Below are 57,346 nucleotides of genomic sequence, written 5' to 3' on the forward strand. Positions count from 1 at the left end.
TCCCGCCGAAGTTGGTTTCACAGTAGACCCCGGTCCGGTCAACGTGGAGCTGCCCGTAGCCGGAGAGCTTGTTAGCGCCCTTGACGACTGCTCCCGTCCGCAGCTCGTAGGTGAACCACGAGCCGCTGGTCCGCTTCAGGACGCCGTACAGGATTCCGTTGTGGACGGCGACGCTCTGGATCGAGCGTTCTCCGGCCAGCGGCTCGGCCGTCCACAGAAGTTTGCGCTGCGCGAGGTCGAACGCGCCGATGGCGGCCGCGGTATGGGTCGGTGTGATGCCTCCGCCACCGACCACGTCTCCGCCGAGGTACGCGATCCCGTCGACAATGTGGACCGACATCACGCTCTGGTCGGGCAGTACGCCGTAATGCACGTCGAGCTCACCCGTCCGTACGTCGAGCAGCGTGAGCGCTCCGGTGAGCTTGCCCGTACCGGGTGCGGACGCGATCGCAAGCAGCTTCGACCTCTCGTCGTACGCCGCCTGCCACGGGCGGAGCTGCTCGTGACCGATAATGCCGAAGCTGTGCACGTCCTTCGTCCGCGGGTTCACGCGCACGACCTCGGTGCTCGGGTACAGAGCCGTGTAGAGCTCGCCCCGGATCCAGTTGAGCGTCTTGGCCTCGCCCGCGACGCGGAGTCTGCGGACCTGATCGCCGGCATGCTCGGCGATGACCCAGTGCCCGCCGACGTACAGGTGCGGATCGCCGAGCACGATCGACTGTGGCTTGTCCGGCGCGGGCATGAACCCGGCGTCGACGAGATCGAGCAGCTCGAACTCACCGGTCCGTACGTCGAGCCACCAGAGCACGCCGGACCCGGTCGAGCCGAGGAGCGTGTCCTGGTCGAGCAGCACGATCCGGCGATGCTCGTCCGCCGGAGCCGGTGTACCTACCGCAGTGAGGATCGTGTCGGTCGGGCCGCACTTCCACACCGTCCCGGAGGTGCGGGTCGTGAGGTACGCCGTACCGTCGGATCCCACCGTGATGGCGTCGACGCTCGTCTCGCCGTCGGGCAGTGGCACGGTCCGTACGTCGCTGCCGTCGAGGGCCATGCTCAGCAACGCCTGACTGCTGCCCACGTAGAGTCGGTCGTCGCCGGCCGCGAACGGGCCGAAGTTCTGACCGCGGGACGCTGCGGGCGTGAGGTCCCGGAAGGTCTTGGTGGTGCGGTCGTATCCGACGAGCTGGGACGGCGTGTAGATCCCGGCGTACACGTAGTTGCCTGCGGCACCGACGTAACGGCCGTACTGCGCGCCGCGCACGGGTGTGCCAAGCTGCTTCGGTGTGTTCGTCGCGGGATCGATCTGCCAGACGGCGCCGTTCGGATAACTGACCGCGAACACCTGGCCGTCCGGTGCTGTCGTCATGTCCCAGACGAAACCGCCGGGCCCGGCCAGGCCGCCGACCCGGGTGACGGATCCGTCGGCCGGGTCGAAGCAGTAGACGTCGGCGACCGGGTAGAGGCCGGCGTAGACCTTGCCGGCGGCAACGGTAATACCCCATCCGCCCTCGCCGACCGGCAGCTCGACCGTCCGCGTGACGCGCCTCGTGGTCAGGTCGATCTCGGTCAGCCGGGGAGGGACGATGCCGCGGCTGATCACGTATGCATGGTCGTTGAGTACGGCCATGGCGACGACGGCCGCCGTGGTGACGGCAGGTCCGTAGCTGGGGAGAGTGGTGCCGTCGATCGGGCCGTCCGCCAGGGGAGCTGCGGTGAGCCCGGAGCCGTCGGTGGGACCTGCCGCCCTGGCGGGCAGGTCGACCGCGGCGAGCGTGGTGCCGGCCAGGGCGCCCGTGAGGGCGGTTCGGCGGGAGATTGTCATCGCAGGCCTCCGATGCGGACCAGGTCGCGGCCCTTGATCGTGTAGAGGGCGTCGCCGTTGTGCGACGTGGTGATCAGCGGATAGCTGTAGATCTGTGCGCCGAGCCCGTCGATCACCGTGGTGACCGTGGTCCCGTCGACCTTGAAAACTCTGGTGTTGTCGGTGCCGTACAGACCGCTGCGGGCGATCGTCAGGCGGCTCTGCCCGGTCCCGATCGTCGTCGATGCGAGCAGCGTGCCGGTCTGCGGATCGAGGACGGCCAGGCGCCCGTCGTCGGTCGTCGCATAGAGCTTGCCGCGATACATCTCCAGATCGCTGTAGCTCTGTGCCTTAGCTAGCGGCGCGCTCTCCCACAGCGGCTTGTTCGTCCGCAGGTCGAATGCGACGACAGTTGCCTGCGGCAAGATCGGGTCGGTGCCGAGGCTGTTCCGGGTCGCGCCACCGAGGTACGCGATCCCGTCCGCGGTCGTCACGGACCGGACCGACTGCTGCGGTACGACGCCGCGGTGTACCTCCCGCTGCCCGGTGCCGAGATGCTGCTCGACGAGGGTTCCGTCGTACTTGCCGTAGTCGGGTTCGGTCGAGATCAGCCACGTCCGGGAGCGGTCGTCGTACGCCGCGTCGGTCGGGCGGGTCTGCTCGTTGCCTACCTGCCCGAGTTCATGCAGACCGCTGCCATCAGGGGCCATCTGCCACAAGCGCGCCAGCGTGTAAACGCCGAGGTACACCGTCCGGCCGACCGGTGTCAGTGTCTTCGCCTCGCCGGGAAGAAAGGTGCGAGTGCTGGTGCCGGTGGCGAGGTCGTGGACCTGGATACCGGCCTTGCCGCTGACCAGCACCGACGATTGCGTTGCCGCGATCGCCATCGCCTGCTCGGGCGCGGGTGGCAGACCCGCCTGGCCCAGGTCGGTACCGGTGAAAGTTCCGGTCGCCTCGTCGAAGTCGACGACCTGGCTGGTCAGCTCGGCGCGGATGGTGCTGCCCTCGACGAAGATGCGGTTGAAGTACGCACCCTCGTACGGCGAACCGAGGCGCGTCAGTGTGGTGTCGCGGTACCGGTAGAGGGTGCCCGACGGGCGGGTGCCCAAGTAGATGTCGGAGCCGCTGAGAGTGATCGCGGTGATGTACTGATCGCCGCCGGGCGTCTGCACCTCGACCGGGTTGCTCAGGTCGTTGGTGTCGTAGACGAGCATCGTGCCGGTGGGGGAGAGGCTCGCGGCGAGCTTCGTCCCGTCCAGCGCGAGCGTCGCGACGAACGTGCGGTCGGCGTACTTCGCCGGCAGGATCTCCCTTCGCGCGCCGGTCGCCCGGTCGATCGCGATCAGGTGTGCCTTGGTGCCGACGCCCGCGTAGATCGTGGTCGCGTCGGCGGCGATGCTGCGGACGTACTGCTGGCCCGCGACGGCAGCGCCGTACGAGCGGGTCGCACCGGTGGCCGGGTCGTACTCGTGCACCGCGCCGTCCGGATACGTACCGGCGACGATCTTGCCGTCCGGGGTCGCCGCGATCGACCAGATGAACGAGCCGAACTGGGCGACCTTGGTCGCGGTGCCGGTCGTGGTGTCGATCTTGTAGACGTCGCCCGGGGTGTAGAGACCGACGTACAGGTCGGTGCCGAGGTGCGTCATCGCCCACGCGCCGGCACCGGTCGGCAGCGCGAGCTTGCGGTCGACGGTCTTGCCGACCGGGTCGAAGGCGCCGACCTGGACGGGCGAGACGCCGGACGTGATGGTCCAGATCCGGTCGCCGACCTGCTCGGCCACGCTGGTCGAGGTGACGGCCGACGCAGGGCCGAGGTTCGTGATCGTCGGAGTTTCGGTCACGGCCGGAACGGCCTGGGCGGGAACGCTCAGCAATCCTGTACAGCTGAGCAGAACAACGATCAATCCCCGTGCGAATCGCTTGTCCACAAGGCCTCCCGGGACAGTACGCACCGAATTACGGTCATGGCTGAAATTAGCCGGACGTGCGTCAGTGCGTCAACCGTTCGGCAAACAATCAGTTCTGAACGGTCTAGAGGTGGACGCGGTAGACAACCAGCGGGCGGCCGCTGCCGGTACCGAGCTGGGTGCCGGTGGCATCGGCCAGACCGGCCCGCTCGAGGCGGTTCAGCACCCGGCGCGCGGTCCGCGGCTGGATGCCGAGATGGTCGGCGACCGAGCGCGTGGTGAGGCCGTCCTCCGGGGTCGCACGGACGAGTTCCTGGAGGCGTTCGAGAGTCGCCTTGGACAGCCCGGCCCGCTGCGCGAGAAGCTGCAGCTTCGAGCGCTGCTGTGCCCGCGGCGGTGCGCCGCCGACCAGGACGAGGTCGATGTCGTTGCGCAGCGACACGACGGCCGCCGTGCGACCGGCCGTCTTCGCGCGGCCGAGTGCGCGGCGGGCCAGCGCCTCGGTCTCGGTCCCCGAGCCGCCGATGCCGAAGCCGATCCGGACCGCCCCGTACTGCTCCTTCAGGCGGGTCAGCATGCTCAGCTCGGTGAACGCCGACGACGCCTGCTCGAGCGGGCCCCGGGTCGCCACCAGCATCCAGCGTTTGTCGTCGTACCGCAGGATGCTGCCGCCGAGCGTGCCGGCCTCGCGGCGCAGCGCGCTCTCGGCGTCCGGCGAGATCTCGACCAGGCCGAGCGCGATCTGCGCATCGTCACTGCGCAAAGCGTCATGAACGAGCAGCAGGCTGTTCACCGCGGCACGCACCGAGTGCACCGACGGCGCGAGCCGCAGGGTGGTCTGCTCGGTCCGGAGCTTCTCGTACGCGGACCGCAGACAGGTGATCGCGACCTTCGCCCGCGCCTGCTGGTGGAACTCGACGATGTCGTCGACGCTCAGCCCGGGCCGGTACGGCAGCACCTGGACGCCGCGCATCGGGAGCCCGACCTCGTCGAACGTCTCCCGGACGTCGGCCTCGTCCAGCACGTCGATGCTCAGCGAGGTGACGTCGTGGCCCTCGCGGAGCAGCTGCACCAGGGCGCGCATCAGCGTGGCACCGGTGTACTCGACGTGCGCGGCCGGCCGGTCGAGCAGGTCCTGCGCGGCGGCGATCTGGTACGGCACCACGCCGGTGAACAGCCACGCGTCCACACTGCCTGGCGCGTCGGCCATCACCTTGGGTGTGTCGGTCTCTCGCCGGTACTTGAGCGGGACCACCTCGACACCACGCAGCCCCTTGATGATCCGGGTGCTCGAGGTGACCAGGTCCGACGGTCCCACCACTCCGATCGTCGTCACCATGTGCTGGCCACCTCCCTCATGCGGGTCAGTCTCACCACAAGACCCCACCGCTGCAAGAACCCGCGCCGTCGTGGGTTACGTTCCCCTCATGGACCGGGTTCTGGACTGGATCGACGAGGGTACGGCGCTGTGCCGTGCGGCACTGGCCGACCTGGAGGCACCGTCACTCCTCCCGGGCTGGTCGCGACGCCACGTAGCCGCGCACCTGGCCCTCAACGCCATGGCCCTCGGCAACCTCGTGTACTGGGCAAAGACCGGCGAGAAACGTCCGATGTACCTGTCCGCCGAGGCGCGGAACGCCGACATCGAGGAGGCCGCGATCCGCCAACCCGTCCTCCTGCGCGGCTGGTTCGACCGCTCGGCCGCCGCGCTGAACGCCGAGATGGCGACGCTATCCGACGCCCAATGGCAAACCCAGGTCCGTACCGCCCAGGGCGACCCGATCCCCGCCATCCGAATCCCCTGGCTACGCTCCCGCGAAGTCCTCATCCACGCAGTAGACCTCAACACCGGCCTGACCTTCGCCGACCTCCCCGAAGACTTCCTCACCACCCTCTGCCAAGACATCCAAACCCAACGCGCCGACGTACCACCCGTCCAAGGCCCCCTCCCAGAAATAGCCGCCTACCTAGCGGGCCGCCCCTACACCAACGTCACCACCTCAGACGGCACCCCCGCGGCACCACTCTCGCCCTGGCTCTGATCAGAGTTCGATGTGGGAGCCGATGATCACGGTTCGGTCGCGGGGGAGCGCGAAGTGTTCGGCCGCGTCCGCGGTGATGTGTGAGGTGGCGAGGAACAGCTGTTTACGCCAGCCCGCCATCGTCGGCTCCTTGCCCCGGCGTAGCTCGATCTTCGACAGGAAGTACGACGCCTTGTCGAGGTCGAGCGGCCCTTCGGAGTCGGCGGGATCGAGCTGGGCCAGGGCGGCCGGTACGTCGGGCGACTCCATGTACCCGAACTTGATCGTGACGTGCGTGATCCCGTCGTCGCCGTAGCCGAGGTCGTTCACCATCACGCGTTTGTCCTCGGGGACCCGCGGTACCGGCTCGGTCTCGATCGCGACGATCACCACGTGCTCGTGCCGGACCTGGTTGTGCTCGACGTTCGCCCGGAGCGCGAGCGGTGCGCTGACGCCGCCGCGGTTCAGGAAGATCGCCGTACCGGGAACGGTGCGGACCGGCAGCTTGCCCGAGCTCAGCTCGTCGATGAACTCCTGCAGCGACCCCTCGGCCCGTTCGCGCTCGCGGGTGACGACCACCCGGCCGCGCTGCCAGGTCGTCATCACCGTGAACGCGGTGAGCGCGATCAGCAGCGGCAGCCACGCGCCGTGCAGCAGCTTGGTCAGGTTGGCCGCGATGAACAGGCCGTCGATCAGCAGCAGCGGCGTGGCGCCGGCCAGGATCAGCCAGCGCGGCACGTGCCAGCGGTAGTGGGCGACGTAGAAGAACAGCAGCGTGGTGATCGTGATCGTCCCGGTCACCGTCATGCCGTACGCGTACGCCAGCGCGGCCGAACTGCGGAACGCGAAGATCAGCGTCAGCACCGACACGAACAGCAGCCAGTTCACGAACGGTACGTAGATCTGGCCGATCGTCGTCGCCGACGTGTGCGTCACCCGGAGCCGGGGCAGGTAGCCGAGCTGGGCGGCCTGCGCCATCACCGAGTAGGCGCCGGTGATGACGGCCTGGGACGCGATCACGGTCGCGGCGGTCGCGAGCAGTACCAGCGGCAGCCGGCCCCAGCCCGGGACCAGCAGGAAGAACGGGCTGCTGATGTTCGCGTGGTCCTTCAGGATCAGCGCGCCCTGGCCGAAGTAGCTCAGCGTGAGGGCCGGCAGGACCAGGAACAGCCAGCCGCGGCTGATCGCCTTCCGGCCGAAGTGGCCCATATCGGCGTACAGCGCCTCGGCGCCGGTGATCGACAGGACAACGGCTGCGAGCGCGAAGAACGCGATGTGGAAGTGCCCGGCCAGGAACCCGATCGCGTACGTCGGCGACAGCGCCTTGAGGATCTGCGCGTGCTCGAGGATGCCGCCGATCCCGGCCGCGCCGATCACCGTGAACCACAGGATCATCACCGGCCCGAACGCCCGGCCGATGGACTCGGTCCCGCGGCGCTGGACCATGAACAGCCCGATGATGATCACCGCCGTGATCGGGATCACGTACTCGCCCAGCGACGGCTGGACGGTCTTGAGCCCCTCGACCGCGGACAGCACCGAGATCGCCGGCGTGATCATCCCGTCGCCGAAGAACAGGGACGCACCGAACAGGCCGACGACGGCCAGCACCGAGGCGGCCTTGCGGCCGGGATGGGTACGGCGCCACTTGCGGAGCAGGGTGATGAGGGCCATCACTCCGCCCTCGCCGTCGTTGTCGGCGCGCATGGTGAGCAGGATGTACGTGACCGTGACGACGAGCATCACCGACCAGAAGATCAGCGACACCACGCCGTACACGTTGTGGTCGCTGACCGGCACCGGGTGCGGGTCCTCGGGGTTGAAGACCGTCTGCAGGGTGTAGATGGGGCTGGTGCCGATGTCGCCGAACACGACACCGAGGGCGCCGACGATGACGGCGAGCTTCACCGTGTCGCGCGCCGTGGAATGGGCCTGCTGATCCGTCACGGGACCGGACGATACCCGCCTGGAGAGCTATCGGCGTGCACGTCGAGCTGCGGCGGACGGCTCCGACGTACCGGGTATGACAGCGGAACGGATCTTGCGGACCTACCTGACGCTGGTCGCGGTGTCGACCGGGGCGTCGTCGATGATCTGGGGCATCAACACGGTGTTCCTGCTGGACGCCGGGCTGAGTATCGGCCAGGCCTTCGCGGCGAACGCGTTCTTCACCGCCGGGATGGTGCTGTTCGAGGTGCCGACCGGGGTGATCGCGGACACGGTCGGGCGGCGTACGTCGTACCTGCTGGGGACCGCGACGCTGATCGGGACCACGCTGGCGTATCTGCTGTTGTGGCGGGTCCATGCGCCGTTCGGGTGGTGGGCGGTGGTGTCGGCGCTGCTCGGGCTCGGGTTCACGTTCTTCAGCGGTGCGACCGAGGCATGGCTAGTCGACGGTCTGCACGCGACCGGCTACGCCGGGTCACTGGACGCGGTGTTCGCGAAGGGCCAGGTGGTGAACGGGATCGCGATGATGGCCGGCTCGATCGGTGGCGGCGTACTCGCGCAGCTCACGAACCTCGGCATCCCGTACGTCCTCCGCGCCCTGTTGCTGGCGGCCACCTTCGCCGTCGCGTGGCGCGCAATGCACGACACCGGCTTCACCCCGAAGCCCCGTACGTCGATCCACTCCGAACTGACGACGATCGTCCGGGCATCCCTGCGCCACGGCCTGCTGAACCACAAGGTCCGCTGGGTCATGCTCGCCGGCCCGTTCACCGCCGGAGTCAGCGTCTACGGCTTCTACGCCGCCCAGCCCTACCTCCTGAACCTCTACGGCCACACCCACTCCTACGCCGTAGCCGGCCTGACCGCCGGCGTCGTCGCCGCAGCCCAAATAACAGGCGGCGCCCTCGCGCCCCGCGTCGCCCGGCTGTTCCCCAACAGGATCCAGACCCTGATGGGAGCGATTGTTGTGTCCGGTGTGATGATTGCCGCTCTTGGGCTGGTCACCTCGTTCTGGGCCGCGCTGATCCTGTTGATGGTGTGGGCGTCGATGTTCGCGGCGATGGTGCCGGTGCGGCAGGCCTACCTGAACAGCCACATCCCGTCGGAGCAGCGGGCGACCGTGCTGTCGTTCGACAATCTGCTCGGCTCCGCGGGTGGTGTCGTGCTGCAGCCGGCGCTGGGACGGACGGCGGACGTGTGGGGCTACGGACCGGCGTACCTCGTGTCCGCAGTCGTCCAGTTGATCGCCGTACCGGTCCTCGCGCGGACCAAAGCGGTCGAGACCACCGGCGACCAACCTCTAGCCTTGCGGGCGTGACGGCGCGACTGATCATCATCAACGGCGGTTCGAGTTCCGGGAAGACCGGCATCGTCCGGTGCCTGCAAGCCGTACTGCCGGACCCGTGGCTCGGGCTCAGCGTGGACGACTTCGTCGACGCGCTGCCGGCGGTGATGGAAGGCGGCATCGAGTTCGGCCCGGACGGTGGCGTCTCCGTCGGCCCGGCGTTCCGCGCATTGGAAGCGGCCTGGACCGCCGGCATCGTCGCGATGTGCCGCGCAGGCGGCCGCGCGATCGTCGACGACGTGTTCCTCGGCGGCGCGTCCTCACAGCAACGCTGGCGCGACGCGGTCGGTGACCTCGAGACCGTCTTCGTCGGCGTCCACTGCGACCCGAAGATCGCCGCCGGCCGCGAGATAGCCCGCGGCGACCGCACCCGCGGAATGGCCGAGCAGCAGGCGTACGTCGTCCACGAGGGCGTCACGTACGCCGTAGAGGTCGACAGCTCCCATACCGAGTCGATCGACTGCGCCTGCGCGATCGCCGCCTACCTGCAGAGCTGATCCACCCCGGCGAGCGCGCTGACGATCCGCGCCCGATGATCCGCCGCCACGACCGCCACGTCCTCCCCGGCCAGAATCCGCCGTACCGCTTCCAGATGCACCACTCGATAGGCAGCAACAGTCAGCGCCGCCGTCAACTGAGGATCACGCACGCCGGTACGCTCCATCGCATCCGCGATCGCCTCCTCGATGTGCTGCAGCAACTCCCGCGCCCGCGCCTGGAGCGCCCGCGAGTCCGCGACCACCTCCCAGAACCGGCTGAACTCCACCCGCATCGCCGACAACGGATGCCCCTGGTCCGCCAGCCGGACCAGCAGCCCCGACAGCGCCGCGACCGCCGACGTCCCGGCCGGTCGTTCGTTGACTGCGGCAACGACCAGCCCCTCGGCTTCCGGATACCGATCGAAGAGCATGTCCTCCTTGCGTGGGAAGTGCGCGAACACGGTAGGCCGCGCCACATCGGCCGCTTCGGCGACCTCCGACACCGACACCGCGTCGAACCCGCGCTCCAGGAACAGCCCGGTCGCGACGTCGGCGATCCGCGCCCGGACCTCCGCCTTCTTGCGCTCCCGCCGGCCCTGGTGCTCCACGACGTAACCATACTCGATAAAAAGATGTACCGGGTATGACTTCAGCTGTAGGCTGCCGAGCATGGTTTCCCTCGGCGTGAACTACGACACCGGATTCGTGTACGGCGGCCGCAACACCCGGCGCCGCTTCGACGCCGCCGCGGTGCGCAACGACCTGGCCGTGATCGCCGAGCAACTGCACGCGCCGGCGGTCCGGATCTCCGGTGACAACCCCGACCGGCTGGTCACCGCTGCCGAGGCCGCGCTCGCCCTCGGCCTGGAGGTGTGGTTCTCGCCGATGCCGACCGACCTGGAGCCGGCCGAGTTCATCTCCTTCCTCGCCGAGTGCGCCGCGCGCGCCGAGACCTTGCGGCAACGGGGCGAGGTGGTAATGGTGCTCGGCTGCGAGCTGACCCTGTTCTGCAAGGGATTCGTGCCGGGGGCCAGCTCACAGGACCGGATCGCGCTGATGTCGGACCCCGCGACCTGGACCGACCCCGTGACGTTCAGCGAGCTTCAGGCCGGACTGACCCGCTGGACCACCGTCCAGGCCGAGCTCGCCGCCGCCGCGCGGAAGGTCTTCGGCGGCCGGATCACGTACGCCGCCGGCCTGTGGGAGGACGTCAACTGGGACCTGTTCGACATCGTCGCCGTCGACGCGTACCGGGGCGCGCAGAACGCCGCGACCTTCGCCGACGAGCTGGCGTCACGGAACAAGTGGGGCAAGCCGGTGGTGGCGACCGAGTTCGGGTGCTGCGCGTACCGCGGCGCCGCCGACCGCGGCGGGCTCGGCTGGGCGATCGTCGACACGACGTCCGATCCGCCCGCGCTCGACGGCCGGTACGAGCGACGGGAGGAGGAACAAGTGGAGTACCTGATCGAGCTCGTCGAGGAGTTCGAACGGATCAACCTCGCGGCCGCGTTCTGGTTCAGCTTCGCCGGATTCGAGCTGCCACACCGGCCCGGCGATCCTGAGCACGATCTGGACCTGGCGGCGTACGGCCTGGTCGCGGTCGACGACGACGGCAACTGGAAGCCGAAGCAGGTCTTCGGCAAGCTCGCCGAGCTGAACGGGGACCGCTGATGGAACAGGTCAGGCTCGGCCGCACCGGACTGCGGGTGTCGCGGATCTGCCTCGGCATGATGAGCTTCGGTACCGGCGGCGCGCGCGAGTGGCACCTCGACGAGGACGCGGCCGAGCCGATCGTCCGGCGGGCCGTGGACGCTGGCGTGACGTTCTTCGACACCGCGGACGCGTACTCGAAGGGCACCGGCGAGGAGCTGACCGGCCGGCTGCTCCGGAAGTTCTTCGCCCGCCGCGAGGACTACGTACTCGCCACCAAGGTGTACTACGCGACCGGCCCCGGCCCGAACGACCGCGGCCTGTCCCGCAAGCACATCCTGGCCGCGATCGACGCCTCGCTGCGCCGGCTCAGCACGGAGTACGTCGACCTGTACCAGATCCACCGCTGGGACGACGAGACGCCGATCGAGGAGACGATGGAGGCGCTCGCGGACGTCGTCCGCGCGGGCAAGGCGCGGTACCTGGGCGCGTCGAGCATGGCCGCCTGGCAGTTCGCCAAGGCACAACGAGTGGCGCCGATCCCGTTCGTCGCGATGCAGAACCACTACAACCTCGTGTACCGCGAAGAGGAGCGCGAGATGATCCCGCTCTGCATCGACCAGGGCGTCGGCGTGATTCCGTACAGCCCGCTCGCCCGCGGATTGCTCGCGCGCACCGGCAGTACGACGCGAGCCGGCACCGACCCCGTCGCGGACGACCTGTACGGCGCGAACGACCGCGAGGTGGTCGACGCCGTCCACGCACTGGCCGCCGAACGCGACGTACCGCCGGCACAGATTGCCCTCGCCTGGCTGATCGGATCGTCCGGCGTCACCGCCCCGATCCTCGGAGCGACGAAGCCCCGGCACATCGACGACGGCGTGGCCGCAGTGGACCTGGTGCTCTCCCCAGACGACCGCGCCCGCCTCGAAGCGCCGTACCGGCCACATCCAGTCTTGGACTGACGGGTACATTCGAGCTGTGCTGACAGCAAAGGGCGCCGCCACCCGGGACCGGATCGTCGCGGCCGCCGCGGCCGAGATCCGCGAGCGTGGGATCACCGCGGTGAAGCTCGACGACATCGGCCGCCGCAGCCGGACCGGGAAGAGCCAGCTGTTCCACTACTTCCCGGACGGCAAGGAGCAACTCCTGCTCGCGGTGGCCGAGCGCGAGGCCGAGCAGGTGCTCGAGGACCAGGAGCCGCACCTCGGGCAGCTGACCAGCTGGGACGCGTGGCGTGAGTGGCGGGACGTCGTCGTCGAGAAGTACCGGCGGCAGGGCGTGCACTGTCCGCTCGGCGTCCTGATCACCGAGATCGGCCGCCACACACCGGCCGCGCAGACGGTGACCAGGCAGCTGCTCGCGCAGTGGCAGCGGCGGCTCGAGCTCGGCATCGAGCAGATGAAGGCGGCGGGCGAGATCCGTGCCGACGTGGATCCCGCCCGCGCCTCGGCCGCGTTGATCGCGGCGATCCAGGGTGGGGTCGCGATCCTGATGTCGTCCGGCTCGGCGACCCACCTCGAGTACGCGCTCGACCTCTGCCTGGACTACCTCAGCGCCAGTTGAGGATCGGTGGCTGGTAGCCGGCCGGCTTGTCCGCGACCTTCACGCCCGCATTCACCAACCAGCCTTGGTACTCGGGTGTGAACATCCGGTAGACCGACGACGGCGGTACGGCGCTCGCCTCGTCGAGGGCCGCGCGCAACTCGGCCGGCAGCTCGAACCCGAGCGCCTCGATGCTCGACTCCAGCTGCTCCGGACGGCTCGCCCCGACGATTGCGGACGCGACACCGGGCTGGGTGGCGGCCCAGTTGACGGCCACCTGTGCCATCGTCACACCGAGCTTGTCCGCCACGTCCCGGACCACCGGCAACAGGTCCCACTGCCGATCGGTCCAGGTCTGCCCGGCCGCGCCGTCCCCGGTCAGCCGCCCGTCGCCGGACAGCTTTTCCGTCGCGTCGCGGAGGTACTTTCCGGTCAGGAAGCCGCCGCCGAGCGGGCTCCACGCGGTGATCCCGAGCCCGAGCTGCTGGGCCATCGGCACATGCTCGGTCTCGATCGCGCGCTCGATCAGCGAGTACGGCAGTTGCAGGCTGACCATCGGCGTCAGCGAGTGCGCGTCGGCCAGCGTCTGCGCGCGAGCGGCGTACCAGGACGGTACGTCGGACAGCCCGACGTACCGGATCTTGCCGGCCCGGGCCAGGTCGTCGAGGGTCCGCAGTACCTCGTCGACCGGGGTGATCCGGTCCCAGGTGTGCAGCAGGAACAGGTCGACGTAGTCGGTGCCGAGCCGGCGCAGCGAGTCCTCCAGCGCCCGGATCAGGTGCTTGCGGCTGTTGCCGCCCGCGTTCGGATCGCCGGTGTCGACGCTGTTGGTCGCCTTGGTGGTGAGCACCATCCGCTCCCGGACCCCGGCCTCGGCGATCAGCCGGCCGACGATCCGTTCGCTCTCGCCCGCGGTGTAGAAGTCGGCGGTGTCGACGAAGTTGCCGCCGGCCTCGAGGTAGGTGCGGAAGATCGCCCGTGCCTCGTCCTCGGTCTTCCCGTACGGTGCGTGGAAACCGTCCTGGCCGAAGTTCATCGTGCCCAGGGCCAGTCGGCTGACGCGCAGTCCGGACCGCCCGAGCAGGTAATAGTCGTCAAGTGCCATGACCACAGCGTTGCTCGCAGAAAATGGACCGGCAAGTACAAACTCCTCCGTCGCAGCGTGAAAGGATTTCGGCGTGCGCTTGTCTGAACAGCAACGGATCGAGCTGGAGCGGTTGGCGGAGTACGTGGTGCCGGGGGAGGGTTGGCAGCGTTCTGCGGTCGAGTTCGTCGAGCGGGTGCTGACGGAGGATCGGCCGGACTGGACGGGACGGGTCGAGCGGGCCCTGGCCGGTGGGGACCGGGAGTGGCTGACCCGGTTGGTTGCCCAGGGCTACTACGCGCAGCCGTCGGCATGGCAGTCGGTGGGTTGGCACACCGGGAAGTTCGACACCGTCCAGACCGAGCTGCGGGTGACGCCGTGGGAGGCCGTGGCCGATAGGTACGACACCGTCGTGATCGGGTCGGGCGCCGGTGGCGGCGCCGCGGCCCAGGTGCTCGCGGAGTCGGGGCGGTCAGTACTCGTCGTCGAGTTGGGTGACTACCCGTCGACGGACTCGCTGGCCCACGATCATCTGCGGAACCCACGGGCGACGCTCGGGCTGCCGGCGCCGACCGATCCCGATCCGGCCGGGCGGCCGCGGGTCGCGATTCAGGACGGCGTACGGTCCCAGGTCCTGCCGCCCGACGGCGGCTGGGGGAACAACGCGTTCACGGTCGGCGGCGGCACCCGCGTGTACGGCGCGCAGGCGTGGCGGTTCGTGCCGCGGGACTTCCGGATGGCCACGACGTACGGCGTACCGGAAGGCAGTTCGCTCGCCGACTGGCCGATCTCGTACGACGACCTCGAGCCCTACTACTCGCTGGCCGAACAGCGGTTCGGTGTGAGCGGCGGCGGAACCGACCCGTGGCACGGACCGCGGTCGATCCCGCTGCCGATGCCGCCGATGCCACGGACCGGACCGGCGGACTTGCTGGCCGGAGCCGCCGAGCGGCTGGGCTGGGGCACGCTCGACGTACCGCTGCTGATCAACTCGGTCGACTACCAAGGACGAGCCGGCTGCGTGCGCTGCGGCCAGTGCGTGGGGTTCGCCTGCCCGGTCGAGGCGAAGAGCGGTATGCATAACACGGCCCTTCCCGCGGCGCTCGCGACCGGCAACTGCACGCTCGTCACGTCGACCACCGCCGAACGGCTCGTCACCGACGAAACCGGCCGGGTCGTCGGGGTCGCGATGGTCGGCGACAACGGACGGCGGACGATCCTGTGCGACGAGGTGGTGATCGCGGCCGGTGCCTCGGAAACGCCGCGGTTGCTGCTGAACAGTGCGCACGACGGTGAGCCGCAGGGTATCGGCAACAACCAGGACCAGGTCGGCCGGCATCTGCAGGCGCACGTGTACGCCGGTGCGGTCGGGTTGTTCGAGGACGAGGTGGCCGACCTCGTCGGGCCGGGTGTGTCGATCGCGACCTGCGACTTCCGGCACGGGAACGACGGCTTCGTCGGTGGCGGGATGCTCGCGAACGAATTCGTGCCGACCCCGGCGGCGACGTACGACTACCTGACCGGCGCCGGGATGATCCCGCCGGCCGGAGCGGAGAGCGTGCAAGCGATGCGGCACGCCGTACGGCGGATGGTCCGCGTGGTCGGGCCGATCCAGGAGATGACGTCGGCCGAGTCCCGTGTCCGCGTCGACCGGTCCGTCGTGGATCGGTACGGAAACCCGGTGGTGGTCACCAGCGGATCGATTCATCCCGAGGATGCCCGGCTCCACGACTTCATGAGCGCAAGGGCCGTCGAGTGGCTGACCGCGGCGGGTGCCGTTCGGACGTCAGCGTCGAGGCTGGGGAGTCTCGGCCGGCCGAGCATCGGGCAGCATCAGGCCGGGACGTGCCGGATGGGCGATGACCCGGCCCGCTCGGCCACCGATCCGCACGGCCGCGTCTGGGGACACGACAACGTGTGGATCGCCGATGCCTCGGTGCACGTCACGAACGGCGGCGTGAACCCGGTTCTCACCGTCCTCGCGACCGCCTTGCGCACGGCCACGGGGATCGTGGCTTAGCCGACCCGGGAGATGCCCACGCCGCTGCGGGCGTCCCGGCCGTACTTCGCGAGCTCCGCGGGCAGGTCGAGCCGGGACACGCCGGCCTTGTTCCGGTCCTCGTCGGTGAGCAGGTCGGCCGGGATGATCCAGACGATCTCGAACTCCAGACCGTCCGGGTCCTTGCCGTACAGCGACTTGGTCGTGCCGTGGTCGGACGCACCGACCAGCGCATCGGCCTGGCTCAGCGCGTCGGCCAGGGACTCCAGGTCACCGAGCGTGTCGACCTCCCACGCCAGGTGGTACAGCCCGACACTCGTCCGGCCGGCGCCGGACGGCGCGGCCTGGGACCCGATCTGGAACAGGCCGAGGTCGTGGTCGTTGGTGGACCCGGGTGCGCGCAGGAACGCCGCGCCGGGGAACGCGTCGCCGGTCTCGGTGTAGCCGAAGCCGAGGACGTCTCGGTAGAACGCGACGCTCGCCGCGACGTCGCGCACGTACAGGACCGCGTGGTTCAACCGGAAGATCGCCATGTCAACCATGGTAGTTGAAGACTCAACTTATTTCTAGCGGCGGCGCTTGGGTTTCTGCTGCGGGGTCTTTTGGGGCTTGGCCCTCTTGGCGGGTACGGCGGGCACGGCGGGACCGCGCGAGCTGTTCACGGTCCGGCCGCGGACGATCCCGATCAGGTGCTCGACAACTTCGCGGTCGTCGTCCTCCCGCCAGCTGAGCGCCACCTGCGACTCCGGTACGCCGGTCAGCGGGCGGTAGGTGAGGTCCTTGCGGTGGTGCAGCCGCGCCAGCGACTGCGGGACGACCAGCAGGCCGGTGCCCATGGCAACCAGCTCGATCGCGTCCCGGGTCCGCGCCGGACGCTCGTCGATCAGCCGGCCGGGTGGTTGTGCCCAGTCGAGGACGTCGTCCTGCGGGTGCAGCATCAGCTCGTCGGCGAGGTCGTCGACGGAGATCTCGTCGGCGGCCGTGATCACGTGGTCCTTCGGTACGACAACGACCGTCTGTTCGACGTACAGCGGGATCGCGTGCAGGCCGGTGCGGTCGATCGGGAGCCGGAGCAGCACGGCGTCGAGCTCGGTACGTCGTACCAGCGCCGGCGCCTCGTCCGCACCGACCTGGACGAGTTCGAGCGGAACCCGGGGGAGTCGCTCCGCCCAGATCCGGGACCACTTGGCGGGCGTCACGCCGGGGACGTAGCCCAGCCGGAATCCGGTCACGGTCGCCAGGCTACCGGGCACTACGCTGCTGCCATGACAGCGCGTAAGGCCCAGACCATGAAGCCCGCCACCGCGGCGAAGAAGCTGGACGTGTACCTCCCGGCCACGCCGGCCGAGTTCCAGGAAGGTGTCGTGTCCCGGGACGAGCTGAACGCGCTGCAGACCGACCCGCCGGAATGGCTCCGCGAGCTGCGGAAGAACGGTCCGCACCCCCGTTCGGTGGTCGCGGCCCGGCTCGGCGTCTCGATCAGCGGCCTGGCCCGCGCCGGGATCACCGAGGCGCTCACGACGGCGGACATCGAGGCGATCCGGGCCGAGAACCCGGACTGGCTGGAGCGCGAACGTGCCACCCAGGCCGAGGTCCGCCGCCAGGAAGCCGAGCTGCGGGAGCAGAAGTCGCGCTAACTGATCCGGACCCGGAGCCGCCGGAAGCCGCGGCCCTTGCTCTCGATCTTCACGACCTCCATCCGGCCGATCAGCGCCGTCGAGGCGACGTGGGTGCCGCCGTCCGCCTGGGTGTCCAGACCCGCGATGTCGACGATCCGGACCACCTCGATATCCGGCGGGAGCAGGTTGGTCGCGGTCCGGATGATGTCGGGAATCGCGAACGCCTCCTCCCGCGGCAGCGTGCTGACCGTGATCGCGCGGTCGGTCCGGATCTCGGCGTTGACCGCCTCGGCGACCCGGTCCTTGAAGTCCGGCGGTACCTCGGCCAGGTCGAAGTCCATCCGCGCCGACAGCGGCTCCATGTTCCCGCCGGTGACGAGTGCGCCGAAGTCGCGGAACACCACGCCGGTGAGGACGTGCAACCCCGAATGGGTGCGCATCAGGTGAGTACGCCGTTCGTCGTCGAGCGCGCCGCGGACCGCCGTACCGACGACGGGAACCGGGTCGTCCTGGTGCGGGACCAGGTACAGGTCGTCGCCCTTGATCGTGCCGGTGATCCGGGTCCGGACGCCGCCCCACAACAGCACGCCTTCGTCCGGCGGCTGCCCGCCACCACCCGGGTAGAACGCCGACCGGTCGAGCACGATCCCGCGCTCCGGGTCCACGCCGACGACTGTCGCGTCCCACTCCCGCACCGAGGCGTCGTCCAGATCGAGCCGATGGGTATGTGTCATGACTCGACCAATGCCGCGAACGCGTCGAGGGCGCGCTGGATGTTGTCGATCGAGTTCGCGTACGAGAAGCGCAGGTGGCCCTCGCCGTACCCGCCGAACGACGTGCCGGGCAGGCACGCGACGCCGGCCTCGGCGAGTAGGCGGTCGGACAGCGTCGCCGCCGGTGCGCCGAGTTCGGTGATGTTCGGGAACGCGTAGAACGCGCCGCCGGGCTCCAGGCAGGACACGCCCGGTACGGCGTTCAGCCCGGACACGATCACCTCGCGGCGTTCACGGAACGCCTCGAGCATCCGGTCGACGTCGTCCCACGGGCCTTCGAGCGCGGCGATCGCGGCGTACTGACTGAACGCCGACGTACACGACACCGAGTTGATCATCAACCGGGTCACGGGCTCCACGAGCGGTTCCGGGAACACGCCGTACCCGAGTCGCCAGCCGGTCATCGCAAAAGTCTTCGACCAGCCGTCGAGCAGGACCGTTCGCTCCGCCATGCCGTCGAGGTCGAGCACGCTGTGGTGCTTACCGTCGTACCGCAAGGCCCAGTAGACCTCGTCGCTCAGCACGACCAGGTCGTGCTCGATCGCGATCTCCGCGATCGCCTGGAGCTGCTCCGGAGTCGACGCGCTCCCGCACGGGTTGTGCGGCGAGTTGAGGATCAGCAGCTTGGTCCGGTCGGTGACCAGTGAGCGCAGTTCCTCGGGGTCGACGACGAACCCGTTCTCCTCGCGCAGCGGGATCGGGACCGGCGTGGCGCCGGCGAAGGACGCGATCGAGGCGTACATCGGGAAGCCCGGGTCGGGGTAGAGGACCTCGTCACCCTGCTCGCAGAGCGCCAGGATCGTGAAGAACATGATCGGCTTCGCGCCGGGCGTGATCAGGACCCGGTCCGGCGTCGTCCGCAGCCGGTTCGTCCGGCCGAGGAAGTCCGCGACCGCGGTCCGCAGTTCGGGGATCCCGGGCGCCGGCACGTAGTGCGTGTAGCCCTTGTCGAGCGCCTGCTGCGCGGCCGCGACGACGTGGGCGGGCGTGTCGAAGTCCGGCTCGCCGATCTCCAGGTGCACGATCTCGCGGCCCTGTGCCTCCAGCGCCTTGGCCTTCGCGAGGACCTCGAACGCCGACTCGGTCCCCAGCCGGTCCATCCGTTGAGCAAGTTTCACGCCACCCACCCTAGTTCTGCCAGGATTGCTACGTGGCACAGGTTGCGGTTACCGGAAGCAGTGGCAAGCTCGGGCGTGCGGTGGTCGACCACCTGGCCGAGCATGGATGGGACGTGGTGGCGCTCGACCAGGCGCCGCCGGCGCGCGACGACGTGACGTCGTCCCGGGTGGACCTGACCGATTTCGGCCAGACGTACGAGGCGATCGCGGGCATCGACGACCGGCACAACGGGGTCGATGCGGTGGTTCACCTGGCCGCGATCCCGGCGCCGGGGCTGCGGCCCAACGCGGCGACGTTCCACAACAACATGACGGCGACCTACAACGTGTTCTCCGCGGCGCTGCGGGCCGGCGTCCGGAACATCGTGTGGGCGTCGAGCGAGACCGTGCTGGGGCTGCCGTTCGAAGAGTTCCCGCCGTACGTGCCGGTCGACGAGGACTACCCTCCGCGACCGAACTCGACGTACTCGCTGGTCAAGACGCTCGAGGAGGAGCTGGCCCGGCAGCTGTGCCGGTGGCACCCGGACCTGAAGCTGATCGGGCTGCGCTTCTCGAACGTGATGTACCCCGAGGACTATGCGCGCTTCCCGTCGTTCGACGCCGACGCGCAGGCGCGCAAGTGGAACCTCTGGGGCTACATCGACGCCCGCGACGGCGCGCAGGCGGTCCGCAAGGCGCTCGAGTACGACGTGACCGGGACCGACGTGTTCATCGTGGCCAACGCCGACACGGTGATGTCGCGGCCCAACGAGGAACTGCTCGCGGAGGTGTTCCCCGGCGTGCCCGTCAAACGACCGTTCGGACCGAACGAGACGCTGCTGTCGATCGACAAGGCACGCCGGTTGCTCGGCTACGAACCCGAGTACTCCTGGCGGGGCCCGAACGGGAAGAGCGTGTCCGGGTCGTAGGCAGCGCGTACCTCGGCCAGCCGCGCGAACGTGTCGGCCGGCCAGGACGCCTCGTACGAACCCGGGACCGCGAACCCGCCCGCGAAGTTCGGGTTCGTCTCGGCGCAGATCCACGGCGCCAGCTTCCCCAGCACTGCATCGGCCGTTGCTGGAAGCACCTTCTCGAACAGGCTCGGGTCCGGTACGCCGATCAGCGTCATCGTGCACGCCCCGCTGCGACCGCCGACCGCGCTGCCCTCGGGGACGTCCCGCTCGGTCGCGCCGCCGAGGTGCCGGACCTCGACCGCGATGAACGGAAGCTGCTGGTCCGGACCGGCCACGTCCAGGAAGGCCGCGACGAAGTCGGCGTCCAGTTCGTCGAGCAGCAGCCCGCGGTCCCAGGACGGCGTCGGGTCCTTCGGGTCGTTGTGGATCTGCGCGATGTTTGCGGCCGGCAGCTCGCCGACGGCGTCGATCAGCGGCGTACCGGCGTCGCGGATCGGCTGGAACAGGCGCTTGCCCGCGGCTGCGTCGCCGACGTATGCGAAACGCACGCTGAGCACGGTCTTGCCGCGCAGCGGTGCCGGAATGAACTCCAGCGGCGGCAGCCGGAGGACGACGACCGACGAGTTCGCCTCCTCGGGGAGCGTCTTGGTCCACTCGGCCCAGGTGGAGAACACCGGCGCGATGTGCTCGGCGTCGAAGAACACCGAACCGGCGTACAACGTGCTCAGCTCGACCAGCCCGAAGTCCATCGCGGTGACGATGCCGAAACCGCCCTTGCCGCCCCGCAACGCCCAGAACAGGTCCTCGTTCTCGGTCGGGCTCGCCGTCACCGCTCCGGTGGCCGTCACGACCCGGAAGCTGCGTGCCCAGTCCGACGAGAAGCCGTACGTGCGGGCCAGCGGGCCGAGGCCGCCGCCGAGCGTGTAGCCGATGCAGCCGACCGCGTCGGACGCGCCGGTGATCGGCGCCAGCCCGTGCGGCGCGGCGGCCGCGATCACCTCGGCCCAGCGCGAGCCGGCGTTGATGTGCGCGGTCTTCGTCTCGGCGTCCACGGTCACGCCGGTCATCCGGGTCGTGGTGACCACGATCCCGCCCTGGATCGGGATCGGGATGCCATGGCCGGTGGCCAGTACGCGAACCGGCGTACCGGTCGCGGCAGCGGCCCGGACGACCGCGACGGCGTCGGCCTCGGACGTCAGCCCGACGACGACGTCGGGTGTGTGCGTCACGGCGAGGTTGAAGCCGGACAGCTCCTCGGCGTACCCCTCGTCGGCGGATGTCAGTACCGGTCCGGCGACGTCGCCGCGCAGCCGGGTGATCAAGTCTTCAGTCATGTGGTTTCCCCTCCTGCCCGGCAGTTTTCCGCACCCTGGGGTCATGCCATAGCAGGGCCGGAAACACGCCTGAAGAGGGGGCCGACTCGACGGTAACGGCCATCGACTGAAAACCTGTGCCAGCGACACCTGTCTCCTGCGATCCAGGGGAGAGGTCTGTCCGCGAAGCTCAGGGTGAGACACGGAGGCGGTCGATGTTCAAGCGTATCGCAATAGTGAACCGGGGAGAAGCCGCGATGCGGCTGATCAACGCGGTCCGGGAAGTCAACGCAGAAGGCGGTGACCCGATCGAGACCGTGGCCTTGTTCACCGACGGCGAGCGCACCGCCACGTTCGTGCGGGCCGCGGACATCACGTACCCGCTCGGCCCGGCCTCGGCGCGGCCGTACCTGGACCTGGCGGTGCTGGAGCGCGCGCTGCTGGAGACCGGAGCGGACGCCGCCTGGGTCGGCTGGGGCTTCGTCGCCGAGGACCCGGCGTTCGCGGAGCTCTGCGACCGGATCGGCGTCACCTTCATCGGCCCGTCGGCCGAGGCGATGCGCAAGCTCGGCGACAAGATCGGCTCCAAGCTGATCGCCGAGGAGGTCGGCGTACCGGTCGCACCGTGGAGCCGGGGCGCGGTCGAGTCGCTCGACGCGGCGCTCGAGGCGGCGGAGCGGATCGGGTACCCGTTGATGCTCAAGGCAACGGCCGGCGGCGGTGGCCGCGGCATCCGGGTGGTCCGGTCGGCGGAGGAGCTGTCCGACGCGTACGCGCGGACCAGCGAGGAAGCGGCCCGCGCGTTCGGCAGCGGCATCGTCTTCCTGGAGCGGCTCGTCACCGGCGCCCGGCACGTCGAGGTCCAGGTGATCGCGGACGGCCAGGGGACCGCGTGGGCACTCGGCGTCCGGGACTGCTCGGTCCAGCGCCGCAACCAGAAGGTGATCGAGGAGTCGGCCTCGCCGCTGCTGTCGGCGTCCCAGGTCGATGACCTGAAGGCGTCGGCCGAGCGGCTCGCGATCGCGGTCGGGTACCGCGGCGCGGCCACGGTCGAGTTCCTGTACCACCCGGGGGAGAAGTCGTTCGCGTTCCTCGAGGTGAACACCCGGCTCCAGGTCGAGCACCCGATCACCGAGCTGACCACCGGGTTCGACCTGGTCAAGGCCCAGTTGCACGTCGCGAACGGCGGCCGGCTGGAGGGCACCAGGCCGACCGAGAGCGGCCACGCGGTCGAGGCCCGGCTGAACGCCGAGGACCCGGACCGCGACTTCGCGCCATCGCCGGGACGGATCGTCGTCCTGGACCTGCCGGCCGGGCCCGGGATCCGGGTCGACACCGGCGTGAGCGCCGGCGACAGCATCCCGGCCGACTTCGACTCGATGATCGCGAAGATCATCGGGTACGGCCGCACCCGCGAGGAGGCGCTGGCGCGGCTGCGGCGCGCGATGCAGGCGACCACCGTGCTGATCGAGGGCGGCGCGACCAACAAGAGCTTCATCCTCGAACTGCTCGACCAGCCCGAGGTGATCGACGCCCATGCGGACACCGGCTGGATCGACCGGGTCCGCGGTGAGGGCCGGCTGATCTCGCACCGGCACTCCGGGATCGCGCTGGTCGCGGCCGCGATCGAGGGCTACGAGGACGCCGAGCAGGTCGAGCGGACCCGGCTGTTCGAGACCGCGCACGGCGGCCGCCCGCAGGTGCAGCACGAGGTCGGTCGTGCGATCGACCTGAAGCTGCGCGGCGCGAGCTACCAGGTGACGGTCGCCCGGATCGGCCCCGAGCGGTTCCGGGTCGGTGTCGGGAACGGGCAGCTGAAGGTCGTCGACGCGGAACTCGAGCGGCTCGACGAGTACCGTAGCCGCCTGGTCGTCGGCGGGCAGCGGTTCCGCCTGGTGACCGCGACGCACGGTCCGGTGCACCTGGTCGAGGTCGACGGCGTCACCCACCGGGTCAGCCGCGACGAGGGCGGCGTACTGCGTTCGCCCGCGCCGGCGCTCGTCGTCGCGACGCCGGTGCCGGCCGGCGCCGAGGTCGAGGCCGGTGCGCCGGTGCTCGTGCTCGAGTCGATGAAGATGGAGACGGTGCTGTACGCGCCGTTCAAGGCGACCGTGAAGGAGCTGCAGGTCTCCACCGGCAGCCAGGTGGAGACCGGGGCGCCGCTGCTGCGGCTGGAGCCTGTTGCCGATGAGAGCGCGGAGATCGCCGCTCCGGTGCAGAACGGCGTAGAGCTCGATCTGCCGAACGGCTCCGGGGAGAAGTCGGCGGCCGAGCGGGTGGAGCGCGGTCTGGACGACCTGCGGAGCATGCTGCTCGGGTTCGACATCGACCCGCAGGACGAGGGCGGCATGCTCGCGGACTACCTGACCGCGCGGTCGGAGCTGGCGCATCAGCAGTCCGGGCCGCCGGTCGCGCCCGAGATCGAGCTGCTGAGCGTGTTCGCAGACTTCGCCGAGCTGAGCCGGAACCGACCGGCCGGTGCGGACACCAGCATCGAGAACCGGGTGCACAGCCCGCGCGAGTACTTCTACACGTACCTGCAGAGCCTCGACCCGGACCGCGGCGGCCTGCCGGCCGAGTTCCAGGCGCGGTTGACCCGGGTGCTCAGCCACTACGGCGTGACCGGGCTCGAGCGGAGCCCGGAGCTGGAGGAGGCGGTCTTCCGGATCTTCCTCGCGCAGCAGCGGTCGACTCCCGACGTACTGATCGTGACGTCCGTGCTGCAGCGGTGGATCGCCGAGCCGCTGCCCTCCGACGAGTCGGTACACGACCTGCTGGACCGGCTCGTGCTCGCCACCCAGCTGCGGTTCCCGGTCGTCGGGGACCTGGCCCGGAGCGTGCGGTTCCGGTGGTTCGACCAGCCGCAGGTGGACGCGGAGCGGGCGTCGGTCATCGCGGGCGTCAGCGACGAGGTCGCCGACCTGGCCGCGCACCCGGACGCGCCGGACCGGCAGCAGCGCATCGACGCGCTGGCCGCGATCCCGGAGCCGATCGTCCGGTTCCTCGCCCAGCGGCTGGAGCGCGGCTGGGGCGAGCGCGAGCCGATGCTCGAGGTGCTCGTCCGCCGGCACTACCGCGAGTACGAACTGCACGACCTGCGCGAGTTCGCCGTCGACGGGCGGCCGTTCGCGACCGCCGACTACACGATCGACGACCGCCCGAGCCACCTCGTCACCACGGTCGGTACGGTCACCGAGCTGGCCGATCCGCAGAGTGGTCTGTCGCGGGCACTGACCGATCGGATCGACCTCCGGACGGCCGGTCACGAGGCGGTCGTCGAGCTGTACCTGTACGGCCCGGACCTGCCCGAATCGCAGCAGGACGCTGCCGACCTGTACCGGCGGATGGTCGCCGACCTGCCGATCGCCCAGCGGGTACGGCGGATCTCGGTCGCCGTCGCCCCGGGCCAGGGCCGCCCGGTCTCGTACTTCACCTACCGCCCGGCCGGCGGGTCGATGATCGAGGACGACAACGTCCGCGGCGTCCACCCGATGGTCGGCCGCCGGCTGAACCTGTGGCGGCTCCGGGACTTCCGGATCACCCGCCTGGACGCGCCGGAGGACGTACTGCTCTACTACTGCGTCGCGCGGGACAACGACGCCGACCGGCGGCTGGTCGCACTGGCGCAGGTCCGCCAGTTCTCGGTCGCCCGCGACGAGGACGGCCAGGTCACGTCGCTGCCGCACGCCGAGCGGGCGATCGCGAACTGCCTGGAGGCGATCCGGCGGGCCCGGACCGCACGCGGCGCGGCGGGCGCGAAGCTCGACATGAACCACGTCTGGGTGCAGATCTGGCCGGTGGTCGACGTCCAGGTCGACGAGGTGACCGCGCTGCAGCGCAACATCGCCCCGATGACCGCCGGCGCCGGGATCGAGGAGGTCCTGGTGCAGGGTGACGTGGTCGCTCCGGACGGTTCGATCAACCCGGTCGCGGCCCGGTTCTACTACCAGCACGGTGCCGGGGTGGTGACGTCGATCGAGCAGCCGCCGACCGGCCGGTTGCTGCCGCTGGACGACTACGCGCAGAAGGTGCAGCGGTCCCGGCGGCGCAACACCATCTACCCGTACGAGGTCAGCGGGATGGTGGCCGGCCAGGGCGGGTCGTTCGTCGAGCACGACCTGGACGACGCCGGCAACCTGGTCCCGGTGGACCGGCCGAAGGGCCTGAACAAGGCCGGCATCATCGTCGGCATCGTCAGCACGCCGACCGAGCGGTACCCCGAGGGCGTCACCCGGGTCGCGATGAGCGGCGACCCGACGATGGCGCTCGGCGCGGTGGCCGAGGCGGAGTGCTCGCGGATCATCGCCGCGCTCGACCTGGCCGAGCGGCTGCGGATCCCGGTCGAGTGGTACTCGCTGTCCGCCGGCGCCCGGATCTCGATGGACTCCGGCACCGAGAACATGGACTGGGTCGCGAAGGCACTGAAGCGGATCGTCGAGTTCACCCAGGCCGGCGGCGAGATCAACGTCGTGGTCGCGGGCATCAACGTCGGCGCGCAGCCGTACTGGAACGCCGAGGCGACGATGCTGATGCACACCAAGGGCATCCTGGTGATGACCCCGGACAGCGCGATGGTGCTGACCGGCAAGCAGACGCTGGACTTCTCCGGCAGCGTGTCGGCCGAGGACAACTTCGGCATCGGCGGGTACGACCGGGTGATGGGCCCGAACGGCCAGGCGCAGTACTGGGCCGCGGACCTGAAGGGCGCGCGCGACGTCCTGATGACGCACTACGACCACACGTACGTCGCGCCGGGGGAGCGTGGGCCGCGAAGGGCGCCGACGTCCGACCCGCTGGATCGCGACGTCTCGCCGTACCCGCACGACGTGGCCGGGAGCGACTTCAAGACGATCGGCGAGATCTTCTCGGCCGCGACCAACCCCGACCGCAAGAAGGCGTTCGACATCCGCACGCTGATGCGCGCGGTCACCGACCAGGACCACCCGATGCTCGAGCGCTGGGCCGGGATGGCCGACGCCGACACCGCGGTCGTGGTGGACGCGCGGCTCGGCGGCTTCGGTGTCTGCCTGGTCGGGATCGAGTCCCGCTCGGTACCGCGCCGGGGCTTCCCGCCCACCGACGGCCCGGACACCTACACCGCGGGCACGCTGTTCCCGCGGTCGTCGAAGAAGGTCGCGCGAGCGATCAACTCGGCCAGCGGGAACCGGCCGCTGGTGGTGCTGGCGAACCTGTCCGGGTTCGACGGCTCGCCGGACTCGATGCGGAACCTGCAGCTCGAGTACGGCGCGGAGATCGGCCGCGCGATGGTGAACTTCCAGGGGCCGATCGTGTTCTGTGTCGTCTCCCGCTACCACGGCGGCGCGTTCGTGGTGTTCTCGAAGTCGCTGAACCCGTCGATGACCGTGCTCGCGGTGGAAGGATCGTTCGCCTCGGTGCTCGGCGGCGCGCCGGCCGCGGCGGTCGTGTTCGCGGGAGAGGTCGACGCGCGGACGGCAGCCGACCCGCGGGTCGCGGCACTGGCCGAACGGGTCGGTGAGGCGACAGGCGCCGAGCGGGCGGCACTCGCAACGGAGCTGGCCGAGGTACGAACCGTCGTACGGGCAGAGAAACTGGGCGAGGTGGCGACCGAGTTCGACCGGGTGCACAGTATCGAGCGAGCGCGTGACGTCGGGTCGGTCGACGAGGTGATCAAGGCCGCCGAACTGCGACCGAAGTTGATCGAGGCAATCAATTCCGGGGTACCCGGAGTGTGATCGGTCGACTAACCTGGAGTAATGCGTGCCGGCAGGGGCGGTCGCAACTGGGCTCGGTCGTTGATCATGTTCATCGGCGTGAGCGCGCTTTCGGGTGCGCTCGCGGCCGGACTGGCGGTCCCGTTCGCGGGTTTCGTCGGACAGGGGACCGCGCAGGTCGCGGCGACCGTGGAGAGCCTGCCCAAAGAGTTCGAGAGCGATCCACTCGCCGTTCGTAGCCGGATCCTGGCCGCGGACGGCACCCTGCTCGCGACGCTGTACGAGCAGAACCGGGTACCGGTACCGCTGAGCTCGGTCGCGCCGATCATGCGCAAGGCGATCGTCGCGATCGAGGACTCCCGGTTCTACGACCACGGCGCGCTCGACCTGAAGGGCACGCTGCGCGCGATGGTGCGCAACCAGACCGGCGGCGAGGTGCAGCAGGGCGGGTCGAGCATCACCCAGCAGTACGTGAAGATGAGCCTGGTCGAGAAGGCGAAGACCGCGGCCGAGCGGAAGAAGGCGACCGAGGTCTCGTACGAGCGCAAGCTCACCGAGCTGCGGTACGCGATCGCGGTCGAGAGCGAGTTCTCCAAGGACGAGATCCTCGAGCGGTACCTCAATCTGGCGAACTTCGGCGCCGGGACGTACGGCGTCCAGGCCGCCGCGCAGCACTACTTCCGGACCACGGCCGCCAAGCTCACGCTGCCGCAGGCCGCGCTGCTGGCCGGCATCGTGAAGAACCCGACCGGGTACAACCCGGGCAACAACGCGGTCCGCGCCCGGGCCCGCCGGGACGTGGTGATCAAGCGGATGCTCGAGCTCGGCGTGATCACCGTCGGCCAGGCGAACCACGCGTTGCGTACGCCCATTGACCTCTCGCAGGTCGAGCCGGTACCGAACGGCTGCGCGAACTCGCGGTACCCGTTCTACTGCGACTACGTGGTGTCCAAGCTGCTGCAGAACCCGGCCCTCGGGGCCACCGTGAAGGATCGCGACCACTACCTGAAGACCGGCGGGCTGCTGATCCGGACCTCGATCGACCCGCGGATCCAGGCCGCCGCGCAGGCCTCGATCGACAAACACAGCAAGCTCACCGACTCGGCGGTCGCCGCGATCACGGTCGTCGAGCCGGGGACCGGCCTGGTCAAGGCGATGGTGCAGAGCAAGCCCTACGGCAACGGGCGCAACCACACGAACTACAACCTCAACGTCGAGAAGTCGTACGCCGGCGGGTGGGGCGGGTTCCAGAACGGCTCCACGATGAAGGCCTTCACGATCGCGGCCGCGCTGTCCAAGGGCATCCCGATGGACTACCGGATCAACTCGCCGGAGCAGATCGACCTGCGGAACACGAAGTTCCGGACCTGTACGGGCTGGACCCGGGACCCGACCTACCAGCCGCACAACTCCACGCACAGCGGTGACCTGACCATGGTCGAGGCGGCCCGGTTCTCCACCAACACCTATTTCCTTCAGTTGTCGCAGCGGACCGGACTGTGCCCGATCGCGAAGATCGCCGCCAAGCTGGGGATGTACAACGGCCAGACCGGCGAGCCGCTCGAACAGGTGGCGTCGATGACGCTGGGCGTCGGGTACGTGACGCCGCTGATGCTGTCGAATGCGTACGCGACCTTCGCGGCCCGCGGGAAGTACTGCAAGCCGCTCGTCGTCACGTCGGTGCGGGACAAGGCCGGGCGGCCGGTGCCCGGGCCAGGCCTCGACTGCCGGCAGGCCATCCCGCGACAGGTCGCGGACGGCGTGAACCGGGTGCTGAGCCAGGTGATGATGCCTGGCGGTACGGGCGGTCACCTGCGCTTCGGCACCCGCGACATGGCCGGCAAGACCGGGACGATCCAGCAGAACCTGGCTGTCTGGTTCTCCGGTTACACGCCGAACCTGGCGGCCGCCGCGGTGGTCGCCGACGCGAGTCTGCCGTACCGGAACCTGATGGGACAGACCCTGAACGGCGACCACATCCACGACCCGACCGGCTCCGGTACCGCCGGCCCGCTCTGGGAGACCGCGATGCAAGGCGCACTGCGTGGCCTGCCGGTCGAGCGCTTCGTCACCCCGCCGAAGAAGCTGATCGGCGACCCGAACGCCGTCGGGGACACCAGCAAGAAGGACTCGAAGAACCCGAAACCGAAACCGCACGGTTAGGACCTAGAGCGGACGGAGGTCCTTGCCGGACACCCAGGAGAGCTCGCCGTCCTTGCTCCGGAACCGGCCGAGCCACTCGCCGTTGTGCCGGATCCAGACGTCGAGCTCGCCCGTGGTCCAGGTCGCCCGCTGCACCTGCTGGGCCGGATCGACGTGCCGCACGGCGTCCGCGGCACGCGGGCCGTGGGCGTCGTACTGCACGTCCAGATCCGAGGCGAGTTCGCGGGCCCGCGCCTCGTCGTCGATCCCTGTTGCACGCCACCCGTTGACCGCACCGTCCCAGACGCCGAACCTGTTGGATCCGTCGTCGGACGGCCGAACCGTGAACCGACCAAGCATGTTTTCAGATTACCGCTTCATCGAACACATGTTCTAGTCTTGATCGAGACGCAGGATGTGTGAGATGGATCAGGGAATGGTGATCAGCCCCGGGCCCGGTTCGATCGCGACGTCCTCCGGATCGACATCGTGACCCGCCTCGCAACGGATGCGGACTCCGACAGTTGCGCCGCAGTCGCGGTGAGTTGCCCGCAGGGCCGGGCCCGTCTCGCCGGTCTCCCACTTCGAGCCCCATTCCAGCAGGGCGTGCACAACGGGCTGGAAGTCCATGCCCTTGTCGGTCAGCTGGTACTCATACCGGGTCCGTTGGCCGGGCTCCTGGTAGGGCACCCGCTCCAGCAGTCCGGCGGCGGTCAGTTCCTTGAGCCGGGCCGCCGCCGCGGGCTCACCGATCCCGACCCGGCGGACGAAGTCCTCGAACCGACGGGTGCCGAAGATCGCCTCCCGGAGGATCAGGATCGCCGACCGGGTGCCGACGACGTCGAGCGAGGCGGCGACCGCGCAGTTGGCCATCGACCAGGTCTCCCGCCGGCTGAGCAGATCTGTCATGTCACAAGTGTAGGGCTGACTTGCGCGGATGAAAGTCTGCTACGCTGACTTAGTCAGACAGAAGTCAGCTGAAGGTGGGCGGAATGACGGACATTCTCGATACGCGGACCGTGCCTGCCGCCGACCGTGCCGAGGTGGTGCGGGAGACAGTCGCCGCCTCGAAGGTCCGGGTCGAGATCGACTTCCCCGCCGAGGCCGGCCCCGCGGCCACGTACGGCGCCTTCACTCAGCTCGGACAGCTCCTGGTGTGTTCGATCCGCTCGAACGCGCTCACCGCGGAGCGGACCCCGGCCCTGGCCCGGGACGAGCTCGAGCCGAGCATCTTCCTCGGTCTCCAGTTGGCCGGTACCAGCCTGATTGTCCAGGGTGGCCGGGAAGCGGTCCTCAAGCCACGCGACCTGGTCGTGTACGAGTCGACCGAGCCGTACACGCTGGTCGACGCCGACGGCATCCGCCAGCACTTCTTCCGGATCCCGATCGCTGCCGTGGGCCTGCCGCGCGACGCGATCAGACAGGTCTGCGCCACCACGCTCAGCCCCGGGCATCCGATCGCCGACCTGGTCGCCGCCTATCTGTACCGGCTGGCAAGCCGCCCGGACCTCTACACCCACCCGGACGCGGGCGCGGTGAGCCGGCCGACTGTCGGCCTGGTCCGTGCGCTGATCACGACCCACCTGGATGCCACCGCGCTGGGGAAGGAACCGCTGCACGCGACACTGCGGTTCCGGATCCTCGAGTATGTCCGCGCCCGGCTGGGCGATCCCGGGCTGAACGCCGGCCAGATCGCCGCCGAGCACCACATCTCGGTGCGGCACCTCTACAACGTCCTCGCCGCGGGCGGGATCTCGCTCGGTGACTGGATCCGCGATCAGCGGCTGGAGGGCTCCCGCGAAGACCTCACCCGGCCGGAGTTGCGGTCGTTGACGATAGCAACGGTCGCCCGGCGCTGGGGATTCACCGATCCCTCCAGCTTCGGCCGCGTCTTCCGTGCCGCCTATGGGCTCTCGCCGCGCGAGTGGCGAGCCCTGGCGCACCGAGATCGGTAGCGGACACCGGTGGACCATCCGTGCACAGGAATCTGCACGGTGTGCAGGATGAAGCGCGCAACGGCATGAGCGGCGGGCCTCGACCCTAGCGTCGGCGCTGAACCCCCGCCCGGGCGAGCTCGCCGAGCGGACAACGAACCCTGCAAAGGACATGCCATGCGTACCCCGAAGAAATCACTGCCTGCGGCCGTCGCGGCTCTCACTGCCGGCGTGCTCGCGCTGGGAGTCGGTACCGCCCGCACCAGCAGCGCGCAGACCACACAGAACGACATCTCGGCCAAACCGACGATCGTGCTGGTGCACGGCGCGTGGGCCGACGGCTCGAGCTGGTCTGCCGTCACCTCGAAGCTGCAGAGCGCCGGGTACACCGTCGACGTCGAGGCAAACCCTTTGCGCGGCCTGGCAACCGACGCGGAGTACCTGCGTGATCTGCTGGCGACCATCAGCGGCCCGGTCGTCCTGGTCGGCCATTCGTACGGCGGCATGGTGACCACGAGCGCCGCCACCGGCAACCCCAACGTCAAGGCCCTCGTCTACGTGGATGCCTTCATCCCCGACCAGGGCGACAGCATCGGCTCGCTCGCCGCCGCACAGCCCGGTTCCGAGCTGGACCCGAACAGCTCGATCACGACGGTGCCGATCCGCGACGCCGCCGGAGACGTCGTCAACGCCGACGTCTACATCAAGCCGAATCAGTTCGCGAGCCTCTTCGCCGGTGGTATCCCTGCCAAGCAGGCCGCCGTCCTGGCCGCCACTCAGCGGCCACTGACCGCCAGCACGCTCAATGAGACCCTCGACGGTGTTCCGGCGTGGAAGACCATCCCGTCCTGGGACGTCATCGGTACGGCGGACAAGGTGCTGCCGGCGGCGGCGCAGCAGACCATGGCGCAGCGAGCCGGCGCGCACGTCACCAAGGTCGATGCGCCGCACCTGTCGATGATCTCCGACCCGGACGCGGTGACCGCGTGATCGTCGACGCCGCGCATGCCACCCGCTGATTTCCAACGGGCCTGACGGCCTGCTGGACCTCTTCGGCGAGGTCCAGCAGGTCCTTTGTCAGTTGCGGTAGCGGAAGATGATCCGGCCGCGGTCCAGGTCGTAGGGGCTGAGTTCGACCAGGACACGGTCCTCGGGGAGGATCTTGATGTAGTTCTTCCGGATCTTGCCGCTGATGTGCGCGAGCACCCGGTGGCCGTTGCTGAGTTCGACCCGGAAGTTGGCGTTCCGGAGGCACTCGACCACGGTGCCGTCCATCTCGATACCACCTGCTTTCCTGGGCATGGTCAGGCCCTCCCGGTGGTGAGCTCGAGACTCCGACCGATCCGTCCACCGTGTGCTTCGAACAGGGCCATCGCCGCGGTGTTGGTCTCGTCGATCTCCGCGGTGGCCGCGTCCTTGCCGGCGCGGCGCAGTTCGTCGAGCGCATGGCCGAGCAGCGCCCGGCCGGCACCTTGCCGTCGTTCGGCTGCCAGGACCGCCAGCAGCCCGATCCGCGGCCGCCGGGTTCGGGTTGCGACCCGGATCAGGCCGACGTACCTGCCGTCCCGGACCGCGACCGTGTAGGCCGACGGGTCGAGCGGGCGTGTCCCGCCCTGCCAGGGCAGCACCTCGGCGGGCATCGTGTGCCAGCCGGGACCGGCCTCGATCTCGGCACGGATGGCGTGGTCCAACTCACGCAGCGGCGCCTCGGCCACCTGGTCGCCGCTCGCGATGAGGAGGCCGGGCGGTGCCGGTGCCCGGTTGGGTCCGGTCGGCACGACGTACTCGGACTCGCGGCGCCAGACTGTGAGCCCGGCGCGTTCCCAGTTCGCGAGGAGTTCGTGGTCGGTCTCGTCGACCACGGTGTACAGCGGGTCGGGCTGATTGGCCAGCATCACCGCGGCGAGCTGGTCGAAGACCGCGTCCTGCCAGGTGTCGATGCTGAGGAAGGTCCGGCCGTCGAGTCGTCGCGACGCGTAGCCGCGGCCGACGGTCAGATCGTTCCGGATCGCGTGCCACTGGTTGCCGGCGACCTGCGAGATCGTCACGCGGTGGCGGTGGCGCCGCTGGAGAGGCAAAGGGTTCATAGGTGTTTCCTTTCGGGAGTCACGGCGCTCCCGACGACACCTACGTCAATCGCCCGCCCGTGACCACGAGAGGGGGAGCACCCACAGCGCTGCAGCGTTCATGTGGGCCTCACCTCCAACTGTGATGTCACGGACCAGGGAACGGTACCAACCGAACGACTGCCCCGGTCAACCGAATTTCAGTTTCTCGAACAGGTGTTCTATTCTTGGTGTCGACGGGAGGTGAGTGGAATGGGGTATAACAACCCGCCGATCAAGTGGTCGGAGTTGGAGCGGAGGTTGTCGGACCGCTCACGCCCGGGCAGTCACGGCGGGCGTCCGGTGACCGCTGACGGTGGCGACAGTCCGGCCTGGTCGCAGCACCGCGGGCCGTATGTTCCGGAGCCGGTGCACCGGCCCGCGCACGCGGTGCCGTATGCCGAGCTCCACGTCCATTCGAACTTCTCCTTCCTGGACGGTGCGTCCCAGCCCGAGGACCTGGTCGCGGCTGCGGTTCGGCAGGGGCTGCACGCGCTGGCGCTGACCGACCACGACGGGTTCTACGGCGCGGCCCGCTTCGCCGAGGCCGCAGCGGCGTACTCACTGCCAACGGTGTTCGGGGCGGAGCTGTCGTTGGGGCTGACCGGCCCGCAGAACGGGATGGCCGACCCGGAGGGCAGCCACCTGCTGGTGCTGGCCGAGGGACAGGAGGGGTATCACAAGCTCGCCGGTGCGATCACCGAGGCGCAGTTGGAGGGTGGCGAGAAGGGCAAGCCCGTCTACTCGCTGGAGAAGCTGGCGGCCGTCGGCCGGGACGACTGGGTGATCCTGACCGGTTGCCGCAAAGGGCTGGTCCGACAGGCGCTCGAACTCGGCGGGCACACCGACGGTCCGGCCGCGGCCGGTCGTGAGCTGGACCGGCTGACCGCGTTGTTCGGCCAGGACCGGGTGGTCGTCGAGCTGATCGACCACCAGCTCCCCGCCGACACCACCCGGAACCGGATCCTGGCCGGCCTGGCCGCCGACCACGGTCTTCCAGTAGTTGCCACGAACAACGTTCACTACGCGACCCCCGCGGAGTACAAGCTGGCCACGGCACTGGCCGCCGTCCGGGCTCGTCGTGACCTGGACTCGATGGACGGCTGGCTGCCGTCGAGCGGGATGGCGTTCCTGCGCTCCGGCGCGGAGCTGATGGCCCGCTTCCAGCGGTACGACGGGGCCGTGGCGCGCTCGGTGACGCTGGCGGACCAGCTCGCGTTCGACCTGGCACGGGCGAAGCCGAAGCTGCCGCTGCGCGACGTACCGGACGGGCACACCCCGATGTCGTGGCTTCGGGAGCTGACGTTCCGCGGCGCCTCGAAGCGGTACGGGACCCGCGAGGAGCGCCCGGATGCGTACGAGCGGCTCGAGCGGGAGCTGGCCGTCATCGAGGAGAAGGAGTTCCCGGGGTACTTCCTGATCGTGGAGGACATCGTCCGGTTTGCCCACGACAACGGGATCCTCTGCCAGGGCAGGGGATCCGCGGCGAACTCCGCGGTCTGCTACGCGCTCGGGATCACCGCGGTGGACAGCATCCTCTACAACCTGCCGTTCGAGCGGTTCCTGGCGACGACCCGGGCCGAGGAGCCGGACATCGACGTGGACTTCGACGCCGGGCGGCGCGAGGAGGTGATCCAGCACGTCTACACCAAGTACGGGCGGCACAACGCGGCCCAGGTGGCGAACGTGATCTCCTACCGCCCGAAGTCCGCGGTCCGTGACATGGCGAAGGCCCTGGGGTACTCGGTCGGTCAGCAGGACGCCTGGTCGAAACAGGTGGACGGGTGGAGCCCGGAGATCACCTCGACCGACCACGACATCCCGCCGCAGGTGGTGGCGATGGCGAGCGAGCTGCTGAAGTTCCCACGGCACCTGGGAATCCACTCCGGCGGGATGGTGCTGACCGAGCGGCCGGTCGGCGAGGTGGTGCCGATCGAGCACGCCCGGATGGAGAACCGCACGGTCCTGCAGTGGGACAAGGACGACTGCGCGTGGATGGGGCTGGTGAAGTTCGACCTGCTCGGGCTCGGCATGCTCGCCGCCCTGCGGTACTGCCTGGACATGGTGAGCGAGCGGCTCGGAGAGCACTGGGAGCTGCACACGATCCCGCGCGAGGAGGCCGGGGTCTACGACCAGCTCTGCCGGGCCGACTCGGTGGGCGTGTTCCAGGTCGAGTCCCGGGCCCAGATGGCGACCCTGCCCCGGCTGAAGCCGCGCCGGTTCTACGACCTGGTCACCGAGATCGCGCTGATCCGCCCCGGCCCGATCCAGGGCGGCGCCGTCCACCCGTACATCCGCCGCCGGACCGGGGAGGAGCCGGTCACCTACCTGCACCCGAAGCTGCAGCCGGTGCTGGAGCGGACCATGGGCGTGCCGCTGTTCCAGGAACAGCTGATGCAGATGGCGATGGCGGTCGGCGAGATCGACGGCGACGAGGCCGACCTGCTCCGCCGCGCGATGGGGTCGAAACGCGGTATCGAACGGATCTCCTCACTGAAGGAGAAGCTGTACGCCGGGATGGCCGGCAACGGGATCACCGGCGACCTGGCCGACGACATCTACGCCAAGATCGAGGCGTTCGCGAACTTCGGGTTCGCCGAGTCACACTCGATCAGCTTCGCGCTGCTCGTCTACTCCAGCACCTGGCTGCGCCTGCACTACCCGGCCGCGTTCCTGGCCGCGCTGCTCCGGGCGCAGCCGATGGGGTTCTACTCACCGCAGTCCCTGGTCGCGGACGCCCGCCGCCACGGTGTCGAAGTACGGCGTCCGCACCTGCACCTGTCCGGTGTCGACGCCGGCCTGGAGTACCTGGTCGACGGGCAGGAGCTCACCGGTCCGACCGGGTCCCCGGAGTGCCTCGCGGACCCGCAGCCGCCGGTCGGGCCGTTCGATCCGAAGGCGCCGTTCGACACCACCGTGCACCGGCGCGACGGGGCGTTCGCGGTCCGGCTCGGGCTGGCCGAAGTACGGACCGTGGGGGAGAAGGGCGCCAAGCTGATCGTCGAGGAGCGCGAGCGTGGCGGACCGTTCACCGAGATGGCCGACCTGGTCCGCCGTACCGGCATCACCGCTGCGCAGGTCGAGGCGCTCGCGACGGCCGGCGCGTTCGACTGCTTCGGCCTGGACCGCCGCCAGGCGCTGTGGGAAGCCGGCCGCGCCGCCGAGGAACGCCCCGGCCAGCTGGCCGGGATCACCGCGGCCGGTCCGCCACCGACCCTGCCCGGAATGAGCGACATCGAGGCCGACATGGCCGACCTGTGGTCCACCGCGATCACCACCACCAGCCACCCGATGCAACGCGTCCGCGACCAGCTCCGCGCCGAAGGCATCCTGTCCGCCGCCGAACTCCGCGAAGCCCCCGACGGCGCCCGCGTCCGCGTCGCCGGCGTGGTCACCCACCGCCAACGCCCCGCCACCGCCTCCGGCGTCACCTTCATGAACCTCGAGGACGAGACCGGCATGGCCAACATCGTCATCACCGTAGGCTGCTGGCACCATCACGCCGCCGTAGCCCGCAACGCCGCCGCCATGATCATCCGCGGCCGAGTAGAACGCTCCGGCGAAGTAACCAACCTCTCCGCCGAACACCTCCAACGCCTCCCCCTAGCCGCCCGCACCAAATCCCGAGACTTCAGATAACCCACCCCACCCAGCACTTGCGCGTGAACTGGTGATCCGTCGGCTGTGGCAACGGACACCGCTTCGCGGCGGCTGCTTGTTGGCCGCCTTCGGCGGCGCGCGGGCTGGTACTTGGCGCGGAGGTACTGGCGGGGAGTCGGGTGCTCCGTCGGCTGGGGTGTGATGGTCACCGCTTCGCGGCGGCTGTTCTGTTGGCCGCCTCCGGCGGCGTTCCGGGGAGGTTCCACGGGCGAGGTGGTGGCGCGGAAGTGGGGTAGTCAGTTCGACTGGGGTGACGGGTCTCGCTTCGCGGCGGCTGTTCTCTTGGCCGCGTTCGGCGGCGCGCGGGCTCGTCCTACATGTGGAGGTGCTTGCGGGGAGCCAAGTAGTCCGTTCGGCTGGGGTGTGATGGTCACCGCTTCGCGGCGGTTGTTTGTTTGCCGCCCTCGGCCCCGGGCTGGTGCTACGTGCGGAAGTGCTGGCGGGTGAGGCGGGTGGTCGGTCGGCTGAGGTGATGGTCGCCACTTCGTGGCGGCTGTTTTTGGTCGCGTTGGGCGGTGTGCCGGGGAGTTCTCCGGGGCGAGGTGCTGGCGGGGGAGTCGGGTGGGTGGTCGGCTGGGATGACGGGCACCGCTTTGCACCGGCTGCCTGTCGGTTGGCTTCGACGGGTGGGTGGGTGAGCGCTGCGAACAGGCGGAAGCCACACCTCTGCCAGCACCTCGGGCCCTACGACCTCATGCCTTACGACCTCTCCCGACACCTCGGGCCGTACGCCTCACTCCGTACGATCCCCGTCAACACGTCAGCCCGTACGACCTCTGCCCGTACGAGCTGACGCCGTACGAGCTGACGCCGTACGAGCTCTGCCGACACCTCGGGCCGTATGACCTCAGCCCGTACGACGTCCGTCAGCGCCTCGGTCCGTAGGACCTCACGCCGTGGAGCTCACGTCGTAGGAGCTCACGTCGTACGAGCTCCGTCAGTACCTCAGCCCGTACGACCTCACGTCGTACGACCTCCGTCAGCACTTCAGCCTGTGCGAGCTCAGGCCGTACTACCTCCGTCGACACCTCGGGCAGTACGACCTCAGCTCGTACGACCCCATGTCGTACGAGGTTCGTCAGTACTTCAGCCTGTGTGGCCTCACGTCGTATCAGCACGTACGACCTCAGCACGTACGACCTCAGCACGTACGACCTCAGCACGTACGACCTCAGCACGTACGACCCCATGTCGTACGAGGTTCGTCAGTACTTCAGCCTGTGTGGCCTCACGTCGTATCAGCACGTACGACCTCAGCACGTACGACCTCAGCACGTACGACCTCAGCACGTACGACCTCAGCACGTACGACCTCAGCACGTACGACCTCAGCACGTATGAGCTCCGTCGACACTTCGGCCTGTGCTGCCTCAGCCTGTAGGAACTTCACCGCGCGTTCCCGGCGCGGCCAACCAACCAGGCACCACGAGGCGGTGCGTGGTAGTCATCCGATGGGTCAACTGCTTCCCCCGGGCACCGGAGGGATGGGGTGGCGGGTTGGATTGTTGGTTGCGGTTGGCTGCGTGCTGGGCGAGCACACCCCGGGTCTGCACGCGTTCTGCGCCGAGGGTGGGGCGGGCCGGGGGTGCGGTCGGAGGTGTGGGGTGGCGCCGGTGGTGGGGTCGGAGGTGTGTAGTGGCGCCGGTGGTGGGGTCGGAGGCCTGGGGCGGGGTCGGGGCCGGGGGCTCAGGAGGGTTTGTGGGCTTGGGTTGCGAAGTAGTGGGACATGTAGGCGGCGGATGCGTTGGATTGGTGGGGGGCTTCGGTGAAGGCGGTGATGACGAAGCCGGCGTCGAGTTGGCCTCCGATTTGGGCGGTCAGGGTGTGGCTGTATTCGAGTGGCGCGTCCGCGCCGAACTTCGCCGCGCGTTCCTCGGGGGAGTACTGGGTGACGTCGCTGTACGGGAGCTTGTGTACGACGATCAGCTCGCCGCGCTCGTCGAGGGCCTCGTGGTCGAACAGGTACGCATCCGGGTTGAGGAAGCCGGCTAGCAGCGTCCCGCCCGGGCGGAGGACGCGGAAGCATTCACGCCATACCGGTGCCAGGTCGGGTACGAACAGGTTCGAGACCGGATGGAACACGACGTCGAAGGTTGCGTCGCCGAAGGCGCTCAGGTCGCGCATGTCGCCGAGGACGGTGTGCAGCTCGAGTCCGTCGCGGGCCGCGACCAGCTCGTCCTGGCCGAGCTGGCCGGGCGAGTTGTCGAAGACGGTGACGCGCGCTCCCGCGGCGGCGAGGATCGGGCCCTGCTGGCCGCCGCCGGAGGCCAGGCACAACACGTCCTTGCCGGTCAGGTCGGCCGGCAGCCAGGAGCGGTCGAGTGGCTGACGCCCGATGAGAACGATCGACCAGTCACCCTTCCGGGCGCGTTCGACCTCCTCGCTGCTCACCGGCGTCGACCACTCGTTGCCCTCTTCAACAGACTTGTCCCACGCTGCGCGATTATGGGCAGCGGGGTCGACGACGTCGTCCTGCACGTTCAGCTCCCTACTCAAGCCACCAGCGGCACTGGCAGTGCTGCCAGCCAACACGATCACGGGTGCCGGCTCAACGAAATTAGCTGGTGCGGGGGCGGAGCATGCGGCGAAGGCGGGCCAGGACCTGGTCGGTGAACAGGCCGGCCAGGCAGCCGGTCAGTACGAGTACGGCGACCGCCGCGCTGGACGTGGTCTCGTCTCCGATGCTCAACAACCCGGTGTTCACAGCGACGACTGACACCGAACCGAGGAGCGCCGACCACAGCGGCCGCATCACGTACCAGCTCAGCTGATGATCCGGAGCGCTGCTTCGCGCGAACGCCATGCTCTGCTGGATGACGCTCCCGACCGTCCCGGCGGCCGCGCCGACGATCAGCAGGCTCATGTTCAGCGTGACGGCGATGCCGGCGACCGAGCTGCTCGCGACGCGGCCAGGCCCGGCGGCCTCCTGCGCCGCGACAAGTCGTTCGGCGAGTCCGTACGTCGCGATCAGGCAAGGCAAGGCCACCAGCGCCTCGATGATGTTCACGCCGACGATCGCCCGCCGCGTGGACCGTCGTACGGCGGTCGTCCGGTGCCGCTGTGGTTCGACTCTGTTGCTCATGAGAACTCCTTCCCCCTACTAGCTCGGAGTCCACAGTGGGCGGCGCGATACATGTCTAGCTGGAGGAAGACCTGAGGCGGTCCAGGATGGTGGCTGCGAGCGAAGCGCGGCTGGTGTCGCCCTCCCACTTGCTGCGGACGTCGTCGGACTCCAGCGCCTGCTGTAGCTGGGCTTTGGCGTCGGCCGACAGTGACGCGGCCATCAGGTTCGCGACCGTGAGCGCGTGGTACTGCTCGAAGCCGGAGCGGGAGTTCTGGATCGCGTTCAGCACCGACGGGAAGTCGGCCAGGCGGGGGTCGGTCTCCATCAGTGCGAGCGCCACGATCCGGCTCCCGTGGGTGCCTTCGTTGAAGAGCTGGACGACGTCGAGCTGGTGGAAAGGCTGGCTGTCCGGGAGGCGCCGAGCCTGGCGGACGATCTCGGACATCTGCGAGGTACGGCGGGTACTGGGCGGCGTGTCGCGGAGGCGGTTGTACTGGAGGATCAAGTCGGTCGTCCCAGTTGTGGGGGTCGCCAACGAGTCGGTGGCCAGCGCCAGCTGGTTGTTCGCGCGTTCCCGGGCGGTCTGCGCGGTCTCGGTGTCGCCTGCGCGGTCTGCGCGGCGGGCCAGTTCGAGCAGAGCGTCGGTGTTGCTCATCAGCAGGCCGAGACGCAACCGCGCGTACAGCCAGCCGGTGAGAAAGCCGACGACGAAGAAGTAGATCACCACGCTGCCGGCGAAGGAAGCCCGTCCGCTGCCGTCCCCCAAGGCGGGGGCAAGCCCGTGAAACAGCTGCGACGCCTCACGTTTGATCGCGGTGAACTGGGTGAGGCCGACGCCGACGAGGATCTTGGTCAGCCAGTCGGAGATCTGTTCGAGGTTCGTGTTGGCACCAACAGCACCGAGCGAGGCGGCCTGGGGGATGGCGCCACCAGCAGGTACGGCGGCATCCCCGCCGGCCTGACGGTCGATGCCGGGGGTGGTGCGCGGTACGCCGAAGAGAATCCCGACCAGGACTCCGCTACCCAACGCCGCGACGGCGATCATCACCGACGCGGAAACGACCGACAAGCTCGCACTGGGCCCGGCCGCCGCGTACGCGATCGTCGCGACCAGCCCACCCGCGACGGCCGTGCTCTCGACGAAGTAGACGGCCGAGACCCTTGACCCCGGCGTCGTGTCACCAGCCGAACGGCCTTGCCAGAAGCGCCACCCGGACCGATGGCTCGTTTCCTGGTGCTCGGACATGAGCCCACCCCCCGCCCCTGAGACCGAGAATGGCTGTCCGATCACGTGCTGTAAATAGTTCGAGCGGTCGTACAGTCGGAGTATGGCTGTCGATGTGGTGACCGAGGTGGTGATCAGGCGGCCTGTCGACGTGGTGGCTGGGTATGCGGGGGATCCGGGGAATGCGCCGCAGTGGTATTCGAATATCGAGTCGGTGAACTGGCGGACGGAACCGCCCGTCCAGGTCGGGTCGCGGATGGAGTTCGTGGCGCATTTTCTAGGGCGGCGGCTGGCGTATACGTACGAGGTCGTCGAGCTCGTGCCCGGCCGACGGTTGGTGATGCGGACGGCGCAGGGGCCGTTTCCGATGGAGACGAGTTACGAGTGGGCGCCGGTGGGGGAGAGCCGTACCCGGATGACGTTGCGGAACCGGGGTGAGCCGAGTGGGTTCGCCGGGGTGGCCGCGCCGCTGATGGCAGCGGCGATGCGGCGCGCCAACACCAAGGACCTGGCCAGGTTGAAGGACGTGCTGGAGCGGGTCAGCGGCGATACACCGCGCTGAGGTTGCCCTCGGGGTCGACGGACTCGAGGATCGCGCCGGCGATGCCGGCGAGCTGGGTGATCTGCTCCGGAGTCAGTACGTCGATGACGTGCCGGCGGACCGTTTCGACATGGCCGGGCGCGGTCGCCTTGATCTTCTTCCAGCCGGTCGCGGTGAGCCGCGCGTTGGTGGCGCGGGCGTCCTGCGGGCACGGGAACCGCTCGATCAGGCCGCGGTCCTCGAGTCGTTTCACGACATGTGACAGCCGTGGGAGGGTGGCGTTGGTGCGCTGCGCGAGCGCGGTCATCCGCAGCGTCCGCTTCGGCGCCTCGGACAACATCGCCATCACGTAGTACTCGAAGTGGGTCAGGTCGGCGTCCCGGCGCAGCTGCGAGTCGAGGACGCCGGGCAGCAGTTCCAGTACGGCGGCCAGCCGCACCCATGCGGTCATCTCGGCGTCGTCCAGCCATCGTGTGGTCACGGACACCATCCTAATGGTTGTAGCTACAACTAAACTGCACTATCGTAATAGTTGAAGGTACAACCAAAAGGAGTGAGAGTATGACGCACGTCAGCATCATCGGCAGCGGCAACATGGGCCAGGCGATCTCCGCGATCGTCGCGAAGGGCGGCAACACCGTCGAGCTGTTCAACTCCACCGACAAGGACAAGGCGGTCACCGGCGAGGTCGTGATCCTCGCGACGCCGTACCCGGCGTACGAGCAGGTGCTCGCGGATCGCGCCGACCAGCTGGCCGGCAAGGTCGTGGTCGACATCAGCAACCCGCTGAACTTCGAGACCTTCGACTCGCTCACCGTCCCGGCCGACGGTTCCGCAGCCGCCGAGCTGGCCGCGAAACTCCCGGATTCCAAGGTCGTCAAGGCGTTCAACACCAACTTCGCCGCAACCGTTGCCTCTGGCAATGTCGGCGAGCTGCCGACGACCGTACTGATCGCCGGCGACGACGCGGACGCCAAGGCGTTGCTGGCCGGGATCGTCTCCGCGGGCGGTCTGCGCGCGGTCGACGCCGGCTCCCTGAAGCGCGCCCGCGAGCTCGAGGCGGTCGGCTTCCTCCAGCTCACCCTCGCGGTCGGCGAGAAGACCCCGTGGACCGGCGGCTTCGGTCTGGCCTGAGCGCCTGACCGCCTAACGCAATAGTGCCAGGCGGACGCCGAGCCCGATGAAGATCCCGCCCGTGGCCGTGTCGATCCGGCGGCGGGCGGTACGCCGGGTGCGCAGCCAGTTCCCGATCCGCCCGGACAACAGTCCGACCGTCCCGTCGACGAGGAACTCGAGCACGATCAGGATGGCGCCGAGCACCGCGAACTGCAGCCACACGTGACCCCGCGCCGGTGTCACGAACTGCGGCAGGAACGCGATAGTGAACGTCACCATCTTCGGGTTCAGCAGGTTCGTGGTGAGGCCAGTGAGGTACACCTTCCGTCCGGACATGGTGGCCTCGCCGGCGGGTGCGTCGTCGACCGGATCCTTCCGGTGCCGGATCAGCTGGACCCCGAGATAGATGAGGTACGCCGCACCGGCGATCCGGACCGCCGTGAAGGCGACCGGTACGGCCTCCAGCAGGGCGGCCAGCCCGGCCGCAGCCACCGCGACGTGCACCAGCTCACTCGTCGCCACCCCGGCGGTCGCGAGCAGGCCGGCGCGCGGCCCGTTCCGCATACCGCATCCGAGGATGAACAGCATGTCCGGCCCGGGCGTGATCATCGCGACCGTGGTCGTCAACAGGAACGCGAGCAGCAGGTGCGTGTCGACGGGCATGTTTTGATCTTCCCATCAGCCACCGACCAAATGGTGGCAAGCGCTTACCCATGGACAATGAAGTCTGCGAGCATGGCTGTCCATGGCGCGAGTGATCAACGACAACGGTGCGTGGTGCTGGTTCCAGGACGAGCGCGCGCTGGTCGACCCGGTCAGCGGCGTGCTGGTCGTCGGATCGATCGCAGCGCCCGAGGGGGCGCGCGGAGACACGCGGCCGGCAACGTCGAGTTGACGGTTGTGGATCTGCACACGGGTACGGCGGACATCGTCGTACTGCATGAACAGTTCGAGGCCGACGATCACGACGTACCGGCGTTGTGGCGGCGTAGCGACGGCCGGTGGCCGGCGGTCTACACCAAGCACAAGACCGACGACCTGACCCGCTGGCGGGTGAGTGAGCCGGGCGATCCGCGAACGTGGGGTCCGGAGCGGACGTTCGACTGGAGCGAGTACACCGGCGGGCGCGGCGTCACGTACTCGAACCTGCACGAGCTCGACGGTCGCCTGTACTGCTTCGCGCGGGCGGTGAACGACGATCCGTGCGCACTGGTGTCCGACGACGAAGGCGACACCTGGACGTACGCGGGCAAGCTCTTCACCCGCCCGAAGGTCGGCTACGTCAACGGCTACACGCGCTACACCTCCAGCCCCACACGCATGGACCTGATCACGACCGACCACCATCCGCGCGACTACAACAATTCGATCTATCACGGGTATCTCAAAGCCGGCGCGCTGCACCGCAGCGACGGCACGACCATCGACGAAAAGGCACTCGACGGCGACGCCCCGTCACAGGTCGAGCTGACCACGATCCTCCAAGCGGGCTCGGTCTGGCACGGCGAGCCGATGACGCACTGCTGGACCGTCGACATCCGCCGCGCCGGCGACGACATCGCAGCGGTCATGCTCGCGCGCCACGACGTACCGGAGAACCCGGAGGACGCGTTCGCACGAGAGCATCCGGTGCCGGACCACCGCTTCTTCTACGGCCGCCTGACGTCCGGGAACACCTGGCAGGTCAACCAGTTGGCGAAGGCGGGTCACGGTCTGCTCAAGCACGAGAACGACTACACCGGGCTGGTCGCGATCGACCCTTACGACCTCGACTCGCTCTACGTCTCCACCTCGATCGACCCGCGCGACGGCAAGCCGCTGGATCACCACGAGATCTTCCATGCCCGTACGGCGGACCGTGGCGAAACGTGGACGTGGACGCCGATCACCGAGAACTCGCAACGCGACAACCTCCGCCCGATCGTCGCGCCGGGCGATCCGGCCCGGATTCCACTGCTCTGGTTCCGCGGCGAGATGAGCGCGTCCCAGCACTACAACTGCGAGATCGTGCTGGACGACCAGCTCAGGTGACGATCGCGTAGTCGCGAATCTTCCGGTAGATCGTCGCGCGCGACATCCCGAGCGCCAGCGCGGCCGCCGCCTTGTCGCCCTTGTGGGCAGCCAGCGCGTCGACGATCGCGTCCCGTTCCAACGCCTCCAGCCGGGTCAGATGCCGCCGCGTCGTCGCCCGGCACTCCGCGGGCAGCCCATCGAGGTCGACCACTCCCGACCGGCGCCGCCGGGCGATCTCACCGAGCACGGTCCGCAGATGCGTCACGTTCCCGGGCCACGGCAGCCGCATCAGCTGGCTGATCGCCGCCTGCGACAACGTCACCCCGGTGACGCCGGTCCGGGCGAGCAGATGCGGTACGAGCGCCGGTACGTCGTCCAGGTGATGCCGCAACGGCGGTACGGCGACTGTGCGCGGGAAGAATCGCAGTAGCTGCGTATCGAGCTCGTCCTGCGCGTCGGACTGGCCTCTGATCACGGTCAACGCGATCCACGGCTCGTCGGACAGGCTGTCGCGGACGGTCTGCAGTACGTCGACCAGCGCGTGGATGTTCTCGGTGGACAGCAGGTGCGCGTGCCGCAGTACCAGGTCCGACCCTGATTCGAGCTCGGCGGTCGCGGCGTTGACGAGCTCGGGGTCGTCCGCGTCGAGGATCACCAGGCGGATGCCCGGCCGCGAGTAGTTGTGGACGGCCCGCAACAACGTCAGCTTTCCGGTGCCGGCCTCACCTTCGGCCACGATCCACTCGGCACGGCCGGCGGATTCGAGCACCTCCTGCGTGGTGTGCCGCCACAGTGCGCTGGTGCCGATCACACCGGGCAAGGTCGGCACGCGCGTCGCCGAGCTGCGGAGCAGCCCCGAGCGGTGTTCGCGTACCTGGACGATGCCGCCCGCGAGCCGGTTGCCGAGGAACGTCGGCTGGTACGCGAGCCGCGCGGTGAACCCGCTGGGCAGGTCGGCGATGAAGGTGGCCGGGCGGACGCCGCCGCGGGCATCCCTGGTCCGGTCGATCAGCGCGGCCTGGTCCGCGGCGTCGAAGTGGGCCTGGGCGTGCGCGTTGATCATGAACACCTCCTCGCCGAGCGCGATCACCGAGCCGCCGGTGTGCCGGCAGGCCGCGTAGTAGTCGCTCAGCAGCGCCTGGTCGAGCGCGTTCGCCTCCTCGACGATCCGCTCCTGGATCCGCCGGGCGGCCAGCTTCGCGAACGACAGCAGGACGGCGTTCGAGTTCCGCGCCTGGGTGGTGATGTCCAGGACGCCGAGCTGACCGCCGGTGACCGGATGCGTGATCGGTGCGCCGGCGCAGGCGAATCCGCGCAGTACACCGGTGTAGTGCTCAGGTCCGTGCACCAGGATCGGGCCGCCGACCTCGAGCGCCGTACCGATGCCGTTCGTGCCGACCTGGGCTTCGGAGTAGGTGAAACCGGGGGACAGGTCGACCGCGTCCAGGCGGCGGATCAGCGCCGGGTCGCCGCCGCGGCGGTCCAGGACGACACCCTTCGCGTCGGTCAGGATGATGCAGACCGGCTCGTTGGTGAGCTCCGAGGCCAGTGCGTCGATCACCGGACGGGCCGCGCGGGTGAGCGTGGTGTCGACATCGAGAGCGGAGATGTACGCCGGTGACGGCTGGTCGACGTCCACCAGCGACGCCTCCGACCGCTGCCAGGACAGCAGGATCGACTCGCGAAGCGTCATCGGCACCTCCTCGATCGACGGATCACCCCAGCGAACACCGCCCAAGGTAGTTCGGCAACGGTGTGACCGGTATCTCACATTGAGACAGCAGCGCCCGGGCCGGACGGCTTTCATCACTGCCATCAGCCCGACCCTGGAGGCAGGCACATGAGCAGGCAAAGTCTCACCAAGGCGCACGCGAAGATCACGGAGCTCTCGTGGGAGCCGACCTTCGCGACCCCGGCGACCCGGTTCGGAACGGACTACACGTTCGAGAAGGCGCCGAAGAAGGACCCGCTGAAGCAGATCATGCGGTCGTACTTCCCGATGGAGGAGGAGAAGGACAACCGCGTGTACGGCGCCATGGACGGCGCGATCCGCGGCAACATGTTCCGCCAGGTCCAGCAGCGCTGGCTGGAATGGCAGAAGCTCTTCCTCAGCATCATCCCGTTCCCGGAGATCTCGGCCGCGCGGGCGATGCCGATGGCGATCGACGCGGTCCCGAACCCGGAGATCCACAACGGGCTCGCGGTCCAGATGATCGACGAGGTCCGGCACTCGACGATCCAGATGAACCTCAAGCGGCTGTACATGAACAACTACATCGACCCGGCCGGGTTCGACATGACCGAGAAGGCGTTCGCGAACAACTACGCGGGCACCATCGGCCGGCAGTTCGGCGAGGGATTCATCACCGGTGACGCGATCACCGCCGCGAACATCTACCTGACCGTGGTCGCCGAGACCGCGTTCACCAACACGCTGTTCGTCGCGATGCCGGACGAGGCGGCCGCGAACGGCGACTACCTGCTGCCGACGGTGTTCCACTCGGTGCAGTCCGACGAGTCGCGGCACATCAGCAACGGGTACTCGATCCTGCTGATGGCGCTCGCCGACGAACGCAACCGCCCGCTGCTGGAGCGCGACCTGCGCTACGCGTGGTGGAACAACCACTGTGTCGTGGACGCGGCCATCGGCACGTTCATCGAGTACGGCACGAAGGACCGCCGTAAGGATCGTGAGAGCTATGCGGAGATGTGGCGCCGCTGGATCTACGACGACTACTACCGCAGCTACCTGCTGCCGCTGGAGAAGTACGGACTCACGATTCCGCACGACTTGGTGGAGGAAGCGTGGAACCGGATCACGAACAAGGGTTACGTGCATGAGGTGGCGCGGTTCTTCGCCACCGGCTGGCCGGTGAACTACTGGCGGATCGACACGATGACCGACAAGGACTTCGAGTGGTTCGAGGACAAGTACCCGGGCTGGTACTCGAAGTACGGCAAGTGGTGGGAGAACTACAACCGGCTGGCCTACCCGGGCCGGAACAAGCCGATCGCGTTCGAGGACGTCGGCTACCAGTACCCGCACCGTTGCTGGACCTGCATGGTGCCGGCGCTGATCCACGAGGACATCGTGGTCGAGAAGGTCGACGACCAGTGGCGGACGTACTGCTCGGAGACCTGCTACTGGACCGACGCGGTCGCGTTCCGGGGTGAGTACGAGGGCCGGCCGACGCCGAACATGGGCCGGCTGACCGGGTTCCGCGAGTGGGAGACCCTGCACCACGGCAAGGACCTGGCCGACATCGTCTCCGACCTCGGCTACGTGCGTGACGACGGCAAGACGCTGATCGGGCAGCCGCACCTCGACCTGGACCCGAAGAAGATGTGGACCCTGGACGACGTCCGCGGCAACACCTTCAACAGCCCGAACGTGTTGCTGAACGAGATGACCGACGCGGAACGTCAGGCGCACATCGCGGAGTACCGCGCCAACGGCACGAAGGTCGCCTAGGACAGACCATGGCCGACAAACACCGTATCCAGTTCGAACCGGTCGGCATCGAGATGGAGGTCGACGAGGACGACAAGATCCTGGACGCGGCGTTCCGGCAGGGCATTCACCTGATGCACGGCTGCAAGGAGGGGCAGTGCTCCGCCTGCAAGTCGTACGTCCTCGACGGTGACCTGCAGATGGAGCGCTACTCCACCTTCGCCTGCAACGACGCGGAGGTCGCCGAAGGGTACGTGCTGCTGTGCCGGGCGCACGCGTTCAGCGACTGCACGATCGAGCTGCTCAACTTCGACGAGGACGAGCTGCTCGGCGGCATCCCGATCCGGACCGTGAGTACGTCGGTCTCCGCGATCGAGCCGGTCACCCGGGACATCGTGTCGCTGCGCCTGAAACCGGCGGAGGAGTTCGACTTCAAGCCGGGGCAGTACGCCGACCTCACCATCCCCGGGACCGACGAGCACCGGTCGTTCTCGATGGCGACCACCCCCGCCGGCGAGATCGAGTTCCTGATCAAGAAGTACCCGGGCGGCCGGTTCTCCGGCCTGCTCGACGACGGCCTGACGGTCGGCGACGAGCTCGCGATGACCGGGCCTTACGGCTCGTCCACCCTGAAGGAAGGGCACGTGCTGCCGGTCGTCTGCGTCGCCGGCGGCGCCGGGATGGCACCGATCCTGTCGATCCTGCGGCACCTGAGCGCGACCGGCAGCACCCGCCCGGTGCGGTTCTACTACGGCGCGCGGACGGCGGCCGACCTGTTCTACCTGGACACCATCCGGGAGCTCGGGTCGGGCCTCGCGGACTTCGAGTTCGTCGCCTGCCTGTCCGAGTCACCGGAACAGGACGACGGCGCCCACGAGGTCGGCAACGTCACCGACGTGGTCGACCGGCGCGAGCCGCAGCTGAGCAAGTGCGAGACGTACCTGTGCGGCCCGCCGCCGATGGTCGACGCCGCGCTCGCGCTGCTCGAGCACCACGCCGTACCGAAGGACCAGATCTTCTACGACAAGTTCACCAGCCCAGCGACTGGAGCCTGAGATGACACAGACCAAGCCACGCAGTTTCCCGCGGATCGAGTTCACCGACTCCGAGGCCGGGGCGCTGGAGTTCCCCAGCTCGACCAGCCGGACGTACAACTACTACAAGCCGGCCAAGCTGCGCGCGACGATGTACGAAGACGTCACCGTCGACGTCCAGCCGGATCCCGACCGGCACCTCAGCCAGGGCTGGATCTACGGCTTCGGCGACGGCCCGGGTGGCTACCCGAAGGAGTGGACGGCGGCCAAGTCGTCCAACTGGCACGCGTTCCTCGACCCGAACGAGGAGTGGAACCAGACGATCTACCGGAACAACTCCGCGACCGTGCGACAGGTCGACCTCAGCCTGCAGAACGCCAAGCGGGCCCGGGCGTACGAGGGCTGGAACACGGCCTGGCTGAAGTTCATCGAGCGCAACCTCGGCGCTTGGATGCACGCCGAGAACGGCCTCGCGCTGCACGTCTTCACCAGCATCCAGCGGTCCGGCCCGACGAACATGATCAACACCGCGGTCGCGGTGAACGCGGCGCACAAGATGCGGTTCGCGCAGGACCTGGCGCTGTTCAACCTGGATCTGAGCGAGGCCGACGTACCGTTCGACGGCTCGGCGCACAAGGAGGTCTGGAAGTCGGCGCCGGAGTGGCAGCCGACGCGCGAGGTGGTCGAGCGGCTGACCGCGGTCGGTGACTGGTGTGAGTTGCTGTTCGCGACGAACATCGTGTTCGAGCAGCTCGTCGGTTCGCTGTTCCGCAGCGAGCTGGTGATGCAGATCGCGGCCCGCAACGGCGACTACATCACGCCGACGATCGTCGGCACCGGCGAGTACGACTACGACCGCGACCTCAGCTACTCGCGCAACCTGTTCCGGCTGCTGACCCGGGACGAGGAGTACGGCGAGACCAACAAGGTGCTGTTCGGCGAGTGGCTCGCGACCTGGGTGCCGCGGTGCCTCGACGCGGCGCACGCGCTGCAGCCGATCTGGTCGCAGCCGGCCGACAAGGCCGTCACGTTCGCGTCGAGCTTCGACGCGGCCAAGCAGAAGTTCCGCTCGCTGCTCACCGAGCTCGGGCTCGACACCCCGAAGGAGCTGGACCAGTGACCGCGATGCAGTTCGGATCCCAGACCGAGTTCTCCAACAAGTGCGGCGTGACGCTGATGAACACGCCGGTCGGCCGCGTGGTCGCGGACGTGATGGGCGCCAAGGACGGCGTCGAGCTGACCGAGTACCCGTCGATGATCCGGGTCGACGGTACCGGCGTACTGGACTTCGACTACGCCGAGCTGACCGACGCGCTCGGCTCGGACTTCGACGGGTCGGTGTTCGAGGAGATCAGCTCGACGCACTACGGCCGGATGGTGCACCTGGACGAGCGGACGCTGCTGTTCGCCAGCCCGGAGGACGCCGCGGAGTACATCGGTTTCGACCTCACGGTCCACTAGGAGGCGTGGCATGTACGAGAAGGACGGCGAGAAGTACTACGTGGTCGACGCGCACGTGCACATCTGGGACGGCCGCGAGTCGAACCAGAAGAACGTGCACGGCAAGCAGTTCATCGACTGCTTCTACGACTACCACCGCAACCTGAGCCCGGAAGAGGTCGTGTGGGACTACGACACCTACACCTACTACGGCGGCCAGCGGCTGATGAAGGACGTGTTCGAGGACGGGTACGCCGACCACGCGATCTTCCAGGCCACCCTGCTGAGCGACTTCTACAAGACCGGGTTCGGCCAGACCGAGGAGGCGTTCGGGCTGGCGTCCGAACACCCGGACAAGCTCACCTACAACCACGCCTACGATCCGCGCAACGGTGAAGCGGGCCTCGAGCAACTACGCCGGGACGCCGAGCGGATGAACCTGAAGGGCGTCAAGCTCTACACCGCCGAGTGGCACGGCGACTCCCGCGGCTACAAGCTCGACGAGCCGTGGTCGCGCCGGTACCTCGAGGAGTGTCTCGAGCTCGGGATCAAGAACATCCACGTGCACAAGGGCCCGACGATCCGGCCGCTGGACCGGGACGCGTTCGACGTCGCCGACATCGACAAGGTCGCCACCGACTACCTCGACCTGAACTTCATCGTCGAGCATGTCGGCCTCCCGCGGCTGGAGGACTTCTGCTGGATCGCCACCCAGGAGTCGAACGTGTACGGCGGTCTCGCGGTCGCGATGCCGTTCGTGCACGCGCGGCCGAAGTATTTCGCGCAGATCATCGGCGAGCTGCTGTACTGGCTCGGCGAGGACAAGATCCTGTTCGCCAGCGACTACGCGTTGTGGACGCCGAAGTGGCTGGTGGAGAAGTTCGTCGACTTCCAGATCCCCGCCGACCTGCCCGAGTACGCGCCGATCACCACGGCGCAGAAGAAGAAGATCCTCGGCCTGAACGCGGCCGCGCTGTACGGTCTCGACGTACCGGCGGAACTGCGGTTGCCGACGGACGCCGGTGATGCTCCGGCCGAGGTCGCGGCGGGCGCAAGGTCATGATCGCCGTCGCGTCGACATCCCAGAGTCAGTCACTGTCCGACAGGGTCCTGGCGGCCCTGTCGGCGGTGACCGATCCCGAGCTGGACGAGCCGATCACCGACCTCGGTTTCGTCCGCTCGGTCCGGATCGAGAACGGGAACGTGACCGTGCACCTGCGGTTGCCGACGTCGTTCTGCTCGCCGAACTTCGCCTACTTGATGGCGTCCGACGCACTGGACGCTCTCCGGAAGGTCGAGCGGATCGGAGACGTGGTGGTGCAGCTGGACGACCACCACGACTCGGACAAGATCAACGCCGGCCTCGCGGCGGAGGCCGGGTACGTCGGGACCTTCGGGGTCGAGGCCGAGGAGAGTCTGGACGAGCTCCGGCGGATCTTCTGGGTGAAGGCCCACACCGCGGCGATGGAACGGTGCGCGGAGCAACTACTCAGGTCGACCGAGGTGACGGTGGACGATCTCCATCTCGTCACGCTCGCCGACGTACCCGATGGCGCACACAAGGAGGCGTTGCTGCGCCGCCGGGTCGCCGTCGGACTCGGGGTCGACCCGGCCGATCGGCTCGTGGTCGACGACGAAGGTCAGGCGCTCGCCGCGGCGGACGTACCGCTGCGGCTGCGGTTCGCGAAGTCGGTACGGATCTCGATGGAAGGCAATGCGCACTTCTGTCGTGGACTGCTGGCCACAAGGTATGGGAGCACAGCATGAGAGCGGTCCAAGTGGTCGGCTATCACACCGACCTGAAGCTGTCCGACGTACCGGAACCGAAGGTCGAGGGCCCGCTCGACGTGATCGTGCGCGTTGGCGGCGCCGGCGTGTGCCGGACCGACCTGCACATCCTCGAAGGGCAGTGGGCGGAGAAGTCCGGCGTCGCGCTGCCCTACACGATCGGCCACGAGAACGCGGGCTGGGTCGAGGCCGTCGGCGACGCGGTCAGCAACGTGAAGCCCGGCGACAAGGTGATCCTGCATCCGCTGATCACCTGCGGGTTGTGCCGGGCGTGCCGGTTCGGCGACGACGTGCACTGCGAGAACAGCCGGTTCCCGGGGATCGACACCGACGGCGGGTACGCCGAGTACCTGCGGACCACGGCCCGCAGCGTGGTACGCATCGACGACAGCCTGGAACCGGCCGACGTCGCGGCGCTCGCGGATGCGGGCCTCACGGCGTACCACGCGGTCCGGAAGGCGGCGGCCTCGCTGCGTCCGGGGGACGTGTGCGTGATGATCGGCGCCGGCGGGCTCGGACACATCGGCATCCAGGTACTGAAGGCGCTCTCGGCCGCGACGCTCGTCGTCGTCGACCGGAATCCGGCCGCCGTCGCGCTCGCGGTGTCGATCGGCGCCGACCACGGCATCGTTGCCGACGGCACCCAGGTGCGACAGGTCCTGGACCTCACCGGCGGTGCGCAAGCGGTGATCGACTTCGTCGGCGAGGGCGGTGCGACCGCGGAGGGCGTCGCGATGTTGCGGCGAGCAGGCAACTACTACGTGGTCGGGTACGGCGAGAACCTCGACGTACCGACGATCGACATCATCTCGACCGAGATCAACTTCGTCGGGAACCTGGTCGGCTCCTACACCGACCTGCAGGAGCTGATGGTGCTTGCCGCCCAGGGCAAGGTCACCCTGCACACCAGCAAGTACGCGCTCGCCGACTACCAGCAGGCGATCGACGACCTCGGCCGCGGGCTGGTCCGCGGCCGGGCGATCCTCATCCCGTGACCCGAGAGGCGGTCTGATCATGGCCAAGGAACTACGGTTCAACGAAGACGCGCGCCGGCTGCTCGAATCCGGGGTGAACGCCCTGGCCGACGCGGTCAAGGTGACGCTGGGGCCGAAGGGCCGCAATGCTGTCCTGGAGAAGCTGACCGGGCCGCCGACGATCACCAACGACGGGGTGACGATCGCCCGCGAGATCCAGCTCCGCGAACCGTTCGCGAACATGGGCGCCCAGCTGGTCAAGGAAGTCGCGATGAAGACCAACGGCGTGGTCGGCGACGGTACGACCACCGCGACCGTCCTCGCCCAGGCGATGGTCCGCGAGGGCCTGCGCGCGGTCGACGAAGGCGCCAACCCGATGCGGGTACGCCGGGGCATCGAGCAGACCGTACCGGTGGTGGTGGCGACGCTGCGCTCCTGGGCGGCCGATGTCGGCGGCGGGCAGGACCTGCGAAACATTGCGACGATGGCGGCCGGTGACGACGAGTCGATCGGCGAGGTGATCGCCGAGGCGGTCGAGCGGGTCGGGCGGACCGGCGTCGTCAGTACCGAGGAGTCCGACGGGCTCGGACTGTCGGTCGAGGTCGTCGACGGGATCGAGTTCGACCACGGCTACACCTCGGCGTACATGGTCACCGACAAGGAGCGGATGGAGGCTGTGTACGAGCGGCCGCTGATCCTGCTCACCAACCGCAAGATCAACCAGGTACAGGACATCATGCCGACGGTCGAGGTCGCCAAGCGCGCGGACCGGCCGCTGGTGGTACTGGCCGAGGACGTGACCGGGCCGGCGCTGCAGTTCCTGGTCGGCGGCAACATGCACGGCACGATGCAGTCGGTCGTCGTCCGGGCGCCGGGGTTCGGTCATCGGCGGATCGCCGAGCTGGAGGATCTGGCGGTGGCGCTCGGCGGGCACGTGATCGCGCAGGACACCGGGTTGGAGCTGGGCGAGGTCGCGTTGGAGCACCTCGGTACGTGCGACCGGATCACGATCAGCGAGAACGGTACGACGATCGTCGGCGGGCACGGTGATCCCGCGGTGGTCGAGGCGCGGCTGGCGCAGCTCGAGACGCAGTTCGAGCGGGCGCGGATCGACGCTGACCGGGACAGCCTGCAGCTGCGGATGGCGCGGCTGTCCGGGCGGGTCGCGGTGATCCGGGTCGGGGGCGCGACGAGCGTCGAGCTGAAGGAGCGGATGCTGCGGGTCGAGGACTCTCTCGCGGCGACTCGTGCCGCGGTCGAGGAAGGTGTGGTGGCGGGCGGCGGTACGGCGCTCGTCCAGGCGCAGGACGCGGTGTCACGCGTCGAGCTGACCGGTGACGACGCGATCGGCCGCGAGGTCGTCCGGCGGGCGCTGCGCGAACCGCTGCGGTGGATCGCGATCAACGCCGGGTACGACGGCGACGAGGTCGTGAAGAAGGTCGCGGATCTGCCGCTGGGGCAGGGGTTCAACGCGCTGACCGGACAGTACGGCGACATGTTCGACGAGGGTGTGATGGATCCGCTGAAGGTGACACGCGCGGCGTTGGAGAGCGCGGCATCGATCGCGGCGTTGCTGATCACGACCGAGACCGCGGTCGTCGAGGAAGTCATCGGCAACCCCGGCGCCATTCACGCCCCCGGCTTCGGCGACCTCGCCGAGGGCATGATCCGCCCGTCGAACATCTACTGAGCTGACAGTGTCCGAGCCCGCGGTGTCGGCTGGGCCGACGAGGCGCGAGTTGGCTGCCGCGGCTCGGACGTTCGGTCTGCTGGTGGCACCTGTCCGGTTGCACCTGCTGTGGCTGGCCGCGCAGGGGTCGTACGACGTCGGCACGCTGGCGGCGCGGGCCGGCGTCAGCGTCGCGACGGCCAGCCAGCACCTCGCCAAACTCCGCATCGCCGGCCTGATCACGGTCCGCCGCGTCGGCCGGCAGCACTTCTACACGGTCGCCGACCCACGGGTTCTCCGGGTGCTTCGGGAGGTGCTGGACGATTAGATGGTAACCAGCGGTACCATCTAGCGCATGAGGGTTCCGGTGCGGCGGTTGTGGGTGGCGGTGCTGTGCGGATATCTCGCATTCGGGGCGGCGTTGCAGGTGTTGCCGACGTACGTGCCGGGCAAGTTCGGTGGGGGTGCGCTGGTCAGTGGGACCGCGATCGGGATCGCCTTCTTGGCGACGGCGTGCGGGCGGCCGTTCGCCGGATGGTTGGCGGACGCGGGGTGGTCGCCCCCGGTGGTCGTCACTGGGGGAGTCCTGGCGGCAGTTGGTGGCCTCGGGCAACTGCTTGCGCCTTCGCTGCCTGTGTTGCTGTTCGCCCGCCTCGTGATGGGTGCGGGGGAGGCGGCGTTGTTCTCGGCCGCCCTACCGTGGGTCCTGTCCGGCACCCGCACCGCCCAACGCGGGCGATTGGCCGGCTGGTTCGGCCTCTCGATGTGGGGCGGCCTGGCCGCCGGCCCGGTCCTGGCGACGCTCCTCACGAAGGCGACAGACTCCGCGACGGCGGTGGTTTGGTGGGCGGTTGTTCTGCTGTGCCTGGCGTCGGTTGTACTCGTGCTGACGACACGTGGCGAGCCGGGGCGGGTGGTTGGGCGGATCGTTCGGGTGCGGGAGTTGGTGCCTGTCGGCGTTCCGTTGCCTGGGGCAATCATTGGGCTCGCGGCCTACTGCTACGGGACCGTCGCCGCCTTGCTGGTGCTGCGGTTGCGGGCGGCTCACCTGCACGTCGACGGCTTCGCGTTGAGTGTGTTTGCGGGGGCGTTTCTGCTGCTGCGATTCGCCGGAAGTCCGCTCGTTGACCGGTACGGCGGACGCGTGGTGGCGGTGGTGACGATCGCGGTGGAGATTGCCGCGCTGGTGGGAATCGCGCTCGCGGACGGACCGGGGCAGGCGATCGTCGCGACCGCGTTCGCCGGGTTCGGGATGGCGTTGATCTACCCCGCCTGCGTCTCGCTGACGCTGGATCGCGTGCGGGGACTGCGGCCCGGGGTGTCGATGGGGGTGATGACGTCGTTCTGGGACCTCGGCGTGATGGTCGCGGGTCCGCTCGGTGGGCTGATCGCCGAGCGCGCCGGCTTCCGTACGGCGTTCCTGGTCGCGGCCGGGGCGGGACTCGCGTGTATCGGCGTACTGCTCAGAATGCCGCGTCGAGCAAGGTCTCCACGATGACCCGCGCCTCCGCGCCGAGCCCGGGATCCTGGTCGATCGCGCTGATCAGCGTTGCGCCTTCGAGTACGACGACCAACTGCCGCGCAGTCACCGCAGGATCGCGCGCGCCGACGAGCAACCGCTCGAACAGCTCCCGGTAGAACCGTAGATGATCCTGCGCGAGCCGCCGCGGAGCCGCGTCCTGGGCGCGGTCCTCGGTCGCCGCGTTCATCATCGCGCAGCCGCGGAACCCCGGCTCGGCGTACCAGGTCGCGATCAGGTCGAACACCGCCAGGATCTGCCCGCGCCCTGCCGGCGCACCGGCCACGGCTTCGTTGTGCCAGGCCCGGACGCGTCGGGTGCGGTCCAGCAGTACGGCTTCGACCAGCCCCTCCTTGGAACCGAAGTTCTTGTAGATCGTCAGCTTCGACGCGCCGGCCGCCTCGACGATCTCGTTGATCCCGGCCGCGTGGATCCCGCGCCGCCCGAACACCTCCGCGGCCGCCTTCAGGATCCGGGCGCG

General features: G+C 69.0%; 52 protein-coding genes (2 of these 52 only partly in view). 29 read left to right on the top strand and 23 right to left on the bottom strand.

All coding sequences use genetic code 11. From position 1 onward, the window contains the following. From FB475_RS27980 to FB475_RS27990, 3 genes are all read right to left on the bottom strand, one after another. Window positions 1–1,822: the 5' portion of an NHL repeat-containing protein gene (locus tag FB475_RS27980; RefSeq protein WP_141859954.1), read on the bottom strand. The gene continues 155 nt to the left of window position 1, outside the view; 1,822 of the gene's 1,977 nt are visible here — the first part of the coding sequence; the start codon lies at window positions 1,820–1,822; its stop codon lies off the left edge, out of view. Beyond that, window positions 1,819–3,645 (bottom strand): outer membrane protein assembly factor BamB family protein, encoded by a 1,827-nt coding sequence (locus FB475_RS27985; RefSeq protein ID WP_185759478.1) that lies wholly within the window; start codon window positions 3,643–3,645, stop codon window positions 1,819–1,821. Before FB475_RS27985 ends, FB475_RS27980 begins: the two co-directional genes overlap by 4 nt. A 190-nt stretch (window positions 3,646–3,835) precedes the next feature. Continuing rightward, complete coding sequence (locus tag FB475_RS27990) at window positions 3,836–5,050, bottom strand: helix-turn-helix domain-containing protein (protein WP_141859957.1); 1,215 nt, start codon at window positions 5,048–5,050, stop codon at window positions 3,836–3,838. A gap of 88 nt (window positions 5,051–5,138) precedes the next feature. Between FB475_RS27990 and FB475_RS27995 the strand changes: the two genes are divergently transcribed. Beyond that, window positions 5,139–5,753 (top strand): maleylpyruvate isomerase family mycothiol-dependent enzyme, encoded by a 615-nt coding sequence (locus tag FB475_RS27995; RefSeq protein WP_141859959.1) that lies wholly within the window; start codon window positions 5,139–5,141, stop codon window positions 5,751–5,753. On the opposite strand, the gene FB475_RS28000 is transcribed toward FB475_RS27995, so the two are convergent. Then, window positions 5,754–7,679 (bottom strand): potassium transporter Kup, encoded by a 1,926-nt coding sequence (locus FB475_RS28000; protein WP_141859961.1) that lies wholly within the window; start codon window positions 7,677–7,679, stop codon window positions 5,754–5,756. 76 nt (window positions 7,680–7,755) lie between these two features. Here FB475_RS28000 and FB475_RS28005 point away from each other — a divergent pair, with 76 nt between their 5' ends. Together FB475_RS28005 and cpt are read left to right on the top strand one after the other, a co-directional pair. Next, window positions 7,756–8,997, top strand: a complete 1,242-nt coding sequence (locus FB475_RS28005) for an MFS transporter (protein ID WP_141859963.1) — start codon at window positions 7,756–7,758, stop codon at window positions 8,995–8,997. After that, window positions 8,994–9,521: a chloramphenicol phosphotransferase CPT gene (cpt, locus tag FB475_RS28010; RefSeq protein WP_202878563.1), complete on the top strand. Its 528-nt coding sequence runs from the start codon at window positions 8,994–8,996 to the stop codon at window positions 9,519–9,521. Before FB475_RS28005 ends, cpt begins: the two co-directional genes overlap by 4 nt. Here cpt and FB475_RS28015 read toward each other — a convergent pair. After that, complete coding sequence (locus FB475_RS28015) at window positions 9,506–10,111, bottom strand: TetR/AcrR family transcriptional regulator (RefSeq protein ID WP_202878564.1); 606 nt, start codon at window positions 10,109–10,111, stop codon at window positions 9,506–9,508. The genes cpt and FB475_RS28015 overlap by 16 nt on opposite strands. A 61-nt stretch (window positions 10,112–10,172) precedes the next feature. Here FB475_RS28015 and FB475_RS28020 point away from each other — a divergent pair, with 61 nt between their 5' ends. From FB475_RS28020 to FB475_RS28030, 3 genes are read left to right on the top strand one after another with little or no spacing between them, the layout of a single operon-like run. Next, a complete protein-coding gene (locus tag FB475_RS28020) occupies window positions 10,173–11,174 on the top strand; it encodes a hypothetical protein (protein ID WP_141859966.1) in 1,002 nt (333 codons plus the stop codon). Continuing rightward, window positions 11,174–12,118: an aldo/keto reductase gene (locus tag FB475_RS28025; protein ID WP_141859969.1), complete on the top strand. Its 945-nt coding sequence runs from the start codon at window positions 11,174–11,176 to the stop codon at window positions 12,116–12,118. The genes FB475_RS28020 and FB475_RS28025 overlap by 1 nt, the downstream gene beginning before the upstream one ends. 16 nt (window positions 12,119–12,134) lie before the next feature. After that, a complete protein-coding gene (locus tag FB475_RS28030) occupies window positions 12,135–12,719 on the top strand; it encodes a TetR/AcrR family transcriptional regulator (RefSeq protein WP_141859971.1) in 585 nt (194 codons plus the stop codon). Here FB475_RS28030 and FB475_RS28035 read toward each other — a convergent pair. Continuing rightward, a complete protein-coding gene (locus FB475_RS28035) occupies window positions 12,706–13,803 on the bottom strand; it encodes an aldo/keto reductase (protein WP_141859973.1) in 1,098 nt (365 codons plus the stop codon). The genes FB475_RS28030 and FB475_RS28035 overlap by 14 nt on opposite strands. 73 nt (window positions 13,804–13,876) lie before the next feature. Between FB475_RS28035 and FB475_RS28040 the strand changes: the two genes are divergently transcribed. Then, on the top strand, window positions 13,877–15,802 hold the full coding sequence (locus FB475_RS28040) for a GMC family oxidoreductase (protein ID WP_202878565.1): 1,926 nt from the start codon (window positions 13,877–13,879) through the stop codon (window positions 15,800–15,802). Here FB475_RS28040 and FB475_RS28045 read toward each other — a convergent pair. Both FB475_RS28045 and FB475_RS28050 read right to left on the bottom strand, forming a co-directional pair. Continuing rightward, the gene (locus FB475_RS28045; RefSeq protein ID WP_141859974.1) at window positions 15,799–16,314 is read right to left on the bottom strand and encodes a VOC family protein; all 516 of its coding nucleotides are present in this window, start codon (window positions 16,312–16,314) and stop codon (window positions 15,799–15,801) included. The genes FB475_RS28040 and FB475_RS28045 overlap by 4 nt on opposite strands. Window positions 16,315–16,347: 33 nt before the next feature. Then, complete coding sequence (locus tag FB475_RS28050; RefSeq protein ID WP_238332483.1) at window positions 16,348–17,013, bottom strand: LysR family substrate-binding domain-containing protein; 666 nt, start codon at window positions 17,011–17,013, stop codon at window positions 16,348–16,350. 33 nt (window positions 17,014–17,046) lie between these two features. On the opposite strand from FB475_RS28050, the gene FB475_RS28055 reads away from it, so the two are divergent. Beyond that, window positions 17,047–17,418 carry a DUF5997 family protein gene (locus FB475_RS28055; RefSeq protein ID WP_185759479.1) on the top strand — a complete coding sequence of 124 codons (372 nt, stop codon included), beginning with the start codon at window positions 17,047–17,049 and terminating at the stop codon, window positions 17,416–17,418. Here FB475_RS28055 and FB475_RS28060 read toward each other — a convergent pair. Then, complete coding sequence (locus tag FB475_RS28060; RefSeq protein ID WP_141859978.1) at window positions 17,415–18,134, bottom strand: alanyl-tRNA editing protein; 720 nt, start codon at window positions 18,132–18,134, stop codon at window positions 17,415–17,417. The genes FB475_RS28055 and FB475_RS28060 overlap by 4 nt on opposite strands. Then, complete coding sequence (locus FB475_RS28065; RefSeq protein WP_141859980.1) at window positions 18,131–19,291, bottom strand: pyridoxal phosphate-dependent aminotransferase; 1,161 nt, start codon at window positions 19,289–19,291, stop codon at window positions 18,131–18,133. The genes FB475_RS28060 and FB475_RS28065 overlap by 4 nt, the downstream gene beginning before the upstream one ends. 32 nt (window positions 19,292–19,323) lie before the next feature. Here FB475_RS28065 and FB475_RS28070 point away from each other — a divergent pair, with 32 nt between their 5' ends. Further along, on the top strand, window positions 19,324–20,199 hold the full coding sequence (locus FB475_RS28070) for an NAD-dependent epimerase/dehydratase family protein (protein WP_141859983.1): 876 nt from the start codon (window positions 19,324–19,326) through the stop codon (window positions 20,197–20,199). Here FB475_RS28070 and FB475_RS28075 read toward each other — a convergent pair. Further along, window positions 20,142–21,518 (bottom strand): FAD-binding oxidoreductase, encoded by a 1,377-nt coding sequence (locus FB475_RS28075; protein WP_141859985.1) that lies wholly within the window; start codon window positions 21,516–21,518, stop codon window positions 20,142–20,144. The genes FB475_RS28070 and FB475_RS28075 overlap by 58 nt on opposite strands. Window positions 21,519–21,712: 194 nt before the next feature. Here FB475_RS28075 and FB475_RS28080 point away from each other — a divergent pair, with 194 nt between their 5' ends. After that, complete coding sequence (locus FB475_RS28080; protein WP_141859987.1) at window positions 21,713–27,211, top strand: ATP-binding protein; 5,499 nt, start codon at window positions 21,713–21,715, stop codon at window positions 27,209–27,211. Window positions 27,212–27,232: 21 nt separating this feature from the next. After that, window positions 27,233–29,353, top strand: coding sequence for a transglycosylase domain-containing protein (locus FB475_RS28085; protein ID WP_141859989.1), 2,121 nt, complete (start codon window positions 27,233–27,235; stop codon window positions 29,351–29,353). A 3-nt stretch (window positions 29,354–29,356) separates the two neighbouring features. Here the strand turns inward: FB475_RS28085 and FB475_RS28090 are convergent, their stop codons facing one another. Both FB475_RS28090 and FB475_RS28095 read right to left on the bottom strand, forming a co-directional pair. Beyond that, window positions 29,357–29,692, bottom strand: a complete 336-nt coding sequence (locus FB475_RS28090) for a hypothetical protein (RefSeq protein WP_141859991.1) — start codon at window positions 29,690–29,692, stop codon at window positions 29,357–29,359. Window positions 29,693–29,761: 69 nt separating this feature from the next. Continuing rightward, window positions 29,762–30,241 carry a winged helix-turn-helix transcriptional regulator gene (locus FB475_RS28095; protein WP_141859993.1) on the bottom strand — a complete coding sequence of 160 codons (480 nt, stop codon included), beginning with the start codon at window positions 30,239–30,241 and terminating at the stop codon, window positions 29,762–29,764. 83 nt (window positions 30,242–30,324) lie between these two features. Here FB475_RS28095 and FB475_RS28100 point away from each other — a divergent pair, with 83 nt between their 5' ends. Beyond that, complete coding sequence (locus FB475_RS28100) at window positions 30,325–31,287, top strand: helix-turn-helix domain-containing protein (protein WP_141859995.1); 963 nt, start codon at window positions 30,325–30,327, stop codon at window positions 31,285–31,287. Between the two features lie 156 nt (window positions 31,288–31,443). Further along, on the top strand, window positions 31,444–32,256 hold the full coding sequence (locus FB475_RS28105; protein WP_141859997.1) for an alpha/beta fold hydrolase: 813 nt from the start codon (window positions 31,444–31,446) through the stop codon (window positions 32,254–32,256). An 87-nt stretch (window positions 32,257–32,343) separates the two neighbouring features. On the opposite strand, the gene infA is transcribed toward FB475_RS28105, so the two are convergent. Together infA and FB475_RS28115 are read right to left on the bottom strand one after the other, a co-directional pair. Continuing rightward, entirely contained in the window at window positions 32,344–32,568 is a 225-nt protein-coding gene (gene infA / locus FB475_RS28110) for a translation initiation factor IF-1 (protein WP_141859999.1), read from the bottom strand. Between the two features lie 2 nt (window positions 32,569–32,570). After that, window positions 32,571–33,353, bottom strand: coding sequence for a GNAT family N-acetyltransferase (locus FB475_RS28115; RefSeq protein WP_141860000.1), 783 nt, complete (start codon window positions 33,351–33,353; stop codon window positions 32,571–32,573). Window positions 33,354–33,584: 231 nt separating this feature from the next. Between FB475_RS28115 and FB475_RS28120 the strand changes: the two genes are divergently transcribed. Next, window positions 33,585–37,010, top strand: a complete 3,426-nt coding sequence (locus FB475_RS28120; protein WP_141860002.1) for an error-prone DNA polymerase — start codon at window positions 33,585–33,587, stop codon at window positions 37,008–37,010. Window positions 37,011–37,897: 887 nt separating this feature from the next. Here FB475_RS28120 and FB475_RS28125 read toward each other — a convergent pair. Continuing rightward, a complete protein-coding gene (locus FB475_RS28125) occupies window positions 37,898–38,221 on the bottom strand; it encodes a hypothetical protein (protein ID WP_141860005.1) in 324 nt (107 codons plus the stop codon). Between the two features lie 32 nt (window positions 38,222–38,253). Between FB475_RS28125 and FB475_RS36985 the strand changes: the two genes are divergently transcribed. Next, window positions 38,254–38,412, top strand: a complete 159-nt coding sequence (locus tag FB475_RS36985; protein WP_185759480.1) for a hypothetical protein — start codon at window positions 38,254–38,256, stop codon at window positions 38,410–38,412. Window positions 38,413–38,717: 305 nt separating this feature from the next. Here the strand turns inward: FB475_RS36985 and FB475_RS28130 are convergent, their stop codons facing one another. The 3 genes from FB475_RS28130 to FB475_RS28140 all read right to left on the bottom strand — a co-directional run bounded on the left by FB475_RS28130 (window position 38,718) and on the right by FB475_RS28140 (window position 41,341). Continuing rightward, window positions 38,718–39,527, bottom strand: coding sequence for a class I SAM-dependent methyltransferase (locus FB475_RS28130; protein WP_238332484.1), 810 nt, complete (start codon window positions 39,525–39,527; stop codon window positions 38,718–38,720). 61 nt (window positions 39,528–39,588) lie between these two features. Beyond that, the gene (locus FB475_RS28135; RefSeq protein ID WP_141860007.1) at window positions 39,589–40,113 is read right to left on the bottom strand and encodes a hypothetical protein; all 525 of its coding nucleotides are present in this window, start codon (window positions 40,111–40,113) and stop codon (window positions 39,589–39,591) included. A 55-nt stretch (window positions 40,114–40,168) separates the two neighbouring features. Further along, on the bottom strand, window positions 40,169–41,341 hold the full coding sequence (locus tag FB475_RS28140) for a hypothetical protein (RefSeq protein ID WP_141860008.1): 1,173 nt from the start codon (window positions 41,339–41,341) through the stop codon (window positions 40,169–40,171). Window positions 41,342–41,423: 82 nt separating this feature from the next. On the opposite strand from FB475_RS28140, the gene FB475_RS28145 reads away from it, so the two are divergent. Then, window positions 41,424–41,882 carry an SRPBCC family protein gene (locus FB475_RS28145; RefSeq protein WP_141860011.1) on the top strand — a complete coding sequence of 153 codons (459 nt, stop codon included), beginning with the start codon at window positions 41,424–41,426 and terminating at the stop codon, window positions 41,880–41,882. On the opposite strand, the gene FB475_RS28150 is transcribed toward FB475_RS28145, so the two are convergent. After that, window positions 41,860–42,351 carry a MarR family winged helix-turn-helix transcriptional regulator gene (locus FB475_RS28150; RefSeq protein ID WP_238332485.1) on the bottom strand — a complete coding sequence of 164 codons (492 nt, stop codon included), beginning with the start codon at window positions 42,349–42,351 and terminating at the stop codon, window positions 41,860–41,862. The genes FB475_RS28145 and FB475_RS28150 overlap by 23 nt on opposite strands. A gap of 71 nt (window positions 42,352–42,422) precedes the next feature. Here FB475_RS28150 and FB475_RS28155 point away from each other — a divergent pair, with 71 nt between their 5' ends. Continuing rightward, window positions 42,423–42,995: an NADPH-dependent F420 reductase gene (locus FB475_RS28155; RefSeq protein WP_141860013.1), complete on the top strand. Its 573-nt coding sequence runs from the start codon at window positions 42,423–42,425 to the stop codon at window positions 42,993–42,995. 12 nt (window positions 42,996–43,007) lie between these two features. On the opposite strand, the gene FB475_RS28160 is transcribed toward FB475_RS28155, so the two are convergent. After that, window positions 43,008–43,640: a LysE family translocator gene (locus FB475_RS28160; protein ID WP_141860016.1), complete on the bottom strand. Its 633-nt coding sequence runs from the start codon at window positions 43,638–43,640 to the stop codon at window positions 43,008–43,010. Window positions 43,641–43,722: 82 nt separating this feature from the next. On the opposite strand from FB475_RS28160, the gene FB475_RS37275 reads away from it, so the two are divergent. After that, entirely contained in the window at window positions 43,723–43,872 is a 150-nt protein-coding gene (locus tag FB475_RS37275; protein ID WP_202878567.1) for a hypothetical protein, read from the top strand. Window positions 43,873–43,877: 5 nt separating this feature from the next. After that, window positions 43,878–45,008, top strand: a complete 1,131-nt coding sequence (locus FB475_RS28165) for a BNR-4 repeat-containing protein (RefSeq protein WP_202878568.1) — start codon at window positions 43,878–43,880, stop codon at window positions 45,006–45,008. Here FB475_RS28165 and FB475_RS28170 read toward each other — a convergent pair. Further along, complete coding sequence (locus FB475_RS28170; protein ID WP_202878569.1) at window positions 45,001–46,683, bottom strand: sigma-54-dependent Fis family transcriptional regulator; 1,683 nt, start codon at window positions 46,681–46,683, stop codon at window positions 45,001–45,003. The two genes, FB475_RS28165 and FB475_RS28170, sit on opposite strands and share 8 nt — an antisense overlap. A 147-nt stretch (window positions 46,684–46,830) precedes the next feature. On the opposite strand from FB475_RS28170, the gene FB475_RS28175 reads away from it, so the two are divergent. From FB475_RS28175 to FB475_RS28220, 10 genes are read left to right on the top strand one after another with little or no spacing between them, the layout of a single operon-like run. Continuing rightward, window positions 46,831–48,462, top strand: coding sequence for a ferritin family protein (locus tag FB475_RS28175; RefSeq protein ID WP_141860020.1), 1,632 nt, complete (start codon window positions 46,831–46,833; stop codon window positions 48,460–48,462). A gap of 8 nt (window positions 48,463–48,470) precedes the next feature. After that, the gene (locus FB475_RS28180; RefSeq protein ID WP_141860022.1) at window positions 48,471–49,496 is read left to right on the top strand and encodes a 2Fe-2S iron-sulfur cluster-binding protein; all 1,026 of its coding nucleotides are present in this window, start codon (window positions 48,471–48,473) and stop codon (window positions 49,494–49,496) included. 1 nt (window position 49,497) lies between these two features. Next, window positions 49,498–50,595 carry an aromatic/alkene monooxygenase hydroxylase subunit beta gene (locus tag FB475_RS28185; protein WP_141860024.1) on the top strand — a complete coding sequence of 366 codons (1,098 nt, stop codon included), beginning with the start codon at window positions 49,498–49,500 and terminating at the stop codon, window positions 50,593–50,595. A gap of 5 nt (window positions 50,596–50,600) precedes the next feature. Further along, entirely contained in the window at window positions 50,601–50,936 is a 336-nt protein-coding gene (mimD, locus tag FB475_RS28190) for a propane 2-monooxygenase effector subunit MimD (protein WP_141861601.1), read from the top strand. A gap of 10 nt (window positions 50,937–50,946) precedes the next feature. After that, on the top strand, window positions 50,947–51,978 hold the full coding sequence (locus tag FB475_RS28195) for an amidohydrolase family protein (RefSeq protein WP_141860027.1): 1,032 nt from the start codon (window positions 50,947–50,949) through the stop codon (window positions 51,976–51,978). After that, window positions 51,975–52,682 (top strand): iron-sulfur cluster assembly protein, encoded by a 708-nt coding sequence (locus tag FB475_RS28200; RefSeq protein ID WP_141860029.1) that lies wholly within the window; start codon window positions 51,975–51,977, stop codon window positions 52,680–52,682. The genes FB475_RS28195 and FB475_RS28200 overlap by 4 nt, the downstream gene beginning before the upstream one ends. Then, window positions 52,679–53,698 carry an NAD(P)-dependent alcohol dehydrogenase gene (locus tag FB475_RS28205; protein WP_141860031.1) on the top strand — a complete coding sequence of 340 codons (1,020 nt, stop codon included), beginning with the start codon at window positions 52,679–52,681 and terminating at the stop codon, window positions 53,696–53,698. The genes FB475_RS28200 and FB475_RS28205 overlap by 4 nt, the downstream gene beginning before the upstream one ends. Before the next feature lie 19 nt (window positions 53,699–53,717). Then, the gene (gene groL, locus FB475_RS28210; RefSeq protein WP_141860033.1) at window positions 53,718–55,367 is read left to right on the top strand and encodes a chaperonin GroEL; all 1,650 of its coding nucleotides are present in this window, start codon (window positions 53,718–53,720) and stop codon (window positions 55,365–55,367) included. 7 nt (window positions 55,368–55,374) lie between these two features. Then, window positions 55,375–55,674 (top strand): ArsR/SmtB family transcription factor, encoded by a 300-nt coding sequence (locus FB475_RS28215; protein ID WP_238332487.1) that lies wholly within the window; start codon window positions 55,375–55,377, stop codon window positions 55,672–55,674. A 27-nt stretch (window positions 55,675–55,701) separates the two neighbouring features. Then, window positions 55,702–56,844, top strand: coding sequence for an MFS transporter (locus tag FB475_RS28220; protein ID WP_141860037.1), 1,143 nt, complete (start codon window positions 55,702–55,704; stop codon window positions 56,842–56,844). Here the strand turns inward: FB475_RS28220 and FB475_RS28225 are convergent. Continuing rightward, window positions 56,810–57,346, bottom strand: partial view of a TetR/AcrR family transcriptional regulator gene (locus tag FB475_RS28225; protein ID WP_141860039.1) — the 3' portion only. It continues 42 nt past the right edge of the window; 537 of the gene's 579 nt are visible here — the last part of the coding sequence; the start codon falls outside the window, past its right edge; its stop codon occupies window positions 56,810–56,812. The two genes, FB475_RS28220 and FB475_RS28225, sit on opposite strands and share 35 nt — an antisense overlap.

The organism is Kribbella jejuensis (assembly GCF_006715085.1).
GTDB classification, from domain to species: Bacteria; Actinomycetota; Actinomycetes; order Propionibacteriales; family Kribbellaceae; genus Kribbella; species Kribbella jejuensis.

Bases quoted from the DNA above. Each gene is read 5' to 3' on its own strand.
- FB475_RS27990 (WP_141859957.1), bottom strand. From the start codon at position 5,050: ATGGTGACGACGATCGGAGTGGTGGGACCGTCGGACCTGGTCACCTCG.
- FB475_RS27995 (WP_141859959.1), top strand. From the start codon at position 5,139: ATGGACCGGGTTCTGGACTGGATCGACGAGGGTACGGCGCTGTGCCGT.
- FB475_RS28005 (WP_141859963.1), top strand. From the start codon at position 7,756: ATGACAGCGGAACGGATCTTGCGGACCTACCTGACGCTGGTCGCGGTG.
- FB475_RS28020 (WP_141859966.1), top strand. From the start codon at position 10,173: ATGGTTTCCCTCGGCGTGAACTACGACACCGGATTCGTGTACGGCGGC.
- FB475_RS28025 (WP_141859969.1), top strand. From the start codon at position 11,174: ATGGAACAGGTCAGGCTCGGCCGCACCGGACTGCGGGTGTCGCGGATC.
- FB475_RS28035 (WP_141859973.1), bottom strand. From the start codon at position 13,803: ATGGCACTTGACGACTATTACCTGCTCGGGCGGTCCGGACTGCGCGTC.
- FB475_RS28045 (WP_141859974.1), bottom strand. From the start codon at position 16,314: ATGGCGATCTTCCGGTTGAACCACGCGGTCCTGTACGTGCGCGACGTC.
- FB475_RS28055 (WP_185759479.1), top strand. From the start codon at position 17,047: ATGACAGCGCGTAAGGCCCAGACCATGAAGCCCGCCACCGCGGCGAAG.
- FB475_RS28060 (WP_141859978.1), bottom strand. From the start codon at position 18,134: ATGACACATACCCATCGGCTCGATCTGGACGACGCCTCGGTGCGGGAG.
- FB475_RS28075 (WP_141859985.1), bottom strand. From the start codon at position 21,518: ATGACTGAAGACTTGATCACCCGGCTGCGCGGCGACGTCGCCGGACCG.
- FB475_RS28080 (WP_141859987.1), top strand. From the start codon at position 21,713: ATGTTCAAGCGTATCGCAATAGTGAACCGGGGAGAAGCCGCGATGCGG.
- FB475_RS28085 (WP_141859989.1), top strand. From the start codon at position 27,233: ATGCGTGCCGGCAGGGGCGGTCGCAACTGGGCTCGGTCGTTGATCATG.
- FB475_RS28090 (WP_141859991.1), bottom strand. From the start codon at position 29,692: ATGCTTGGTCGGTTCACGGTTCGGCCGTCCGACGACGGATCCAACAGG.
- FB475_RS28095 (WP_141859993.1), bottom strand. From the start codon at position 30,241: ATGACAGATCTGCTCAGCCGGCGGGAGACCTGGTCGATGGCCAACTGC.
- FB475_RS28100 (WP_141859995.1), top strand. From the start codon at position 30,325: ATGACGGACATTCTCGATACGCGGACCGTGCCTGCCGCCGACCGTGCC.
- FB475_RS28105 (WP_141859997.1), top strand. From the start codon at position 31,444: ATGCGTACCCCGAAGAAATCACTGCCTGCGGCCGTCGCGGCTCTCACT.
- infA (WP_141859999.1), bottom strand. From the start codon at position 32,568: ATGCCCAGGAAAGCAGGTGGTATCGAGATGGACGGCACCGTGGTCGAG.
- FB475_RS28115 (WP_141860000.1), bottom strand. From the start codon at position 33,353: ATGAACCCTTTGCCTCTCCAGCGGCGCCACCGCCACCGCGTGACGATC.
- FB475_RS28120 (WP_141860002.1), top strand. From the start codon at position 33,585: ATGGGGTATAACAACCCGCCGATCAAGTGGTCGGAGTTGGAGCGGAGG.
- FB475_RS28125 (WP_141860005.1), bottom strand. From the start codon at position 38,221: ATGGGGTCGTACGTGCTGAGGTCGTACGTGCTGAGGTCGTACGTGCTG.
- FB475_RS28135 (WP_141860007.1), bottom strand. From the start codon at position 40,113: ATGAGCAACAGAGTCGAACCACAGCGGCACCGGACGACCGCCGTACGA.
- FB475_RS28140 (WP_141860008.1), bottom strand. From the start codon at position 41,341: ATGTCCGAGCACCAGGAAACGAGCCATCGGTCCGGGTGGCGCTTCTGG.
- FB475_RS28145 (WP_141860011.1), top strand. From the start codon at position 41,424: ATGGCTGTCGATGTGGTGACCGAGGTGGTGATCAGGCGGCCTGTCGAC.
- FB475_RS28150 (WP_238332485.1), bottom strand. From the start codon at position 42,351: ATGGTGTCCGTGACCACACGATGGCTGGACGACGCCGAGATGACCGCA.
- FB475_RS28155 (WP_141860013.1), top strand. From the start codon at position 42,423: ATGACGCACGTCAGCATCATCGGCAGCGGCAACATGGGCCAGGCGATC.
- FB475_RS28160 (WP_141860016.1), bottom strand. From the start codon at position 43,640: ATGCCCGTCGACACGCACCTGCTGCTCGCGTTCCTGTTGACGACCACG.
- FB475_RS37275 (WP_202878567.1), top strand. From the start codon at position 43,723: ATGGCGCGAGTGATCAACGACAACGGTGCGTGGTGCTGGTTCCAGGAC.
- FB475_RS28170 (WP_202878569.1), bottom strand. From the start codon at position 46,683: ATGACGCTTCGCGAGTCGATCCTGCTGTCCTGGCAGCGGTCGGAGGCG.
- FB475_RS28175 (WP_141860020.1), top strand. From the start codon at position 46,831: ATGAGCAGGCAAAGTCTCACCAAGGCGCACGCGAAGATCACGGAGCTC.
- FB475_RS28180 (WP_141860022.1), top strand. From the start codon at position 48,471: ATGGCCGACAAACACCGTATCCAGTTCGAACCGGTCGGCATCGAGATG.
- FB475_RS28185 (WP_141860024.1), top strand. From the start codon at position 49,498: ATGACACAGACCAAGCCACGCAGTTTCCCGCGGATCGAGTTCACCGAC.
- mimD (WP_141861601.1), top strand. From the start codon at position 50,601: ATGCAGTTCGGATCCCAGACCGAGTTCTCCAACAAGTGCGGCGTGACG.
- FB475_RS28195 (WP_141860027.1), top strand. From the start codon at position 50,947: ATGTACGAGAAGGACGGCGAGAAGTACTACGTGGTCGACGCGCACGTG.
- FB475_RS28200 (WP_141860029.1), top strand. From the start codon at position 51,975: ATGATCGCCGTCGCGTCGACATCCCAGAGTCAGTCACTGTCCGACAGG.
- FB475_RS28205 (WP_141860031.1), top strand. From the start codon at position 52,679: ATGAGAGCGGTCCAAGTGGTCGGCTATCACACCGACCTGAAGCTGTCC.
- groL (WP_141860033.1), top strand. From the start codon at position 53,718: ATGGCCAAGGAACTACGGTTCAACGAAGACGCGCGCCGGCTGCTCGAA.
- FB475_RS28220 (WP_141860037.1), top strand. From the start codon at position 55,702: ATGAGGGTTCCGGTGCGGCGGTTGTGGGTGGCGGTGCTGTGCGGATAT.